This is a genomic window from Tumebacillus permanentifrigoris (assembly GCF_003148565.1).
Classification (GTDB): domain Bacteria; phylum Bacillota; class Bacilli; order Tumebacillales; family Tumebacillaceae; genus Tumebacillus; species Tumebacillus permanentifrigoris.
In genome coordinates this window covers 114273-171058 of the sequence record NZ_QGGL01000011.1, presented here as the reverse complement: position 1 = coordinate 171058, position 56786 = coordinate 114273, and the positions used below count along the sequence as shown (strand labels likewise).

Here is a 56786-nt window from a genome sequence, read left to right as displayed (position 1 = left end):
GCCAGCGTTTTCACCCCGCGGTTGAGCAGGAACGCATCGAACGGCCCCATGATCGGCCCATGTTCCTTCAAGGTGCCAAACAGCGGTTTGAAGATGTCCGCATAGCCCACGGCGATCCCACCGACAACATCCCCATGACCGCCGATGTACTTGGTTGCACTGTGGATCGAGACATGTGCGCCGAGGTCGATCGGTTTTTGGTAATACGGGGACATGAACGTGTTGTCGACGACGACTTTCATGTCGGTCCCCTTGGTCAGCTCCGAAATTGCCGCGATGTCGGCCATCTTCATCGTCGGATTCGCCGGCGTTTCCAAGTAGATGACTTTGGTGTTCGGTTGAATCGCTGCTTTTACTTGCTCTACATCAGAGGTGTCCACCCACGTCGTTTCGACGCCATACTTTTTAAACGTCTTGTCAAAAAGCGCAAAGGTCGCGCCGTACAGCGCATCTGCTGCCAAGATGTGATCCCCCGCTTGCACCAAGTGCAACATGACCGTCGAGATCGCCGCCATCCCAGAACCGAAGCAGAGACCCATTTCTGCGTTCTCCAGCGCTGCGATTTTTTCCGCCAACGCATCCGTGTTCGGGTTGCCGAGTCGGCTGTATTTGTACCCCGGATCAGTTCCGCCAAAACGCGCCGCTCCTTGATCCGCATCTTCAAATACAAACGTGGAGGTCTGGTAGATCGGCATGTTGTGCGAGCCGGTGGTCGGGTCGATTTTGTGACCTGCGTGCAGGATGCGTGTGTTGTAGCCCAGCTTCGAAAAATCGTGTTTACTCATTGGACAACTTCCTCTCTGTATTTCCTCGGAAATAGTTTAACTTACGTGAGCCCATCTCAGTCTGCCAATCGAATCATGTATAGAGCAAGCCAACAACGGGGACAGTATGACTGGTTTACGAAAACACACTTCAACGCTTCGAGGAGTGACGACACGCCATGCAACCACGAAGTATGGTGATGGTCGCGTTGACCACATTGTTGCTGTGGTCAACCGTCGGCCATCACGTCAGTGAGGCCCAACCGCTGATTCACATCGCGGTCAAACCTCTGGAGTTGCACTCGAAAGCCTCCCCTGTCCTGAAGTCGCTTCACGCACAAGCACCTGCAGCGGTCACTCCGGCCCCGCTGCAAGTGGACAAGCAGCCCCAGATGGCGCGACACACGATTGTAGAAGGCGATACGCTGTTCGAGATTGCAACTCAGTACAACACCAAGATCGAGAACATCCTGCAGCACAATCCAGAGATCAACCCCGACAATCTCAAGGTGGGCACGCAGTTGCAAGTTCCGGTCAACACGGTGAAGCACACCAAGACGCGCGAGGAACTTGGTAACATCGCCGCCACTGTGACCACGTCCAGCAGTGGGGAGCCGAACCAGTACCTGCGCAAAATCGCTTGCAAGTTGACGGCCTACACGAACTCCTTCGAATCCACCGGGAAACATCCGGGCGACAAGGGGTATGGCATCACCGCCAGCGGTCGTGACGCCAAAGAAGGGCTGACCATCGCGGTCGACCCGGACCTCATCCCCCTGCACAGTGTCGTGTATATCCCTGGTATTGGGCCGCGCTACGCAGAGGATACCGGCGGAGCAGTCAAGGGTCCACATATCGACGTGTTTTTCAACGACGATCGAATCGCCCGCGACTTCGGAGTTAAGCAAGCCAATGTCTATATCATAGAGGAAGGGCCCAGGGAGTCGAATTGACTCCTTGGGTTTTTCATGTGCTACAGGAAAAATTTTATTCCAAGTTATCTTACTACATAACTCGGTTTTTTTAAAGCCTCATGAACTGGCACTGGTGTAGTTGCGCAAGGCCATCTTCCAAAATTGGCGTGCCACCACAACCATCAGCACCGCAATACTCACGGAGATCAGCGCGTCCGTCCCGTTCAGTTTGCCAACCAGCGCAGCGGCCGGGAACGTGGTCAACACCGCCACCGGGAACACATAGGTCAACAACGCACGCAGGATGCCCCGATAGACTTGCACCGGGAACCTCGCTGTCTCAAACAGCGAAGTGAACAGGAACGTCAAGTTCTCTACCTTCACAAACCAGAACGACATCGTCATCAGCAGCATCCAGATCCCATAGAGCGTCACCAAGGCCGCCACGAACAACAGAGCGAACCACAACAGATTCGTCACCGTGATGGCAATCCCCATCTGCAGCACCCCATAAACGACGAGGCCCAGCCCCATCAGCACATCGGTGATCGGCCAGAACAGAATATGGCGGAACGAGACGTAGAATTGGCTGTCGACCGGCTTGGTGAGGATCAGGTCCAGCGTGCCCTTGCGGATATGCTGGACGATGCGCCCAATGTTCGGACGCAGCACCATCTTGACCACGCCGTCCAGCGCGTTAAAGATCCCGAGCAACACCAACACTTGCTCAAAACTCCACCCGCCAATCGCTTGGGTCTGGTTAAAAAACACCTGCAACGTCAGCAGCGATACAAACAGGCCCGACACCGTGCTGAGCACGTTGGCAAAAAAGTTCGAGCGGTACTCCATCTCCTCGGAGATCGCGAGCTTCACCATCAAAAACAACAAGCGGCTGTAACGCAGCGCTTTTTTCATCGCCTCATCCTCCCACCGCGCTGTACTTGCGCAGGCCCCGCCGCCACAACAATTGATACGCGGCGATGAAGAGCACCAGCCACAACACTTGGATGCCCAGCCCTTGCCAGACGGCGGGTCCGCTCAGTTTGACAGTCATCAAATCGACCGGGAAACCGAGGTTCCAGTAAAAAGGCGTGTAGCTCTGCGACGCTTTTACCCAATCAGGCAGTAGCGCATATGGGGCGATACGCCCGGAGAGAAACATTGAAATCGCTTCCACGAGTCCCACGATCGCCCCCGTGCGCGTCGTCCAGAACCCGAGCATCCCCAAGTTGTAATAAAACAGATAGCGGGTCGCACAGGCGAGCAAGATCGCCAGCACGATGGTCAGCAAGTGAAGCGGTTCTAACGAGATCTGCACCGCTTCGGTCAGCGGCCACGCAATCGCCCACGCGATGAGCATCACCACACCGTAGAACAATTTGTAGACGAGGTTCTCCGCCAGTCGATAATGCAGATAGGACGAAGGTCGCAACAGAAAGCCCGACAGCGTCCCCTCGCGCAGATGGACCTCGATCTCCCAAGCGTCCCACGATGCGGTGAGCCGGGAGACGAACATGATGCTCAGAAAATAGAGGATGAAATCACGCGTGTCATAACTGCCGATCGTACCGCCGCCCGAGACGCTCATCCACACGGCGAGCGTGACGATTGGCGAGATGAATCCGCCCATCATGTAGAAAAACGTATCGCCGCGGTATTCGAGCAGGATCGCCCAGTGGATCTTCATCCAACGGCTGTAGATTCGCCAGAGTTTGCTGAGGTTGCTCATGCGCCCTCCTCGGCGGCGAACGCCATCCCGATCACATCCTCCATCGGCGGGTCTTCAATCGTGAAGTCCTGCACCGGCAACTCTGCGAGCATCCGGGAAGCCTGCTCCGATACGGCCGCACGCGGAATTTGGATCGAGGCTTGGGGATACTCATACTGGAGGACCTCGCCATACTTGTCCAGATCATGGCGGTCGACCGGGCGGGCGAACACCAGTTTGGCGACTTTGAACGGTGCGTGCGTGTTGACCAGTTGGTTGAGATCGCCATCGAACGGGATGTGGCCGTGGTTGATGATGATCACGCGCTTGCACAGCGCCGTGACGTCCGCCATATAGTGGCTGGTCAGCAGGATCGTCGCGTTAAAGCGCTCGTTGTACTCCTTGATGAACCGCCGCACCGTCTCTTGCATGTTCACGTCCAGACCGATCGTCGGCTCGTCTAAAAAGATGATGTCCGGTCGGTGCAGGAGCGAAGCGGCCAACTCACACTTCATCCGTTCGCCCAGCGAGAGGTTGCGGACCGGTTTTTTCAAAAGCGGTTCCAGCTCCAACAGTTGGGTCAACTCCCCCATCGTCTCGCGGAACTGGGCGTCGGGAATCTCATAGATCGCTTGGTTGATCAAAAACGTTTCGCTCGCCGGGATGTCCCAGATCAACTGTGACTTCTGCCCCATCACGAGGGTGATGCGTTTTTTAAACGCTTCTTTTTGCTGGAACGGCACAAAGCCGCCAACGTTGACGCGACCGCCAGATGGATGGAGCAGGCCGCTCAACATCTTCATCGTCGTGGTCTTGCCAGCACCGTTGGGACCGAGGAAGCCGACGATCTCGCCTGGTTCAATCGTGAAGGAGATATCATCGACCGCTCGCACGGTGTGGAAACTGCGTTTGAGCAGTGAGTGCAAGGCTCCACGGAGTCCGGCCTCACGCTCGTGGACTTTAAAGTGCTTGCTGAGATGTTCGACCACTATTCCGTTGGTCATCGCCAAGTGTCACCCCAATTTTACATAGGTAGCAATCGAGTCGCGAATCGTCGCAAAGTCTTGTGCGTAGGTGCGGACGGCGTGCCACACGTCCGCTTTTTCCAAGCGCAGATATTCGTGGGCGAGCAGCTTGCGAAAGCGGATCGCGCCGATGAAGTGCTCGTAAAAGTCGCGGGTGAAGACCTGCTCCTCGGTGAGGATCTCGAAAATGTCCTCATAGGAGGCGGCGTCACGCATGACCAGCGCGTCGATGATCAAGTTGCCGATGTCGGTCAGGCATTCCAACGCGATATGTAGGGAACGCTCTCCTGCAGCTTGCAGGATCGGTTGTGCGAGGAATTGTTCCTCCGTGTGGTCCGCGAGCACTTGCAACACATGGAACTGCTGCTCCATAAGCGTCAGGTAGCCGCGAATCTGGCTGCGGTGTGAATCGGTGATAAACATCGATGAATCCTCCTCTGAACATGGCAAATGACTCCATTCTCTTATTGTAGCCCAGTTGTCGCGGGTAAGTCCATGTGATACCCTGATTCTTGCATGGGCTCAGGTGGATTGATGCGCACCGTAAAATGGAACGGTGGCCTCTTGGACCGAATCCCAGGATGGAAGAAGGTTTTCGTTGTGTCCGAATCAAGATTTCAATTGCATGTCATCACCGATGGCAAGCGGCAATCCCAAGAACTGTATGACATTGTAGAAGCAGCTGTGCGCGGGGGGGCCGATGTGATCCAATTGCGGTACAAGTCGGCGCCGGCGCTGGATTTGTATAGGTTGGCGGAAGCGATACGGCCCGCGATCCGCGGGGCAGGTGCTGGACTGTTGATCAACGACCGCGTGGATGTGGCGTTGGCGACCGGGGCTGAAGGCGTCCATCTGGCAGCCAAGAGCTTGCCGATCGCCGCCACGCGTCCGCTGATGCAGGGAGATCAATGGATCGGGTGCTCGGTACACTCCGTCGAGGAAGCGGTGAAAGCAGAGCAAGTCGGGGCCAGTTACATCACCTATGGCCATATCTTTGCCACCAATTCCAAGCCGGGCCTGCCTCCGCGCGGAGTGGATGCCCTGCGTCGAGTGGTTGATGCCGTGAACATCCCGGTGCTGGCGATCGGCGGCATCACGATGGAGAACATCGACGAGGTGCTCGCGACTGGTGTTGCCGGCATCGCCGTCATCGGTGCGGTCATGGCGGATCTCGAACCAGAACGTGCAGCCCGCGAGTTGCGCCAACGGATGGACGCCAGCCACCACCGTCCGAAAAAAGCGCTCCCGCTCGCGAAGGCGCTGTCCGATCAACATGGGCGAAGTGAGATCGTCCAATGAGCCACAGTACGGAAACGGATGTACTGATCGTCGGTGGTGGTGTGATCGGTGTCGCGATCGCCTATGAATTGGCGAAGGCGAGTGTGCAGACGCTCGTCATCGAGAAGGATAACCTCGGTTCGCAATCTACCCGCGCTGGTGCTGGGATGCTCGGCGCACAAGTGGAGATGATGGCGGCAGGGCCGATGTATGAGTTAGGCGTGACTTCACGGGCGCTTTTTCCAACGCTTCGAGAGGAGCTGTTGGAGATCTGCGGTTGTGACATGGAATTGCAGACGCCGGGGATCTTCCGCGTGGCGGTCAACGAAGTGGATCGACAGGAGTTGCTGACTCGCCAAGTTTGGCAGCGGTCAGCCGGTCAACGCGCCGAATGGTACGAGGACGATGAACTCCGCCGCATCCTCGGCGATGATGTGATCTCTGCGACCTATGGAGCGCTCTACCTCCCTGACGATCACCAAGTTCGCAACATGGCGTTCCTGCTCGGACTGGTCGCTTCGGCAAAAGCGCTCGGTGCGCAGTTCAGGGAACAAACTTCGATGAGCGGATTTCTTACAGAGAACGGAGCGATCGTCGGCGTACATACGCTGAACGGCCCGATCCGTGCGAATCGTGTGGTGCTGGCAACGGGTGCGTGGACTGGGTTGCTCGGTCGTGAACTCAACCTCGACATCCCGATCCATCCGGTCAAAGGTCAGTCGTTGCTCCTCAACTCCTACGCCCCGCCGACACCGTACACGATCTTCACGCACGGCTGTTACATCCTACCCAAGCGCAACGGGCAAGTTTACGTCGGTGCCACCGAGGAGGAATCTGGTTTTGATAGCCGTCCGAATCTCGGGGCGCTGGCGCAACTGTCCAACCAAGCCGTCGGACTGATGCCATCGCTTGCCTCCCTGCCATTTGTGGAGCCGATCGCCGGTCTCAGACCAGGTTCGCGCGACGGACTCCCTGTGCTAGGCGGTGTGCCTGGCGCACCCGGTCTCTACATCGCCTCAGGCCACTTCCGCAACGGCGTGCTGCTGTCGGCGATCACAGGCAAAGTGATGCGGGAAGTCCTGACTGGACAGCAGACCTCGGTAGATCTGACCCCGTTTTCGGTCGCTCGCAGTGTCAACACCTAATCGATGACCAAAAGTGGTTGCCAAAAAGCCCTCCCCCGATTGGGTGAGGGCTTTTTTCGTGACCCGATTCGCGCTATTGTTTGAGGTCGAAGTTGATGGTTTGGTCACCGCTGGTCGCTTGCAGTTGCGGGGTCTCACCCTTGGGTACGTCAAACACGAGGGTGCCCTTGACCGTCTCGTTGGCGGTGACGTTCTTGAGAAAGAACGCATGTCCCGTCGGATTGGCGAGCAGGCTGGCGGTATTGTCGGCCGCGAGCAAGGAGCCATTCGAGAGCAACATCTTGAACTGTGACAAAACAGGCGTCTGCGGGTTGGCATCAAGGTTGCGCAACGAAACATTGACCAAGTAGAACGTGCCCGTCGCATCGACTGCGTTGGTCTCGCCTACGATTTTGGGTTTTCTCTGCACCTCGTTGAGCTCTAGCACGAAGCGCCCAAGGATGACTTCCTGCTTGAGCGTGTAGGTCTTGATCGTTTTCTGCCCTTGGTTCGTCGCCAACTGTTGGTCGGTCATCCACCAGACCGCACCGCTGAACACGAGGACGAACAGCACCAAGAGCAGGATCAGTTTGTTGCCGTTTCTTTTACGTTCCATGATTCGCTGGTTCTCCCCTGCGTTTTTCTTGCTCTCATTGTAGCAAAAAAACAGTTTCGATGCTCCCCTGCATCGAAACTGTTGGTATGATCCCCTAACCAAGTACCCACATGAGACAACCGACGAGAATGCTCCAACCAAATAACGCTGGAATCAACCCATACAGACAACCACGGATAAAATCCATCTCGTCCACCACCAGTCCTGTGAGTAGTTGTAACCTTCTATGTTGTGCCATCATTATAGGTGAGGATAACCATATGGTCAATGTGTAAATCACCTACAGGAATCGTTACTCTATTTTATGATGGCCCTCCTTTATTTCTTCTAATCAAAAAGTCACGACTCGCCTAGTGCGAGTCGTGACTTTTTGCTGATTCTATTCTATTTTTACTTAGAAACGCGGGCCGCGCGGAGCGGATTTGCCTTCGCCGGAAGCACGACGTTCACTGCCGCCACTGCCGCCTTTGTAACCGCCGCCGCCAGTACCGGAGCCTTGGACTGCGCGCTTTTTGTAGCCGCCGCCCTCGCCACCACGGTAACCGCCGCCACCGGTGCCAGAACCTTCGCCGCCACGGTAGCCACCGCCACCCGTGCCGCCGCCGGAGCCACCGCGGTAACCACCACCGCCGCCACCGCTGCGACGTTCGCCATCACGACCACGGTAGCCGCCGCCACCGCCGCCGCCGTAGCTGCCGCCCGGACGCTTGTTGCCATAGCCGCCACCACGGTTGCCACCGCCGGTGCCGCCACGTTGTTCACGAGTTTCACGGAAGCGTTTGGAGAAGTCGACGACTTCCTCAAGGCTCATGTCAATCGAGGTCAGCTCTTGTTCACCGACGAGGTCTTCGCCGATGATTTTCAGTGCTGCTGCGACGATTTGTACGGAATCATGCTGGCCGAGCAGTTCATTCGCCAGTTCTTCGAATTGGGATTCGACGTCCTCCATGCCGGTCAGGACGCGTTCCATGATGCGCGATTGCTGGCGCTCTTTGAGTTCAGCCAACGTCGGCAGCAGCGATTTGTGGATGCGCTTGCCGATCGCTTGCTCGATCATGCGAAGCAATTTGTACTCACGCGGTGCAACCAGGGTCAACGCTTTGCCTTCGCGACCTGCACGACCGGTACGGCCGATGCGGTGAACGTAGGAATCCACGTCTTGCGGGATGTCATAGTTGACAACGTGGGAAACGCCTTCGACGTCGAGACCACGTGCAGCCACGTCGGTTGCGATCAACAGGTCGATCGAACCTTGACGGAATTGGTGCATGACTTGGTCGCGCTCACGCTGGGTCATGTCACCATGCAGACCCGAAGCGAGGTAGCCGCGGGATTGCAGAAGTTTTTGCAACTCGTCAACGCCACGCTTGGTGCGGCAGAAGATAACGCCGAGTTCCGGATCTTCTACATCCAGCAAGCGGGTCAGCGCGTCAACTTTGTTTTTGTCTGCAACTTCGTAGTACACTTGCGCGATCTTCGGCGCAGTCACGCCTTGGGATTGGATGCGCACGACCTCCGGGCTCTTCATGAAGCGTTCCGCCAGACGACGGATCGGGTCCGGCATCGTCGCCGAGAACAGTAGGGTCTGACGATCCGCGTTCGGGACTTCTGCGAGGATGGCTTCAATATCTTCGAGGAAGCCCATGTCGAGCATTTCATCCGCTTCGTCGAGGATGACGGTGTTTACGTCCTGCAGACGGATGGTTTTGCGGCGGATGTGATCGAGCAGACGGCCCGGGGTACCGATGATGAATTCCGGGTTGCGCTTCAGTCCTTTGATCTGACGGTCGATTGGTTGACCACCGTAGACCGGCAGGACGTTGACGCGGGAGAACTTGCTGAGCTTGCCGGTCTCGTCCGCGACTTGGATCGCGAGTTCACGAGTCGGTGCGATGATGAGAACTTGGATTGCGCTTTTGCTTCTATCAAGTCGGGAGATGGTTGGGATGACGAATGCAGCTGTCTTCCCCGTTCCGGTCTGCGCTTGGCCGATTACGTCCTTGCCAGCGAGCGCGAGCGGAATGGTCTCCGCTTGGATCGGGGTTGCTTCTTCAAACCCCATGTCCTCGAGGGAGCGTAGTACGTCTTTGTCAATACCGAGTTCTGCAAACAATGCCATGGTTTTGTTTCCTCCTATAATATAAACACCTTCTCTGGTCTAGTGTGCCCACATTTGGACCTTAGGTTGTATGTAAGCGCAAAAGAAAAAGAAATTCCGCGAGGAGCTTCCTCACGTTTCAAAGGATAATATTATCACAGTTTGGATCGGTTGTCACCAATTTCCTGCAACAACTTCTCGAAACGTCAGGGACTTGTCTCCCCATATCCCTTGATTGAGGATCACACGGACTTCTGTTTCATCGCCAAGACCGAGTCGGCGGAACGCGTCGGCCGCTTGCTGGATGGCACGACAAATGTCTGTATGCTCTAGATTGCCCACATCTGCCGCTTCCAAACGGTTGTCGTCAAAAAAGCAGAGGATCGACAGTCCCTCCTCGTCCAATTCTGCGGAGGCGAGATGGTGGAGCAATTCGATGTTGAAGGCGTAGAGTTCGCCCTCTTCGGTGAGCAGTAGCCGACACTTGTGCGGATACTCGGTCTGTTCTGCGAGCTGCTTTAGGTCTGCGCGGGTGGGGTGTTTATACATTTCATAATAGCGCTTGTCATACTTCCCCAGCAAGCCTATGTGGAACGGCATCGCGGACACCTCCTGCTATTGGTCTAGCCTTTTTCGTGCCGCGAAATAAAAGACCCCGTCCGCCTGCGCGGATAGGGTCTTTTTCTCCACACAAAGGACTCCAAAAACAATGAGCCAATCCTGAATTGATGAAACTCTTCCTATATATAGGTACTCTCAAGTATCCCCTTCAAACGGTCTGGATAATTCGTGATGATCGCATCAACCCCGAGGTTGGCCACCAGACGCATGTGCTCCTCCTCGTTGACCGTCCAGACATTCACTGCCAGCTCCGCTGCGTGCGCTTCAGCGAGGAACTGCGGTTTGATGGTGGCAAAGAACGGATGCAACGCCCGTGCCCCGAGCCGCTTGGCATACTCGACCGCTCCGACGATCACACAATCATACAACAGCCCGGTCGAGATGTCGGGGGCGAGTTGATGGAATTTCTGCATCGAGCCGTGGTGGAACGAAGAGACGATCACGCGCTCCTCGATCTGGTAGCGTCGAATCAATTCCAACGTTCGCTCCTCCAAGCCCGGCATCGGAAAAATCGAGTTCTTCAACTCGATGTTCAACACCATCCGGTTCCCGAACGCGTCGATGACTTCCTGCAAGGTTGGAATGCGCTCCCCGGCAAAGGATGGATCATACCACGACCCCGCGTCGAGCGCGCGCAATTCTGCCAATGTGTGCTCGTGTACATAGCCCCGCCCGTTGGTCGTGCGGTTCAGCAACTCATCGTGGATCACCACCGGCACGCCATCGCGGGTGATCTGCACATCAAACTCAAATCCATCGGCCCCCATCAAGTCAGCGACTTGAAAGGCTTCCATCGTGTTTTCCGGCGCGTACCCAGATGCCCCACGGTGGGCTAGATTTAACACTTTTTTCCTATTAATCTGCATAGTGAACACCCCTCCCAGCCCAAAGATAACAAATCCTTCTTATTTCCGCAAAATGAACTTTCCGTGACGACAGAGTAGGTGTATAATGTTGGCGAAGCAAGTTGTTAGGATCAATGGATTAATCCATTTCATGAGGTGAGCACATGTCTTTTCCGATTGTGCGCAAGAACGGAATTCCGCTCTACATACAGGTGAAGGAAGCCGTGCTTGCTGAAATCAAAAGCGGGGTCTGGAAAACGGGTGACAAGCTCCCTACCGAACGAGAGCTGTCGGAAAAACTCAAGGTCAGCCGCAACACCGTCTCCCAAGCCTACCAAGAGCTAGAGGCTGAGGGCGTCCTGAGTTCGGTTCAAGGGCGTGGCACGTTTGTTTGTGACCGCGACGATGCCGTCCGCATTGAGAATCGGAAGGACTTGTTGCTGAAAATCATCGATGTGGCGATGGAGGAAGGTCTGCAGCTGGGCTTCACGCTCGAAGAATTTGCCGAATTTGCGGCAGCCCGCACGCAGGAGAAATTGGAGTTTCTCAGCCGCGTCCGCGTTGCGTTTATCGAGTGCAACCGCGAGCAAGTCGAGTACTTCGCCAAAAAGTTGCAGTTTGACTCGGGCATCTCGATCACCCCGCTGGTTCTCGAAGACATCAACCGGGACATGGAGCGCTATCTGCCTGAGGTGATCGCCTCTGACCTTGTCATTACAACTTTCTTTCATTATGATGAGGTTAAGGGCCTGTTAGGCAGTCGTGAAAATGTACTGGCGATCGCACTCGATCCGCAATTGGAGACAATTGTACGGATTGCACGCATCCCAGTTGGAAGAAAAGTTGGTCTGGTATGTAAGTCCGACAACTTTGCGGGCAAAGTATTACTGGCACTTAAAAATGCCGGTCTCGACGGGGTGGACATCCGTGCCTACACGAACAAGTCTGACCAGAGCCTCGCCGACATCGTGGCCGCGCTCGATGTGATCATCGTATCGCCTGGACGCCGCCGCGAAGTTGAACAGTGCATGACCCGTCGCCAAGAGATCATTGAATTTGTTTACAAACCGGATGTAGCCTCGATCAATTTGTTGCGCGCCGCATTGATTGATTTACGGCGCCAATAAGCCAATTTTTCGATCCTCACTATCCGTTTGTATAGAGAGCAATCACTTAATGTTTACGAGGAGTGGAACTGAAACATGTTAGAACAACTTTCTTGGAAAGTTGGGGGCCAACAAGGTGAAGGTATTGATTCCACCGGTAACATCTTGGCAACCAGCCTGAACCGACATGGCTACTTCATCTACGGGTATCGTCATTTCTCGTCCCGTATCAAGGGCGGTCATACGAACTATAAGATCCGTATCTCTACCTCTTCTCGTCTGGCGAACGCTGACCATCTCGACATCCTGATCGCGTTTGACCAAGAAACCATCGACTTCAACTCGTATGAATTGCGTGACAACGGCGTTCTGATCGCCGATGCGAAGTTCAACCCGGTTGCACCGGAAGGCAAGCAAGTTCGCTTCTTCCCGGTTCCGCTCACCAAAATCGCAGAAGAAAACGGTTCAGCGATCATGAAAAACATGGTGGCTGTCGGCGCGACTGCTGCAGTTCTGGGCCTCTCGCCGGAAACGTTCCTGTCCTACCTGAACGACAAGTTCCTCCGCAAGGGTGAAGCCGTCGTCCAAAACAACATGAACGCCCTCAAAGCGGGCTTCCAATACGTCATCGACCAAGGCATCGATCTGTCCGACCTGAACCTGGCGCCGGGCGACGGTGTTGAGCGTCTGTACCTCACCGGGAACGATGCGTGCGGCTTCGGCGCACTGGCAGCAGGCGTCCGCCTGATGCCGGCGTACCCGATCACCCCGGCTTCTGATATCATGGAATACCTGATCAAAAAACTGCCGAAAGTTGGCGGTCACGTACTGCAAACCGAGGACGAAATCGCAGCGGTCACCATGTCGATCGGTGCTTCCTTCGGTGGTTCCCGCGTCTGTACCTCCACCTCCGGCCCGGGCCTCGCACTGATGATGGAAGGGATCGGTCTGGCTGGTATCACCGAAAACCCGATCGTGATCTTCGACACCCAACGTGGCGGTCCGTCCACCGGGATGCCGACCAAGCACGAGCAATCCGACATGTACGCAGCTCTGTGGGGGACGCACGGTGAGATCGAAAAGATCGTCGTGGCTCCGTCCAATGCAGAGGAATGCTTCTACATGACGGTGGATGCGTTCAACTGGGCTGATCATTACCAAGTTCCGACGATCATCCTGACCGACCTCGCGCTGTCCCTGTCCGACCAAACTGTTGAGAAGTTTGACTTCTCCCGCGTTACGATCGACCGCGGCAAACTCGCGACCGATGAGCAATTGGCTGCTACTCCGCAGGGTCAACTGTTCAAGCGCTTCGAGTTCACCGAGGACATGATCTCTCCGCGCGTCTTCCCGGGTAAAAAAGGCGGTCTCCACCACGTCACCGGCGTCGAACACACCGAAGTTGGCCGTCCGACCGAGGACAAGCATATCCGTACCAAGATGATGAACAAGCGCCTCAACAAGTTTGACGGCGTCGAACTGCCGAACTCCCTCTCCTTCAACGGGGATGAAGATTACGAATTGCTGCTCGTCGGCGTCGGCTCCACGGCTGGTCTGATCGACGAAGCGATGGAGCGCCTGCAAGCAGAAGGCCGCAAAATCGGTCACCTGCACGTCAAAGTTCTCAACCCGTTCCCGATTGCTTCCGTTCAAAAGTACGTCGACCGCGCGAAAAAAGTACTCGTCATCGAGAACAACGCAACGGGTCAGCTCAAAAACATCATGCGCTTCAACGGCATCAAAGGCGAGCTGGATTCCCAAGTGAAATACGACGGTAACCCGTATGTTCCGTCCGAGATCTACAACTTCGTGAAGGAGATGAACTAACGTGGCAACTGTAAAAGATTTCCGAAACGAAATTCGCCCGAACTGGTGCCCAGGCTGCGGCGACTTCTCCGTTCAAGCCGCGATTCAAAAAGCTCTGGCTGAAACTGGCAAAGAACCGGAAACCACTGCAGTAATCTCTGGGATCGGTTGTTCTGGCCGTATCTCTGGTTACATCAACTCCTACGGCTTCCACACCATCCACGGTCGTTCCCTTCCGGTTGCACAAGGCGTGAAACTGGCGAACCGCGATCTGACAGTTATCGCTTCTGGCGGCGACGGCGACGGTTTCGGGATCGGTCTGCACCACTTCATGCATGCGGCTCGCCGCAACATGGACATCACCTACATCGTGATGGACAACAACATCTACGGTCTGACCAAGGGTCAAACCTCCCCGACTTCCGCACACGGCTTCAAGAACCCGAAGTCGACTCCGGAAGGTAACATCGAGAACGCACTGGTCCCGGCACAAGTTGCGCTGTCCGCAGGCATCGGCTTCCTGGCACAAGGCTTCTCGTCTGACATCAAGCAATTGACCGAAGTCATCAAAGCGGCGATCAACCACAAGGGCTTCTCGCTCGTCAACGTGTACTCGCCGTGCGTGACCTACAACAAAGTCAATACCTACGACTGGTACAAGGAAAACATCACCAACGTTGATACCATCGAAGGCTACGATAAAACCAACCGCATCCAAGCGATGTCGACGGTTATGGAACACGCAGGTCTCGTGACCGGTATCCTCTACCAAAACGAGAACATCAAGGCCTACGAAGACCTCATCCCAGGCTACCTTGAAGAGCCGATCGTCAACCATGAACTGCCGCTCAGCGAAGATGTGCTGCAGAAGACCATGAAGGAATTCGTGTAAACGAAATCCCTACAGAAAAACACTCCGCCTCATGCGGGGTGTTTTTTTTATACATTTTCCACAAATTTGGTTTATGATAGAGATAAGCTCTGGAAGGGAGATCGTATGTATGAGTACAGCCAAGATCGCCCACTTGTTGCGCCGCACCGGGTTCACCGCGACCAAGGCGCAAGTGGATGCTCTGTCATCGCTGTCGATCCCGCAAGTCGTCGACAAATTGTTGAACGCGGCCCTCACGGCCCCGAAACCGCCAGACGGATTGGATGAAAAGACGGACATCAAAAAGCTGGTGCAGTGGTGGATCGACATCATGGTCCGTACTTCGAACCCGCTGCAGGAAAAAATGACGCTGTTCTGGCATGGCCACTTCACCTCGAACTACCGCAAAGTCAGAAATATCGACCTCATCGCCCAGCAAAATGTCCTGCTCCGCAAGCACGCGCTCGGCAACTTCCGCGACCTCGCCTACAACATCTCGATCGACCCCGCGATGCTCATCTACTTAGATAACAACACGAACTTAAAAAAATCCCCCAATGAGAACTATGCCCGCGAATTGATGGAGCTGTTCACGCTGGGGATTGGCACTTATACGGAAACAGATGTCCGCGAAGTCGCCCGCGCCCTCACCGGCTGGACGACGAGCAAGGGAGATCGCAAAGCGATTTTTCAAAAGAATCAGCATGATGAGAGCAACAAGACGATTTTCAAGAAAACCGACAACTTCGATCTGAAAAAAACGATCGATTGGATCGTCGAGCAACCGACCTGCGCCACGTTTATCACCACAAAATTGTGGCAGGCGTTCGCTTCCCCGACTCCTGATCCGGCGGTGATCAAGTCGTTGGCGAAGACGTTTGTCGACAGCGGGTACGAGATCAAAGCTCTGCTGCGGGCGATGTTCACGTCGGATGCTTTTTACGCCAGCACCACGTACCGTTCACTCGTGCTCTCACCCGTCGAGTATATCGTCGGCATGTACAGCCTGTTCCCGAACGCCAAGTACGCCGACGACAAGCAAGCGCTGAACCTGTTGACCCAGATGGGCCAACAGCCCTTCGACCCGCCCTCCGTCGCCGGATGGCCGGGCGGCGCGGCGTGGTTGTCCGCCTCCGCGCTGTTCATCCGCTACAATTTCGTCGATTGGTTCACCCTCCAACTCACCGAGTCGGACTTTGCCTTGAATCCGACCTCGTCGATCCCCGCCTTGCTAAACGATGCGCTCAACAAGTATGGCCTAATGGATCTCAGCCCCCACACGCGCGTCGTGATCGAGAGCTACCTGAACAAGTCCAACCTCGCCAGCAAGGAAACGATCTACCGCGGGCTCCTGCACCTGTTGCTGGTCTCACCAGAAGCACAAGTTCACTAGATCGGAGGAGGTCACTCGATGAACATCACCCGCCGCGACTTTGTCGTCAAAGGGGGCATGGGCCTCCTCGCGCTCGGCCTCGCCGGGCCGCTGGGCCTGCTGGATTGGGATCAACACATCGCTTCCGCAGCCGCCCAGGACAACATCCTCGTCGTCATCCAACTCTCCGGGGGCAATGACGGCCTGAACACAGTCGTCCCGTACAGCACGGGGGCCTATTACGACAACCGTCCGACGCTCGCGATCGCACAAAAGGACGCGCTGCACCTCGACAACAACCTCGGCTTGCACCCCAGCCTGCCGAATCTAAAAAAACTCTATGACAGCGGCAACCTCGCGATCATCAACGGAGTGGGCTACCCGAACCCGAACCGCTCGCACTTCCGCTCGATGGAGATCTGGCAGACCGCTGCGCCAGACAAACTCGACGAGCAGACCGGGTGGTTGGGGCGCTACCTCGACCTGACGACCAACGCCGCCAAAAATCCCGTCGCCGCCGTTACCGTCGGGCCGGGCTCCAAGATCTTCCTCGCCAAAAACAACGACGCGCCAGGGGTCACCCATCTCGACACCTTCAAGTTGATTTTGCGCAAAGCCAAAGGCGCCGACCGCCTCCGCCGTCAGGATGCGTTCTTCAAACTCTACGACAAGCCAACCGAGCCCACGCTGATCCTGCCCACCGCGAAGGGTCACACGGCGATCCAGTCCTCCAACACGATCCAATCGGTTGTCAAATCGGCCACGGCAGGGACGAGCTACCCGGAGAATTCGGCATTTGGCGACAACCTCGAATTGATCGCCCAACTCGTCAGCTCCGGTCTCGGCACCCGCACCTATTTCTCGATGCTGGACGGTTTTGACGACCATTCGCATGAAAAGGACGAGCACGCTCGCGGACTGAAGGAATTGGACAGCGCGCTGAGCGCTTTTTACAACGATCTCGTCCAACGCAACGTGGCGAACCGCGTGACGATCCTCGTCTACTCGGAGTTTGGTCGCCGCGTGAAGGAGAACGCCAGCAATGGCACCGACCACGGTACAGCAGGTCCTGTGTTCGTGATCGGGCCACAAGTACAGGGTGGGCTCTACGGGCAGTTGCCCAGCCTCACCCAGCTCGACAGCGGCGATTTGAAATACCAAGTCGACTTCCGCTCGGTCTATTCCACTCTGCTCGACAAGTGGTTGAAAGCTCCGTCCAAGGATGTGCTCGGCGGGTCGTTTGAGAACCTCAAGTTCCTGTAGCTGCTATACCCCGCACGAAAAAAAGGCAGGCCCTCGCACTTGCGAAGGCCTGCCTTTTTTACAATTTCCTTAGGGAACCCAGCGGACTTGTTCCTTCACGACGCGCGCCGGGTTGCCCGCGACGACTTGGCCAGCGGCGACGTCCTTGGTGACGACCGCGCCCGCAGCGATCACAGCCCCATCACCTACGGTGACGCCCTTGAGAATCATTGCACGAGAGCCGATCCAGACGTTGTTGCCGATCGTGATTTTTTGGGTATTCTGAGCGCCTTGGGCGATGTGGTGAAAGTCGGTGTCCATCAGTTGGACGTCCCAGGAGATCGCACAGCCAGAGCCAATCTCGACGTCCGACTTGACGATCAGCTTGGAGTTGGCGGTGACGTAGCTGCGGTCCCCGATCTTCAGCCGCGCATTCGGGCCGACCAGCACGCGCACACCAGGGCCCAAGGTGACAAAGCCGTCGATCTCCAGACTGCCGCCCGCTCCGATCTGGATAACGTTGCTGTCCAGACCCTCCTGTCCGTTCTGGCCGATCTGGGTCTCCATCCGGCCGACCACCAGACGGTCGCGCACGATCAAATTCGCGGTGCGCGCCACGCTCCAGCGGGTTTTCCAATGCGTGAAGACCGGCAGCGGCATCGCAAGCTTCCCGCGCAACCGCACACTCCAGTAGATGCTCTTGAGATAGGATAACGCGTCGCCTGACAAGACTCTGCGCAGGATTCCCTGCCAACGCCCGACTCGAGGCTCGGAAGCACCTGCTTCGCTTCTGGTCTGGGAGCCCGTGAACGTTTTATCCATCATCGACACTTCGCGTTCCTCCATTCGTGGTGTGATCGAATATGAATCGACATACGCATAGTATGTTAGTGTACCTTTTAGATAAGCTAATTATACGTGGGGAATGTGTTGGGACTGTGTCCACTATAGATTTCGTAAAAGGGGCTTGGGCTGAGGCCGTCCCTTTTGCTACACTGTATAGAGATCAGGATGAGGAGAACATGCATGCAGACGATATTGATTGTGGAAGACGAAAAGCCGATCGTCCGCTTGTTGCAAGTCTACTTGACCCAAGCTGGTTATCAGGTGGAAGCGGCGATGGATGGTGAGGAAGCGTTAGAGGTATTTGCGAGGGTCCGTCCGGCGTTGGTGTTGCTCGACATCAACTTGCCGTTGGTGGACGGATGGGGCGTGTTGGCAGAGATTCGCAAGCAGAACTCCTGCCCGGTGATCATGTTGACCGCGCGCGGAGATGTCAAAGACCGTCTCCAAGGGTTCCAAAGCGGCGCGGACGATTACATCCCCAAACCGTTCGACCCCGACGAAGTGGTTGCTCGGGTGATGGCGGTGCTGCGCCGTCCGCCCGCCTTAGTCGAGAGCGATCAAGTGCGGTTGGGCAGTTTGATGGTCGACTTTACTGCCCGTTCGATCACGCTGGGCCAAGAGACGTTGGCATTGGCACCACGAGATTGGGACCTGCTGGCGTTTCTCGTGCGTCATCCAAACCAGAGTTTCACGCGCGACCAACTGCTTGACCGCGTGTGGGGGCTCGATTACGAAGGTGGAGACCGAGCGGTCGATGTCGCCGTCAAGCGCCTGCGCCAAGTGTTGCGCGACTGGACGACCACAGAGGGCGAGATCGTGACAATTCGCGGGATGGGGTACATGCTTCGTGCGTAAACCCGTGACGCTTTTAGCCTATTGGACGTGGCGTTATCTGTTGGTGTTGGTCGGGATCTTGGCATTTCTGGCGGTGCTCGCTGGCGTTTGGTTGCGCAGCAATGCCTATGACCAAGCCTACCAAGTGATGGAATTGCGGGCGAACCAAGTGTCCGACCAAGTGGAGCAGACGTTGGATGCGCAGGCAACTCTCGATCATGTCAAGCCGTATCGGGCGTTGCACAACGACCTCTACATCGTGCAGGTGTTTGATCAACAAGGCCAGGAGATGTGGTTTCTCAAAGGCAAGAACCCGAGCTTCCCTGTCGAGGCGCGCACTCTCTCCGCCCAGCATGAGCGGGTCTTGGAGGAACGCACCATCTACGAGGAAGTCTCAGCGGACGGGCACAGCTATCTGCGCGTCGGCGTGCCGGTCACGTTGCAGGACGGGCAGGCGCTGGCGCTGTACCTGACGTTGCCGATCGCGGAGGCATTTCCCACGGTCAATCGCCAATACGGGTTGGTGTCGATCCTGATCGGCGGGGTGGCGCTGGCGGGGTGGTTGGTCATCTACTTCCTGTCGCAGAAACTCACCCAGCCCTTGCGCCAATTGGCGTGGGCCTCGCAACAGATCGCGGAGGGTGCCTACGACCCAGTGCTCCCGGTGGGGGTGAAGGCGCAAGAGTTGCAACAGCTCATCGGCTCCTTCCACAACATGGCGGCACGGTTGAAGCAATTGGAGCAGATGCGCACCGACTTGCTCGCCGGAGTTTCTCATGAGTTGCGCACACCGATCACCTCGATTCGCGGGATGATCCAAGCGGTGCAAAGCCGCGTCGTCACCGATGGCGAGGCGGACGAGTTTTTGCAGATCTCGCTCGATGAATCGAAGCGGTTGCAAGGCATGGTCGAACAGTTGCTTCATGTCTCCGCGATTGAGACGGGGGCGCAAGAATTTGCCAAGGATGCGATCAACCTCTGTGCGTTGGTTGAAGAAGTGATCCAACAATTGAGCGTGTTGCCACACTTCGCGCCGGTGGTGTTCGAACGCGACTTCCCGACCTCGCCTCAAGGCATCTGGGTACACGGCGATGCCGGTGCGCTTCGGCAGGTGCTCTTGAATCTGCTGAACAACTCGCAAAGTGCATGTCAATCGCCAGACAACTGCCTGACGATTTCATTGACTGCGCGGGTTGAGGGCAACTTGGTCCAGCTTGCCGTGGCGGACGATGGTCCGGGCATCCCGGAGGAGGAACAGCCGTATATCTTCGAGCGCTTCTATCGCGGGCTGGAGCGACCTCGGCGCAATCACGGGCTCGGCTTGGGGTTGACGTTGTCTCGGCTGTTGATGCGAGCGCAGGACGGGGACTTGCAGTTGGTCTCGTCGTCTGAGCAAGGGACGACGTTTCAAGTGAGTTTGCCTCGGATACAGGCATAAAAAAGAACGCTCCCTGTGGGGGCGTTCTTTTTGGCATCAGCAGTTGGAACCGGGAAGTGTCTCGTCGTAGAGGCTGAACCCTTCGCTGTCATCGTAGTTGATGACGAGTTCGGCGACGAGGGTGGCCGTTTTCGAATCGAAGAGGAACAGGATGCCAGCTTCCTCGACGTGGGTATCGCGCGGTTTTGGCTCATCCAGAGCCAAACGATAGGCGGGACCGCCTCAGCCAGGCACGCAAAAGACGCGTGCGCCGAGTCCTTCGCGCTCGTCCTGTGCGAGCAACCACTCGATGCGTTCAATCGCTTCGCTGGAGATGTCGATCAAGATCATGGTGCATACCTCATTTTCTCAGGTTTTTTTCAGTGTACTAGACCGTTTGACCGCGCGCAATGACCTGCCACACAGTTTGCGTGCCATCTGGTTGCAGGACTTTCAGTTGGTCGGTGAGGTTGGCGACCGGGCAGGCGTGGTTCGGGATGACTTCGAACAGGTCACCGACTTGGATCGGGCTGTCCGACGGGATGCGGACGACCCCGTGCTCCTCAGACAGGCGTTCGATGACGGCGTCGTCGTGTCCGACGATCAGTCCGTAGCCTTGCAAGGTCGTACTCCCGTGTGCGCCACGGTCCAAGGCCAACGTCTTGGCCCCTGCATCGATGACGAGGCGGTCAGGTGCGGGTCTGGATACCACACGCGTGAAGACCCGCAACGCAACCCGGTCGACAGGGACCACACCCAACTGAACTTGTGTCGCATCATAGAATACATAGTTCCCCGGCCGAATCTCCGTCACACCCGGAACGGCACCCGAGACGCGAACCGTCGGAGTGGAGCCAACCGAGATCGCCAAAGAGTTCCATGTAACAGCGCTTGCCGCGTCAAGCACGTCCGACACGCCAGCCGTTTCAGCCGTTTCGCCTGCTCCCCTGCCCTCATCGCTCAACACTTGCACCGTCTCCAGAAGGCACATTGCCTCGTACTCCCCAATCGCCCGCACTTGCTCAGGCGAACTTGCGCCATAGGCATGCCCTGCGTGTGTCAGCAGCCCCTGCAACTCGATCCCCGGCAGTTGCACCACTTGGCGCACGAGTTCAGCCGCCGCAACACCGGGGGTGATCCCACAGCGCTTGAGCCCCGAGTCCACCTTCACCCACAGCTTCAACCGCCGCTCGTGCGCCACCGCAGCATCTGAGAGCAGCCTCGCCTGCGCGAGACTGTCGGTCATCGTCTGCACCACCGCTTCAGGATAACGCGCCTGCAACGCGAATAGCCTTTGAATCTTCGGCCCAACCAACGGGTACGCCACCAGCACATCTCTTGCGCCGCGCTCTAGAAAAACTTCCGCCTCCCCTAACTTGGCGCAGGTCAACCCGACCGCTCCCGCTGCTCGCTGCAACTCCGCAATCTCCCACGTCTTGTGCGTCTTCAAATGCGGGCGCACCCGTACCCCGTGCGCCCGCGCAAACTCCGCCATCTCCTGAATGTTTTGCACCACTTTCGCCTGATGCACCACCACCGCTGGAGTCTCGAAATCAGCTAGCGATCCCACCATCTCCCGCTGCCACAACTGCGCCATGCCAACCCCTCCTGTCGAAATCTATTTCCCGCGCAATAAAGGAAAGCAAAAGCCACCCGCACCCGGATGGCTCCTACTGCTCTTTTTTTGAAAAGCGATGCCCCCGCAGACGCTCCAACGCCAACGGATACACGTCGTCTTTTAAAATCGGGCTGAACTCCACACCTGCTCGCACTTCCTCCACGGTCGGCGGTTCTGCGAACAACCGCACTTCGTCCGTCTCAAAACCGCTCGGAAGTTCGTGCAGTCGAGCCACCCGCGCCACATAGATGCTTTTGACAAAAGGCGGCGTGCCTTCCATCTCCACCGTATATTGGCCCAATGGCTCAAGGGCCGCCAACTCCGCCCCTGTCTCCTCATACACTTCGCGCACCGCCGTCTGGATCGGCCATTCGTGTGGCTCCCGCGTGCCTCCTGGCACTTCCCAACCACGCCGCTTGTTCCGGGTCAACAACAGCTTCCCTTGATAAAAAGCAAACACCAACACAAACCCAGGGTCCACAAACTCGCGCTCCTCGAACGTCAACGTCACCCGCTGACCCGAGTATGCGCCATCAAACTCGTACTTCATTGCGTTCCTCCCTTCACCGCAAGTACTAATGACAGATGCTTCGCCACCGTCATCCACGCGCGCCCCACTTTCGCATCAGGAGTGTCTCAAACTCCAGCCAACTGCTCACTCGCGGCACGCTCACAGCGCGGTTGTACGGATAATCCATCGCCACCACCTCACGACCAGACGATTGGAACGAGAGCAAGTTGTGCGGCGCATCATCAAACAGCAGATCGCCGCGGATCATCTCCTTGCGATGGGCAAAAATCAAATTGTGCTTGCCGATAAATGGCAACCGTCGCTCCACCCACTGTTCCTTTTCCGTATAGGCATGCGTGCGCGAGGAGGTGACCAGCAAGATCTCATAGGCGTGGCTCAAGCGCTCCAGCACTTCAACTGCATCAGGCAAGGGAAGCAAGTTCAAGAACAGCCCTGGTTCGTCGAGAAAGTCGTACACCTTCATCCCGCATTCCGGCTTGACGTACTTCTCCGTCTGCCAGCATTGCAGTTTTGCCACACACAAGTCGTCGTCATACTGTTCGTTGTAGCGACGATGCCACTCTGTCATCAAGTCGCAGATCACCGAATCCATATCGATCAATAGCGTTCGCATCCGCCTCTACCCTCCCCCGTCTACTCCTCCAAGGAAAATGTCAGCGCATGCAGTCGCTCCGCCAACCCGTCGATCTCCACGCCCTTGGCTTGGATCAACACTTTGAACACCTCTCCCAAGGACTGCGGGAGGAACAGATTCAGCATGCGGTACATCTCCGCATCGGCCATCAGGTCGAAGCGCTTGCTGCGCAATTCCTGCACTTTATGCAAAAAGCCATTGCCGCCCAGCAGTTTCATCTGCGTGGTGAACCCGACCTCTTGCAACCCAGACTCCGCCCCGCTCTGCACCAACAACGAAAAGTCTACGTCAGCGGTCAGATCCTGCAAGCCGACGCGCTCATACGGCTGGGCTTGCTTTTGCTTGTAATACGCGCGCACACCATCTGCTCGCTTGTGCTGGACGTGTACCTCGGGAGATCGATCACCATAATCGATCGTCAACACAAATCCGTGGGCTAGCAGACGTCCCATCGCCCGGATCACCTCATCCGCCGCCGGACAGACGGTGAAGCGTTCACCCGCCGGCAGTTGCGCCAACGTCTTTGCATCCACCCACTCCGGCAAGCGCGGGTCGGACAGCGGACCCGCTTGTTCTGCAAAACCGTCGCCGTCCGCCACGGTGTAATACTCCACGAACCCGTCCTCCGTCTTGCCCAAGCGATGCACGGGCAAGGCGTCGAACAACTCGTTGCTGAGGATCACCCCCACGCGCTCGCCCTGACCCGGAACTTCATCGAGCGTTTCGTACCAGGTCATTTTTCCCGCCACGCCGCGTTCGCGTGCCCGCGCCTGTTGCTGCTCGCGCAGTTGTGCGCCCTGTTCGACGATCGCGTACTCTAGCGCGGCAAAAAAGCCGGCATCGCCTCGCTCCGCCGTCTGCAACAGATCCACAGCCAACGTCCCGACCCCTGCTCCCATCTCGAGCAGGAAAAACGGCGTTGGCCGTCCCATCACCACCCACATCTGGTGGATCTGTCGGGCGATACAAGCGCCGAAAATCGGGTGTACCATCGGGGATGTGTAAAAATCGCCACCCTCGCCGATCGTCATCTCCGGGCGGTTGTAATAACCCTCCGTCGGGTGATACAGCACCGTCTCCATAAATTCGGCAAACGTCAGTTTGCCCGCCTCCGCGAGTCGCCCACGCAACACGCCAGCCACCACATGATTCATCGAATTGTCACCTGTCCGTTCCTTGGTATCTACTGGGTATTGTACCAAACCCGACGCCGATTGTCGTCACACTTCAGCAGGGTGGCACATACACATTACCGACCCTCCCCGCTCGCAACAGAACTTGAAATTCCATCAATTGAAAAAAAGGATTTCACCTAAAGTTTTCGAATTAAGACAGAGACAAGGGGGCGGGGTACTCTTGTTCGAGGAGGGCAACTCAGATGCAGAACAACATGACAGTACTTGAACTCGATGACTTCTACTACACGCGCCATTCGAACGGGGCCAACTTGCTGGAATTGCGTGACATCCGCACCCAACAGGAAGCGAAGATTCGGGAGTTGCCCTTGGAAGAGCGTCAGCGGTTGACGAAGAGAATTCGTGAACGCTACATCGACCAGATGCTCTCATCCTCGGCCCGTTCCATGCTTCAATCGAAGAAACACATCTAGCGCATCGCATCCAAAAAACACCTTGGCTGTTGGGGACAGCCAAGGTGTTTTTTTGGTACAATAAGGGCTGAAAAGGAGTGATCCCGGATGCAAATGCCGAAGGAATGGCACGAAGCAGAGGTCCCGGAGGGCGGCACGCTGCTCCGCAAAGAGACCTACGAATACCAAACGGAAAAAGGCGACTACGACATCGAAGTCTTTGAAAACATGAAGGGCGAGTTCTACGCGATCGGCGTACCTCGCGATGACGAACGCCTGATCATCTACGGCAGCAACATCACGACGAGCCGCGCCTTGGCGCTTTCGGTCGTGCTGGACAAGATCGAACGCGAATAAAGGTTGCGCATTCGACAAATTCTGTGCTAGATTGTATCTAAATTGAATATGATTGTACTCGTATAATTCGTTGGGAATATGGCCCAAAAGTCTCTACCAAGCAACCGTAAATTGCTTGACTACGAGTGAACGTGCATCGTGGCTTTTTTGCGATGCAAGCGCTGGCTTTTTTGGCGCTATACCGATGGGGATATCGCCCGGAAGGTAGGTTTCACTTGCGATGTTTGTTGCGAGTGGAGCCTGTCCTTTCGGGCTTTTTTCATGTTCAGCAAAAGGAGTCGATCGAGATGAAATTGTTACAAGACCGCATCCGCCAAGACGGTGAGGCGTTGTCTAGCCACGTGTTGAAAGTCGACTCGTTCTTGAATCACCAAGTTGATTCGGCTTTGACGATGGCGATCGGACAAGCGTTCGCGGCAGAGTTTGGCGCAGAGCGTGTAACCAAAGTCCTGACGATTGAAGCCAGCGGCATCCACTTCGCCCTCGCGACGGCGGTGGCGCTCGGTGTCCCGTTCATTTATGCCAAAAAGAAAAAAGCCATCACCCTCACCGAAGATCTCTACAGCGTCCCCGTGCATTCCTTCACCCGTGGCGAGACGTTCAACGTCAGCGTCTCCAAGCGCTACCTGAGCGCGACAGACCGCGTATTGATCGTCGATGACTTTCTCGCCACCGGTGATGCGCTGCTCGGCTTGCGCGAGATCGTCACCCAATCGGGGGCACACCTCGTCGGACTAGGGGCTGTCGTGGAAAAAAGTTTCCAAGAGGGTCGGAGCAAGTTGGAAGCCACAGGTGTCCGCATCCACTCGCTTGCCCGCATCAAGTCGATGTCCCCCGACCATATCGAGTTTATCGAGGAGACCGCAGCTCTCGCGGCCTCGAACTGATCAGGAAGCCTACAACCCGCGCCTGTTGCCACTACTTGAAGGAGGCTCCCTTTCCACATGCTAAGCAAACAAAAACTTTTCACGCTCGGTCTCCAACACGTCCTCGCGATGTACGCTGGGGCGGTCATCGTGCCGCTGATCATCGGCGGCGCACTGAAACTGACGCCCTCGCAGATGGCGTACCTGATCGCAGCCGACCTGTTCACCTGTGGCCTCGCGACCTTGTTGCAAGTCCTTGGCACGAAGTACATCGGCATTCGTCTGCCTGTGGTGCTCGGCTGTACGTACACCGCAGTTGGCCCGATCATTGCGATCTCCCTCTCCTCCAACCTCGCCACCGCGTATGGTTCGATCCTCGTCGCGGGGTTGGCGGTGTTCCTGCTCGCGCCCTTATTCGGACACTTACTTCGCTTTTTCCCAACGGTTGTGACCGGCTCGGTCGTGACGATCATCGGTCTCTCGCTGATCCCGGTCGCCATGAACAACGCCGCTGGTGGACAAGGCTCCCCGGACTTCGGGCAGCCGCGCAATCTGCTGTTGGCGCTGGGCACGCTGTTGCTGATCCTCGTGATCAACCGTTTCTTCTCAGGTTTTGCCCGCGCGATCTCCGTGCTGATCGGCCTCGTCGTCGGAACGACGGTGGCTTACTTCATGGGTCTGGTCAGTTTCGCCAACGTCGCTCAATCGTCGTGGTTCAACATCGTCCAGCCGTTTTACTTTGGGACACCGCAGTTCGACATCTCCGCGATCCTGACGATGGTGTTGGTCTGCGTGATCTCGATGGTCGAATCAACCGGCGTCTACTTCGCACTCGGCAAAGTCGTCGGGGCGAATCTCAGCGAACACGACATTGTAAAAGGTCTGCGTGCCGAAGGGATCGCGATCTTCCTCGGCGGTCTGTTCAACGCCTTCCCGTACACCACCTACTCGCAAAACGTCGGTCTCGTCTCGCTGACCCGCGTCAAGTCGCGCAACGTGATCATCGCAGCGGGTGGCATCCTCGTCGTGCTCGGCCTGCTGCCGAAGCTCGCGGCACTGACCACCGTGATCCCAAATGCTGTGCTCGGCGGTGCGATGGTGGCGATGTTCGGGATGGTCGTGTCCTACGGCATCAACATCCTCTCCAGCGTCGACTTTACCCAAAATGAAAACCTGCTGATCGTCGCCTGCTCGATCGCCGTCGGACTCGGCTCCTCGGCGGTTCCGCAGATGTTCGACCAACTGCCGACGATGCTGAAAATGTTGTTGCAAAATGGCATCGTGACCGGCTCGATCTCCGCGATCGCCCTCAACCTCTTCCTACATGTCAAAAAACAAACCGCCGTCACCGCGTAACTGGCTACGGCAAGGTCAGGAAAGCAAAGCCTCGCTCCAGAAATGGAGAAGAGGCTTTTTTTCTAATCTTTCTATGATAAACTAATATGTACAATGAGGTGATACATCGATGGCAAAAAAAGGATTAGCAATCGGCAAAATAGCGCCGTCATTTACGCTGGATTCGACGTGGGGACGTCCGATCTCGTTGGAGGAATTTCAAGGCAAGCCCTTGGGGATTGTGTTTCTGCGCGGGACCTTTTGCCCGAACTGTCGGAAGCAACTCGAGGAATTAAACCGATATTACGAGGAATTTTTGCAACAAGGCGTTCAATTGATCGCCATCGCCGGGCAAAAGCTCGGCAACATACAGCAGTATACCGATGCGCATGAGATTCAGATTCCGGTGCTCGCGGATACCACGCGGGAAGTGATCAAGTCGTATGAGATCTTCACCCCGATCAAGTGGGATTCATTTCGCATCGCGATCCCGAGCACCTACATCCTCGACTCGGAGCACTTGATCCGCTATTCGTATGTCGGGGATTCCCAGTACGATCGTCCGGCCGTTCAGAATTTGCTGTATGTGATCCAATCGTTGGACTCGACGCCGGTCGAGCAAGGCTTGTCGACAGAGCAAGTCCCGGTCTTCATCCAGACGATGCGCGAGACGTTGGATGATGTGAACCTCTCGACCGACAACGTGTTGCACTACTTGGCGGGCAACCTCGGAAACTTGGCAGAGTTGCAACGCGGGTTTGAGCAGAATGTGGGTAGTTTAGGGACGTTCATGCAGAATTATCAATCCCAGTACACCAGCTTGCTTGCCTACAGCTCAAACTTGCAGAGCACGTCCAAGGAATTTGGCGAGATCGTGGTGATGAACCGCCAGTTGAGCGAGCATGTGCAGCATACGAACGCCCTTATGAGCGAACTGATGGACATGACCAAGGTCGTCAGTAAGATGAGCAGCGTGATCACGAAGATTTCGGCGCAGACCAAGGTGTTGGCGCTCAACGCCTCCATTGAGGCTGCACGAGCGGGAGAACATGGTCGCGGGTTTGCAGTCGTAGCCCAGGAAGTCACGAAGTTAGCGGAGGGCACCGATTCGTCGGCCAAGCAGATCACGGAGCAGTTGCACGTGATCGAAGGCAAGATTCAGGAGAGTTTCACGTCGTTCTCCGACTTTGAAGACGTGATGAAAGCGGTCAATGAACAAGTTGTCACCAAGTCTGAAGATCTGCTCTCCCTCGCCGACGCCACTCGTGAAACGGCCCAATCGGGCTACGAGATGGCCCAATTGCTCCAAAACCTTCAGCAAAGCCAACAACGGGCACAAACCCACCTCAGTCAGATTCAAGACAAAGAAACCTCCATCAACCAAGAAGTCCGCGAAATTCGCGAGGACATGCAGCGCAACATGGAACTGCTGGTGGTCTTGGAATCGGCCAAATAACGATCACGGCACCACTTGAAAAAGAGCCTCTGCCCGCACACGATGCGGACAGAGGCTCTTTTTGGCTAACTCGCTACTCGTATCGCTCGGATTGGTACTCGATGTAGCCAACCGGGTGGTGGGTGAAATGCAAGACTTTGGCGTGGCGGATGTACTCGCCTTGCAGTTCGATCCGTTCGCCGGTCTGCAAGTTGGGGATCGGATGCTCCCCGATGCCGGCTCCATCGGTTCCGTAGTGCACGGCGACTTTTAGGAAATCGCGTTTCTGCGGAACCTGCTGGCTCGAATAGTCGTCTCCATTGCCATGCACATCGTCGACTCGTACTTCAAAGCGTTGGTGTTTGGTGCCTTCGGTGTCGTCTTCGAGCACTTTGGTGATGGTGCCGATGATGTGGATCGTCGGCCCCTCACGGTCCGGCGTGGCTGGGAACAGGTTCGGCGCGATCGTGGCTTCCTGCCCGCTTAGATCGTGGGTAAACTGCTCGCTCATCGTCTACACGTCCGAACGGTCGTCGTAGTCGTAGCGTACTCCATCCTTCGCCGCCAGCGGTGCGCCGTCGCCGTCGTCGTCGTTCCCGTTGGTGTTGATGCCCATCTGGTTCGCCAGCTCTTCCACTTTGCCTTGCATGTCCTCGTCGCGCGCCGCATCCTTGGCCGCCTTCAGTCCGCGTTGAACCGCATCTTGGTTTTCCATCTGCTGAGTCCCCCATTTCCTCTGGTCTTGTAAGCGAAACGTCGCATCGGTCGAGGCTTCAAAGTCAGCCTGTAGCGCACTGCGGATTCCATCATGGTCTCGTGCCAAGATAGACCCTCCTCCTCACGCCAAGATCACGTGAAATAATCGACCCTTGCTTCTGGGAAGTATTCCTCGATCAAGGCGCGAAGATGCATGTCCAACGCCTGCGCATCGTCCGGTTGGTACACCCACTTGCCGCGGCCGTACTTTCCCCACTTGTACTTGCGCTGCTCCTCGTTCATTTCGAGTTTGGTCTTCGGATAGCGTTCGAGGATGATCTTTTTCGCGGTGGCTGTGAAGCGGTGTTGGATCAACTCGAACGTCAGGTCGCGTTTGGCTTCGGGGACGAGGACCTGGCTGAGATTCTCAATCAGCTCGCGATAGCCCTCGCGCCACCCGTCATAGATCATCAAGGGGGCGAGGATGAAGCCCAGCGGATACCCGGCCTTGGCGATCTTGCCCGCCGCTTCGATCCGCTCATCAAAATTCGAGACGCCTGGCTCGAAATTTTTGATCACATAGCGTGAGTTGATCGAGAAGCGGAACCGCGTCTTGCCGTTGTGCTTGGCATCGAGCAACGAGTCTACCTCGTTGTACTTGGTCACGAAGCGCAGACTCCCCAACTCCGATTGCCCGAAAAACTCAATCATCCGCTTCATGTTCCCCGTCAGATACTCCACAGCGATCGGATCGGAGGTGCAGGCTGCTTCAAATACGGTCGGTTCGGGGGCGCGTTCGTCGATGTAGGTTTGCGCCGTCTCCAAGATCTCGTCGATGTTGACATAGACGCGCACATAGGGCTTTTTCCCCATCGTGGTCTGGAGGTAGCAGTAGTGGCAGTGGCCTGGGCACCCGGTCGACGCGGGCAATGCAAAGTCGGCAGAAGGCTTGGAGGTCTCCAGCTTCATCGTCTTTTTGATCCCGACGACCAGCGTGCTTTTGGCGTTGCGATAGGCTTGTTGTGGTGTGTCGCCCGGGATGCCGATGATGCGATTGTGTGAAGCTGTGATCTGGATGGGCACCCCTTGGTCCTTGAACATCTGGTGCAAGCGGGCTCCGACCTCGAATTCGAGTGCTTGTGGTTCAAAAAATACCAAGTCTGGCTCAAACTTCGGCATGCGTCCACCTCTGTTCCTTACGAAAGTACCAGCGAGAAAATCAACCCGACCGCCACGCCAAATGCCGCCCCGCCCGCCACCTCGATCGGCTGGTGACCGAGCAGTTCCTTGAGCCGTTTGCGTTGGCGGTGCAACATGTACCGCGAAAACTCTGGATCATCAGTCTCGATATGTTTGTCAAACGCCTCTTCCAATTCGTTGATCGCCATCGCCTGCTCGCCTGCGTGTCGACGGATGCCCATCGCGTCATACATCACGATCAGACCCAACACACAGGACAGCGCAAAACTCGTGCTGCCCCACCCCTCACGATACCCGACGGCCGCCGCCAGCGCAGACACCCCAGCGGAGTGCGAACTCGGCATGCCGCCTGAACCGAAAAAGCGCGTCCAGTCCCACCTGCGGTTGTACAAGAAGTGCAACGGAATCTTCAACACCTGCGCCAACAAGATCGCGGAAAAAGAAGCGACGAGCGGAACATTATGATTGAGTGCAGAGGTCAAGCAGTCGTCACCCCTTTCTCCCCGTGGCTAGTATGTGGAGAAACAGCAAAAAACCCTCCTTCCAAACTTATGGAGGGAGGGTCGGTTTTGCAGGCAAACGCCTTAGTAGTTATGCAGTTCCTCAACCGTTTTCTTGTCGAGTTTTTTGATCACAGCTGCGATCAAGGCTGCCGCTTGTTCGAAGTCCTTGCGGGACATGACCGCCGTGTGGCTGTGGATGTAACGGGTTGCGAACCCGATCACGATCGACGGACATCCGATGTTGGAGAGGTGGAACTTGCCTGCATCGGTGCCGCCGCCAGCGAGTGCGTCAGTTTGCAGGTGGATGCCCAACTCCTCCGCCGTGTCCATCACGAGGTCGCGCAGACCGACGTGCGGGATCATCGACGCGTCGAACACCATCGTCAACGGACCATCGCCAACGTTGCAAGACGCCGGGTAGATTTCAAAGCCCGGGGTGTCATACGCAAGGCCCACATCCACCGCGAACGCGATGTCCGGCTGGACGAGCTGACCCATGACTTGCGCACCGCGCAGGCCGACTTCCTCCTGCACCGTAGCACCGGAGTAGACGATGTTCGGATGTTGCTCGTCTTGCAGGTGTCGCAGCACTTCGACAGCTACGCCGCAACCTGCACGGTTGTCCAATGCTTTGGCCGCCCACAGTTCACCATCGCGCATCTCGAAGAACTCGGAGACCGGGATGACCGGGTCGCCCGCGCGCAGGCCCATCTCTTGGGCATGCGCACGGTCGCGAGCGCCGATGTCGATGAACATATCCTTGATCTGCATCACTTTGTTGCGGTCATCGGGTGCCAGCACGTGCGGCGCTTTGGAACCGATGATCCCGATGTGGTCGCCCTTGCGCGTCTTGATGCGGACTTTTTGTCCGAGCATGACGTGCGGCCACCAGCCACCGAGCGCTTGGATTTTCAGGAACCCTTTTTCCGTGATATATGTAACCATCCAACCCACTTCGTCAAGATGGCCAGCAACCAAGATCTTCGGGCCGTCAGCTTCGCCAACTTTTTTGCCCAAGATCCCACCCAAACGGTCGCGAACGATCTCATCGGAGAGCGGTTCGAGGTAATCATTCATCATCTGACGCACTTCGCGTTCGAAGCCCGGCACGCCGTCAACTTCGGTTAAGTTTTTCATCATTTTTACGACGTCTGTCATGTGTATTTCCCCCTTGGTTCTCGTGTAGTCTGTACATAGATGTCTTAGTCTACCCTATCCCGCTTTATCCATAGTACCAAATATTTCGGAAATGGTAAAAATAAATCCCCATGCCGGTCAAGGCATGGGGGTTTTTTAGGCGAGCACACGGTCTACAGCCGACAGCGCGACAGCAAAATACTTCGGTTCTTGGCCTTGTCCTGGCTCGTAGTAGGCGAGCAACAGATGCGCACCTCGTTCCATCGAGTCGATCGCGAACGGCACCACTTCCAGCAGGCAATGCTTATGGATGTCCTGCTCGTTCAGCTTCAAGGCGGCGAACTCTGCACCCAGCAACTCCGGGGAGTCGCTGATCTGTTGGATCAAGGAACTGGAGGCGGACTTGTCCAGCGAACGCTCCCACCAGATCGCGCGCGGCTTGTTCTTGAAGGCTTTCAGGTAGTCGAGCTTCATCAAGCCTTGCACGAGGTCCATGTTGCGAGTTTCGCGGGCGGTCAGGAACTGCTGGAGGCGTTTGAACAGATCCTCCAACTGATGCCCGATCCGGTTCCAGCCCCGCTCCTCCCAATAGTCGCCAAACTCTTGGAAGAAATCGAACGGCGAGTCGAACTCGTGTGTCATCAGGTAGGTCACGGTGCGGTCCCCGCGATGTGCGTTCCAATACTTCTCCAGCACATCCTCGACCCGCTTGATGCGGATCACATCGTCGAAGCTGAGCACGTTGTTGGAGAGGATCTCATACGGCGCATTGTCCATGTACTGGTAGCCGTACTGCTCGGCTTGCGCACGCACACCTGTGCCGCGCAGCATCTTGAGGAAGCCCAGTTGCAACTCCTCAGGCCGCAGTTCGAAGACATCGTTGAAGGTTTTGCGGAAGGAATGATAATCCTCCTCAGGAAGTCCGGCGATCAAATCCAGATGCTGGTCGATCTTGCCACTGTTCTTGATGCCGAGCACCGTGTTGGTCAGCTTCTCCCAGTTCTGGCGGCGCTGGACGATGTCGTTCGTAACGTCGTTGGTCGATTGCACTCCGATCTCAAAACGGAAGATGCCCGGCGGTGCATGTTCCGCCAAATACTGCACGACGTCCGGCTTCAAGATATCTGCGGTGATCTCGAATTGGAAGACCGTGCCGTTGTGGTTTTTGATCAGGAAATCAAACACCGTCAAAGCATAGCGACGATGGATGTTGAACGTGCGATCGACGAACTTGACGGTCTTCACCCCCGTGTCGATCAGGCGCTTCAACTCCGCCAACGTCCGGTCGATGTCGAAGTAGCGCACACCCGTCTCAATCGAAGACAGGCAGTACGAACAGGAGAACGGGCAGCCGCGCGAACTTTCGAAGTAGACGACGCGGTTGACCAACGTCGGCAGGTCGTCATCGTCGAATGGGGACGGGATCTCGTCGAGCTTCATCTTGTCAGCGGGGAAGGTCTGTTGCACGCCTTTCTCCGCATGGTGATAGACGATGCCGGGCACCAGTTCGAGGCGTGCCGGTTCGCCCGTCTCGCGCTCGCGCTGGAACTCGGTCAGCACGCGGTGCAAGGTCTTCTCCCCCTCGTTGATCACGATGCAGTCGACCTCCGGCAGGCGTTCCAGCCACATCCGCGAGTCGTAAGAAACTTCTGGACCGCCGAGGATGATCTTCACATTGGGGTTGGTCTTGCGCAACATCTGAAGGATCGGGATCGTCTCCTCGATGTTCCAGATGTAGCAGGAGAACCCGACGACATCCGGCTTGCGCTTGTGGATATCGGCTGCGACCGAGAGGCCGGGGTCTTTGATCGTGTATTCACAGAGGTCGATATCTGGGAAGTCCTCGCGGGCGTAGGCGCGCAAGTAGCGCAGCGCCAGCGAGGTGTGTATATATTTGGCGTTCAGCGTTGCCAAGACAATTTTCATACGGGGTACCCCCAGCTGCATAAGGTTTGGTGATGCTCTACAAAACGAGGAGGAGTTCGATGATCAACGTCATTCCGATCCCTATCGAGGGTCAGATCGCGCTCGGCATCTCCGTCCAACTGCCCAAAACGAACTTGGTCGTGGTCAGCACCGACATCGGCTACATCATGTGCGGTGCGCTTGATGTCGGGCTGCTCAATGAAAAGCTGGCGGCACGCGGCATCATCGCCGCCCGTGCTGTCGGCGTCAAAACGATTGACGAACTGCTCGACGCGCCGCTGGAATCGGTTACGCACAAAGCCCGAGAGTTGGGCATCACACCCGGCATGATCGGGCGTGATGCGATCAAGATCATGTTACAAGGATAACCAGAATCTAAAACAAACACCCCGCCAACAGGCCGGGGTGTTTTTGTGTGCTTAGTTGCTCAGTTCGTCGAGACGAATTGCGCGATTGTGCACCGTGTGGCTCCAGGTCTTGTTGTTCTTGGTGAAGAGCGCGACAACGGTGATCGGGAACCATGTCAGCAAGAAGATCGCATACAGGGGCAAGCAGGCATACGCCCGCCAATTCGCTTTCTCCAAGAACATGGCGAGTGGCAACTGCGCGTACAGCAACACGTTGACCAAAATCCAGTACTGGGTCGGCAACATCACGCGTTGGATGTTCGTAACCGCCCACCAATCCGGCATGACCAATTGCAGGTAGAGCACCACAGACGTCAGCAAGATCATCAGCAGACGCATCGGTTGGAACAGGTAGAGCGCCGCGTCGAGCATCTGCCAGTTGCGATGCTTGATCGACTTGCCGAGCAACGGCCAGAAATAGCGCGATGCACAGTCGAAGTGCCCTTGCATCCAACGCAAACGTTGCTTCCAGGAGGCTTTCATCGTGTTCGGCTTCTCGTCATAGACCAGTGCGTTGTGCGCCCAAGTCGGGTAGATTCCACGCTCGACACAACGAGCGGTGAATTCGACGTCCTCGGTGAGCGAGTGCGCACCCCAGCCCATTTCCTTCAGCAGAGCGGTTTCGATCGTGATCCCGGTGCCGCCCAGCGAGTTGGCGAGGCCGAGGTTGTAGCGGGACAGTTGCCACATGCGGTTCGTATAGTAGTACGAAATCGCCATCGACATCGAAATCCACGAGTCGTTCGGGTTCTTGGTGGCCAAGTAGCCCTGAATGACGCGAGCCCCCCCGATCAACTTCACGTTCATTTCGGTCAAGAAGTCACGAGCGGCGAGGTTGTCCGCATCGAACATGACGACCGCATCGTATTCCTTTTTCTGTTCCCAGAGTTGTTCCAACATCCACTCGATCGCAAAGCCCTTGCCGCGCTTGGCGTCGTCGAAGCGCTCAAACGCGAGCGCTCCGGCGTTGCGCACGATCTCAGCGGTGTTGTCGGTGCAGTTATCGCAGATTACGAAAATATCGTACAGTTCCCTTGGATAGTCCAACGTCTGCAGATTCTCAATCAGCGGTTCAATTACTTCAGCTTCATTGTGAGCCGCCACGAAGATCGCGAACGACTTTTGAGGAGCGTGTGTGGTCGTTTCTTGCTTCTGGCGAATCCCGAACAGCGACACACCTACCTGATAGGCGCTGATGGCCCCCGTCAGACCCTGCATCGCAATAAATGTTCCGTCCGCTAGAGTTCCAAGAATACTCATTCAGTCTTCCCTCACTTTTACTGTGGCATTTCCACATGTGGTTCCATAGGTTAGCATCTCAATTCGAGACACATTCTAGTCTACTATAACAAATATGCAATTCAGGGACAAGTATACGTCTGTCTTTCTCATTTTTTGAGAACTTTGCCTCGTCTGGTCGAATATGAAATAAGCACAGGGATGATGACGAGAGAGGTGAAAGACATGGAACAATGGGAGCGTTTGTTGGGAGCGAATTGGGGGCTTGAGGTGCAGCGGTTGGAGGCGGTTGGCCCGGTGTTCAAAGTCAGCACAAGCACAGGCATCTACTGTTTAAAACGCGGCAAGCATGGTCGCGGTCGTCTCGGCTTCGACCATCATGTGATCGAGGAGTTGTACGCACAGGGATTTTCAGCCACCCCGCGCTTCTGTCTGACGGTGGAAGGAAAGCCTTGGGCGGAGATCGACGACGAGCCGTGGGTGCTCACCCCGTGGATCGGACGACCGCTGAACGCATCGTCACAGGTGGAATGGTTGCGGGCAGCCGCTCAATTGGCGCGCTTCCACCAAGCCTCGCATGGGCTGGAGATGCCCGACGAGGTGAAACGAGTCGCTTTTTCCGGCAAGTGGTTGGCGCGTTTCGAGGAGCGCAACTCCGCTCTGCGTGCAGCGGTTGAATCGTTCTCACCTCCTCAAAACGAATTTGAAGCCGATGTGGGGCAACATGCAACGAAATTGCTGGAGGAAGCGGAGCGGGCGACTCGCACCTTGCACCGCTCGGCCTATGGCGCGATGGTGCATGCCATCCGCGAAACGCCAACGCTCATCCACGGCAACGTCAAGGCGGAAAACTTTACGGTGGACGAAGCCGGGCGCGTGTGTCTCATCGATTTCGACTCGTTCCGGCTCGATGTGTGGGTGCAAGACCTCAGCGACTTCCTCGCCAACGCGTTGCTTGCCCAAGGCTGGTCTCAGGAGTTCGCCTGCCACTTGTTCGAGGCGTATCACGCCGAACGACCGTTGCTAGCAGAGGAGGCTCCGGTGTTGCTCGCCTTGCTCTCCTACCCTTATCGTGCGGTCAAAGTGATCCATAAATACCATGCGGAAGGCCGCGGCTTGGAAAAAACGCTGCGCAAGTGGCGGCGCGCTCTCCAAGAACTGAACTCTCAAAAAGTTTTTGTCAATGAATGGGCAATCTGGCTCGAAAAACGTGTACAATAAGGGGGAGAAAATCAAGACAAGCGAGGTATTGTACACATGTTGCATCAACTGCTTGAATGGCTCTCCAGCATCGCTACCGGGCTGATCGATACGTTCGGGCACTGGGGAGTCTTCCTCGCCATGATCATCGAGAGCGCCTGCATTCCGCTGCCCAGTGAAGTGATCATGCTGTTTGGCGGCTTCCATGCACAAGAGGGTTTGCTGACCTTCTGGGGCGTGGTCTGGGCAGGTGTGTTCGGGAATCTCGTCGGCTCGCTCCTCACCTACTGGATCGGCGCGACCAAGGGCCGCGAGTGGCTGGAACGCTACGGCAAGTACGTCTTGATCAAAGGCAAGCATATCGACACCGCGGATCGTTGGTTCAAAAAATACGGCGAATGGGCCGCGTTTTTTGGGCGCAACCTGCCTGTGGTCCGCACCTTCATCTCGCTCCCCGCCGGGATTGCGCGGATGAACTTCCTGAAATTCACGCTGTTCACCTTCCTCGGCTGCCTGCCGTGGAACTACGTCCTCACCTACCTCGGGTTCACGCTGGGCGCGAACTGGGGCATCGTCGAGCCGTACATCAAACCGTTCTCCTATGGCATCCTCGGCGTGCTCGTGCTCGCGGTGTTGTGGTTCTTCGCCCGCAACCTGCGCAACCGCTTTGCCACCAAATAAAAAAAGCCTCGACTTCATCTGAAGTCGAGGCTTTTTGGGTTAGGCTTTTCTGGCAGTGGCTGGCGTCTTGTCCCGACCCGCAAACACGAGATAGAGCAACAGCGCGACTGCGCTCAAGATCACGCCCGAGATGTACGGGAAGCCTGTGCCGACGGCGAACAGCGCGCCGCCGACGATCGGTCCGACGATCCGACCCAGCGAGTCGAACGAGGACAGCAAGCCAGATGCGCTGCCTTGACCCGCCGTCGTGCGCTTGGAGATCAGTGCCGTGATCGACGGGCGCATGAAGCCGTTGCCGATCCCGAAGATCGAGAGGTACAGCGCGGCAGTCCAGAAGCTCGTGGTCAGCAGGATCAAGCCGAAGCCGATCGCCGAGATGACGAGGCCCATCTGAATGACGCGGCCCTCGCCGAACTTTTTGATCAAGCGACCGATCAGACCGCCCTGCACCAACGCCCCTGCGAAGCCCATGATCATGAAGATATAGCCGAGGCTGACCGTGTCGAGCCCGGCACGTTCGGCACCGAAGTAGGCGAAGGTGGTTTCCAGACCCGCCATCGAGACGGAGACGACAAAGTTCATGATGTAGATGATCGACAGGTTGCCACTAAACGCTTTCCAACGCGATTCCTTGACGCCCGATGGCTTGCGCTTCTCCGGTGTCAATGATTCTTTGAGCACGAACAAGACGAGCAGGAACGTGATACCCGACGAGATCCCCGCGACGAGGAACGGCACGTTGTAGCCGAACTTGGTGAAGACCCCACCAATCGCCGGGCCAAACACGAAGCCTAAGCCGACTGCCGCTCCGACCATGCCCATCCCCTTGCCACGGTTCTCTGGCGTCGTGATATCGGCAACGTAGGCGGTGACCGTCGGCATGTTCGCCGAGGACAGGATGCCTGCGAGAATTCGAATCGCGAACAGCTCCCAGAGTTGATCGGCAACCGAAAAGAGGAAGAACGACAGCGCCAGACCGGAGATCCCGATCAGCATGACCGGCTTGCGGCCGATGCGGTCTGAGACACTGCCCCAGAGCGGTGCAAACAGGAATTGCATAACGGAGTAGACCGCCATCAAAAATCCAAGTTGTGTCGGGGTGGCCCCGATGTCCTTGGCAAAAAACGGCAACACCGGGATGATGATACCGAAGCCCAACATGACGAGAAACATCACCAAGAAGAGAATCGGTAGAGCTTTTTTGGCGTGGTTCTGTTCCATAAGTCTCTCTTCCTTCGTTCTAAATTGTAGGTCTGATTAGCGAGCTTTGAAGGCTTTGGCGATCAGCACGCCGATCACGGCCCCAATCAGGGCGAACACGATGTCGACCAAGATCGGCGTCGTATTGCCGTCGAGCTCGATCATCGGACCGAACGACAGCTTCAGCAGATGAGCGCCAACAAACAAGAGACCATTTGCAAACAGGGTCCCGAGAATCAAGCTGATCCCTTTGCGGGACGGACGCAACAAGAGTGTCACCAGAATACTGGCTACCAGAGAAACACCCCAGGTAAAGGCCATGAGAGAACCGCTCACGAAGTACATCCTCCTTGTGTCTAAAAACGAAGTCAGTTTGCATACCTCATTATTGTAGACTACTTATCGTTTATATACTAGCATGTATAGAAAAAAGCCCGGTTCGTCAAAACCGGGCTTTCACAATTTGGACAAAACGTAAGATGTGACTACACGAGGCGTTTGCGGATCGATCCGGAGATAAAGTCGATGATGACGACCGCGATAACGATCCCGATAAAGATGATCCCGACGCGTGCCCAGTCTTGCGATTGCAGAGCGAACAGCAACGGGGTCCCGATGCCGCCTGCGCCGACCATCCCGAGCACAGACGCAGCACGGACGTCAATTTCGAATTTGTAGAGTGCGAAGGAGAAAAACTCCGGTAACACTTGCGGCAGAACCGAGAAGAACAGCGTCTGAATACGGTTCGCACCGACGGCTGTCAACGCTTCCATCGGGCCTTCGTCCATGTTCTCAATCGCTTCGGAATAGAGCTTCCCGATCATCCCGATCGAGTGGAACCCGATGGCGAGCATCCCTGCGAACGGACCTGGTCCAACGGCGACGAGGAAGATGATCGCGATGATCAACTCCGGAAGGGTCCGGATGATGTTGAGGATGCGCTTGCCGAACCACGAGATCCAGACATACTTTTTGGACATGTTGCGCGCCGCCAAGAAACCAAATGGCACCGCCAACAGCGCCGCAACCGAAGTCCCGAGGAACGCGGTTTCGAGGGTGATGATCATGTTGTCGACAACGCCCTCAGATTCGTTAAAGAACGACCATTCCGGGTGGAACAGCCCTTTGAAAATATTCTTGACCGTCGGCATCGAGTGCAACGCTTTTTCAAGATCGAAATTCATGCCTGTGGTCGACCAGAGGACGAGGCCGAGCACGATCAACCAAGAAATGTAGGCTCCAACGCGTTGCCCGGCGCTTTTCTTCGGTGCGATCAGACCTTTTTGTTGACTCATAGCAGTCTCTCCCGAATCGACGCACTGACCGAGTCAATGATGATGACTAGGAGCAGCGTGAACAGAATGATGGTTGTGACATGGGGGTAGTTGAACAGGTCGAGGTTGGTTTTCAGAACCATCCCGATCCCGCCCGCACCGACGAGACCGAGGATCGCAGAGGCGCGCACACAAACCTCGAACGTATACAGCACATACGCAACAAACGCCGGAAGCGCCTGCGGAACGACAGCGAATCCGATAAATTGCAACTTGTTCGCCCCGACGGCGGTCATCGCTTCCAACGGACCTGGATCGATGGTTTCCACCGACTCATAGGTCATCTTGGTCACGATCCCGAAGGAGAAGAACACCAGCGCACAGACCCCAGCCAGCGGCCCCAAACCTGCGATCGCGACAAAGATCGACGCCAACAACAGATCAGGAATCGTCCGGATGAAGTTCAGAACAAAGCGGGTCGAAGAGGTGATCCAACGCGAGAGGAACACGTTGCGCGCGGCCAGCAGAGTAAACGGAATCGCGAGCAACGAGCCGAGAACGGTACCGAGGATCGCCATTTTCAGCGTCTCCATCATCGGCTTGAGGATCGATTTGAAGTAGGCGAAGTCTGGCGGGAACATCTGAGCCAGCAGGTTCCCCATGTTGGGCAGCCCTTCCCACAGTTCCGTGATGTCAGCTTTGATGCCAATGTAGCTGACAACATAGAGCACCGCGAGGATGAGGTAGATCACGATAAACTTCAGCCGGGACGGCTTGGGCGGTAATTTGAACGCGTTGGACTGGTTCATGGCTTAGACCTCCACGTCGCCGAGCAATTCGTCCTTCTGAATCTTGCGACCGTAAATCTCCGAGAACACATCGTCTGTTGCCGCTTCGACCGGACCGTCGAACACGACTTTGCCGGCACGCAAACCGATGATTCGGGTCCCGTACTTGCGCGCAAGGTCGAGGAAGTGCAAGTTGACGATCGTGGTGATGCCCAGTTCTTGGTTGATGCGCTTGAGGTCGTCCATGACTTGAACGGTGGTCAGCGGGTCAAGCGATGCGACCGGCTCGTCGGCGAGGATGATCTTTGCCTCTTGTGCCAGAGCGCGGGCGATGGAAACGCGCTGCTGTTGCCCACCGGACAGTTGGTCGGCTCGGATGTAAGCCTTGTCCGGAATGTTCACGCGGCGCAGTGCATCGTGCGCGAGTTCAACGTCCTGCTTCGGCCACAGGCCAAGCAGTGTGCGCAGGGTCGAATGGTAGCCGACGCGACCGGACAGAACGTTGCGCAGAACCGAAACCCGTTTGACGAGGTTAAAATTCTGGAAGATCATGCCAATGTCACGACGAATGCGGCGAAGCTCGACTCCTTTGGCCTTGGTGATCGATTGACCGTTGATCACGATCTCGCCTTCAGAAATCTCATGTAAGCGATTAATCGCGCGAAGCAGCGTGGACTTACCTGCACCGGACAAACCGACGATGATGACAAATTCCCCCGGATGTATGGTCAGGTTGATATTATCCAGGCCGACGGTGCCATTGGGATACACCTTTTTAACTTTGTTAAATTGAATCATCATTCTCCCAACTTTCGTTTCGGTCTAGTTGAACATGTCGTTTTTGGATACCAAGTAGTATAACCTATTCATACCACATCAAGTATCCGATGAGAAGGGACAGCAAGTACCATTGTACTCAAAAGGTAAGTTGATTGGAAGACTTCCGACATAAAATTTTGACTAAAATTGTCGAGTGCTGGTGGAGAGCCCGTTTTGCGATATAATAGTTTCCAGAAAGGATGGGGTATCAACATGGATCTTTCGAAAGTCAGCTTGATCATCTACGACTTGGATGGCACGCTCTATGAAGACACGCATCACTTCGATTACTACGCCAACGAACTGAGAAAACGACTGCCAGCCGATGTGCAAACTTCGTTCCAAACCGACTATGAAGCAGGTCGCCGCGACGAGCACGTGCTGCGCATTGGACGTACATACGACGCAAACCGCGATCTGATCCTCGTGCAGATCAAGGGCGACGTCCGCGAAGTCTACCGTTGGGATGGCACACAACTCTCCGACGAGGAAGTGCGCGAGTTGTACCCGGACCGAGTCGAAGTCAACTTGACCGACATGTTCTCCGTCGGCGACCTCTGGTGGGTGCCCGGTTGCATCGCACGCCACTACGGGCTGGACGACAGCCAGACAACCGAAGCGTTTCTCTCGACGCGCGAGTTCATGATGGGACCTGACTTCCACATGAACAACATCGCAGGATTGAAGGAAGCGATCAACGCATCGCGCGCCAACGGAATCAAGCAAGTGCTGGTCACTAACTCACCGCAGCCGGATTCGGAGAAGATCCTCGACAAGATCGGTCTGTTGCAGTCCTTTGACGAGAAAGTGTTCATGGCGCGCAAGCCATCGGGCACCAAGGGCGTCTTCGAGCGGATCGTCAACCAGTTTGACCTCCCGTATGAGCGCATCCTCTCGGTCGGCGACAACTGGGTGAACGAAATTCTCCCGGCGATGGAACTCGGTTGCCAGACGGTCTACATCGACCCGCACAACATCGGCACCGAACTGGAATGCACCCGACGCGTGCAAGCGATGTCCGAAGTGTTGGACACGATCGCAGGCGCAGGCAAGTAAGAAAAAAGACTCGAGCCACAAGGCTTCGAGTCTTTTTTTGCATCCGCTGCAGGTAAAAGGGTTACTTCAACCGGAACTTGCTGATCCCCTCGCGCAATTCCTCCGCGAGTTCAGCCAGTTGGTTGGAATTCTCGGTGATCACCTGCATCGTCTGCAAGGATTCCTCCGAAGCCTGCGCCGCATCGGTGACGCTGGCGACCATCTCCGACGCCATCTCGCGGACTGCATCGACCGCGTTGACCCCCGTCACGGTGCTGGCTTCCTGCAGACCGGCTTCGTCGCGAATCTCGCGAATCTGCTGTTCGACGCTGCCGACATGTTGCAAAATTTCCGCAAACGCTTGTGAGGTCGACTGGACTTGCTCGACCCCAACCCCTAAGCGCTCCCGCAATTCCCCGGACGTCTCACAGACATCGACCACGCTCGCTCGAATCCGCTTCACCAAGCTCTCGACCTGCTCTGTCGCCGTGCGCGACTGGTCGGACAGTTTCGCCACTTCCTGCGCCACAATTGCGAACCCGCGCCCCTGTTCCCCGGCGCGCGCCGCTTCGATCGAGGCATTCAAAGCCAACATCCCGGTCTGCTTGGCAATCGCTTTGATGTCATCCACGATCTCATGAATGCTCTGCGCCACCGCCTGCAACTGCACAACGCGCTGTTCGTTCTCTGCGGAACTGCTCTCCACATCGCGCATCGTGGAAATCGAACGCTCCATCTGGGATTGTCCAACCCCTGCGGACTCGCGCATCTGTTCCGCCGCCAGCACCGCTTGCTCCGAGTTGCGGGCGATGTTCTGCGCTTGCGCTTCCAAGGCATGCAGTTGCACGGACGCTTGCTCCACCTGTTCAAATGTGCGATCGACCAGCATCGTCACATCGGCCGACGACGCTGCGATCATGTGCAGTGTGCTTTTCGCCTCCTCCGTCGAGGCGGCAAACTCGCGGCTGCGATCGCTCAGCGCGTTCGACTCGACATGCAACACGCTCACGAGGTGCTTCAAGCCTTCGGTCATCGCGAGGAAGGAGCGGACGATCTCGCCCATCTCATCCCGGCTGCTCGTCTGGCTGAGTTTGCGCATCTCGGCATTCTCCGTCAGATCACCTGCCGCCACGCGCACCATCTCTCCGCTCAGACGAGCCAAGGGACGCGACAATCGGTTGTACAGCGAGAACGCCACGATCCCGCCCAACGCGAGCAGGATGATCCCACCCAGACCGGCGCGTTGCAACAAGTCATTTCGAATCTGCTTGCCTGTTTCGGAGAGGGTTTGCGTGCCGAGGAAGCCGATCGTATCCCCAAATAGATCGGTCAACGGCCCCAGCGTTTGTGTCTCTTGTCCCTCGTCTGTCACTTGCGAAAGTGTCAACGGTGCGCGCTGCCCTCGTACCTGTGCGAACAGATCCGGCGCTTCAGCTTTCTGAAATCCCTCGTAGGTGGACACCACTTGATGCCCGTCGTACAGCATGATCTGGGCGTGTGTGACCAAGTTCACCTGCTTGAGAAATGGTTCATCGACCCGCTGCAGGAAAAACAGCATGGCATTCGGCTTCGCCTCGCCTTGCTCATCGGTGACTTTGGCGATCCCGACCAGCATCAAGCCTTGATCGGTCTGCATCAACCCGGTGCGCGTCCTGTCCGCCCCGAGCGCGAGCGCCGCCTTGGCTAACTGGGCGTCGAACCCGATGGGTTCGTTCTCGCGCTTGAGAATCAAAGTCCCTTGCAGGTCGGTGAGATATGCGCCGACCAACGACTTGTTGGAGTCCATGACGTTCAGGACATTGTTCGCAATCCAATCCCGATCCCCCTGTGCAACCGCTGTGTGGAGATCCGCCCAATAGGCATTGGTCTTGACGAGACTTTCCCAATTCTCGCCCATGTAGTGCATCATCTCATTGGCACTTTGCAGGTTGCCGACGCCGCGCTCCTGCTCCATCTGGGAATAGCTCTGGTTGATGCCGAGATAAATCCACGACCCCGTTGCAACCATCGGAAGAATCAACAGCGAAAAAATGGTCAGGATGATCTTCGTGGTGATCGAAAATTTCATGCTGTAACCTCTCCCCTTGTTCCCCTTAACGAAATAAAGAACGACTCATGAAAACCAGTAGCACTAGTTTCGACGAGCCGTTCCTAAATCCCTTTTTAACTGAGCATCTTGGTTCTGATGAGGTGTGCAACGCCATCTTGGTCGTTTGATTTCGTAATCCAGTCCGCCCGTTCCTGTAATTCCGCGTGCGCATTGCCCATCGCGACGCCCAGTCCAGCAAATTCGATCATCTCAAAATCGTTGGTATTGTCCCCTACTGCGACGACCTGCTCCGCCGGAATGTTAAATATCTCCGCCACATGGCGGATGCCAGATGCCTTGGTCGAGCGGTGATGGAAGCACTCCAGCAGCGTGAAGCCCGGCCAGTCATGGTCGGAGATCACCATGTTGAAGGTCTGCGGCAACTTCTGCAGCGCTTCATACAGTGGCAACACGTGTTCCGTGCGGTCGATCAACAGCACCTTGATCGGATGCAGATGGGCGACCTCCTTCAAGCTCTCCACCTGCTGGACAACTTCTGGAATGTGCTTGTGGATAAAAACATACGCCTCGTCAAAGCCTGGATCGAGATCGTAGTAGGTGTCCACGCCCTCAAACGTATGTACGAACACGCTCGACCACAGGCCGTGCGCCTGGATCACCTCGAGAATCGCCTTCGTGGTCTCCTCGTCCAGCGTCTGGTGCAACAAGGTCTTTTGCGCCAACGGATCGACGACCACCGCACCGTTGCCGAGAATCACCGGCACGGAGATGCCGATCTGCTTGACGATGTCGACCACCCCGCGCAACTGCCGTCCGGTCGCCAACGTCACGATGATGCCGTTGTCATACGCGTCCCGAATCGCTTGGATCGTGCCAGGCGTTACTTCGCCTTTTGAGTTCAACAACGTGCCGTCGATATCGGAGACGAGCATTCTGTATTTCATGGTGTTAACCCCGTTTCTACCTATTTATATGCACTATATTTTTAAGGCTTCCAACCAGCCGCGAATCGGCTTATAGGAGCCTTCCCCGCGCAGGACTTCCTTGGGGCAAAAGATGCGGTACTGCGTAATCGGCTTCAAGGAGCGAACGAGCGGTGAAGCATCCGCGATGTCCATCCGGTGCCCATCCTCCTCCACCAATGTGATGCCTTGGTGGTACATGTGGTACCCGGCGGCGGTGGAATGCCCGAAAGCGAGGAAGTAATCGGGGTTCAAACCTTGCGAGCGGAACATGTCGCGAACGGTCTGTTTCTCGACTTCCTTGAGTTCGCGGGTGTGGATTGAGCCGAACAAGCGGCGGTTGATGAAACGATCCGCGAGGTCGCGCAGAATCGCATCCTCGGCCTCCGACCAACGGTGGAACGTGTACGTCATGACGCTCTCATCCATCCGCAGATACTCTTCAACCGACATCTCGTCCATCGTCTTGTCGAGGAACGGGCGCAATTCGTCAGGGAGAAACAACGCTCGGTCGCTCATATGCAAGTGCTTGGCGCGCAGGAAGGCATGGCGAAGCAACACATCACTGCTGAGCGTGACCGGATGTTGGTAGACTTGCGAATACATGAAGTAGCGGGCGAGGATGTATTGTTCGACCGTTTGCTGACCCGATTTTTTCACGACGATGTCGTTGCCCTGTGGGCTCATGACGCGAATCAAGCGCTCCAGCTCGAAGCGACCATAGGTGACACCGGTGTTGACCGCGTCACGCAACAGATAGTCCATGCGGTCGACGTCGAGCTGCGAGGAGATCAGTTTGACGACGAGCGGGAACTTGTCTTTTTTGGCGATCACGTTGACGACATCCTCGGGGAACTGAGGGTCGACGCGACGAAGAATCTCGTTGACATCCGGGTCTTCGAGCAGGATGCGCTGCGAAAACTGCTCGTGGTGGAACTTGAACACCGTCTCAATCGTGTGCGAAAACGGCCCGTGGCCGATATCATGCAGGAGCGCGGCACAGAGTGCCAGCAGACGGGTGCGGGTATCGCCCGGCCATCCGAACTTGCGGTCAAAGTGCGAGAGGACTTTGCGCATCGTCTCGTAGACGCCAAGGCTGTGGGTGAAGCGGGTGTGTTCGGCCCCGTGGTAGGTCAGATAAGCGGTGCCTAACTGACGCACGCGACGCAAGCGTTGGAACGCGCGGGTATTGATCAGATCCCAAATCAATTTATCGAACACATAGATGTAGTCGTGTACTGGATCTTTAAATACTTTTTCCTTGTCCACCCAATCGGTCATGGGAGTGCCCCCTCTTGAGTCCTTCTACATGGAAGGATAACACAAAAAGTTCATCTACAAGCAAGGGAATGGTTTTTTTGTGCAAACTTCACTATAATGGTGGGTGAACAAGCATAATGTAACCTATGACAATCGACTATTATGTACCAAAGGGGTTCGACGAGACCTATGAATAGACACGACCGTTTGCTGTATCTGTTTGACCGTATGCCGGTGGAAAAGCAACAGGATCTACTGAACTTGATGGAGACATGGAATGCTGTGCCGTCGCTGTCTGTCGTCAACCAAACAGGCGAGCTGAACCCGGCTCTGGAGGAGTCGATCGGCCGCGAGTGGTATTGCCTGAACGCGCTGAAGCGCGTGGTCTCCACGCATTTCCCGCCGCGTCTGGAACTGGCCTACGTGGCGTTCCACCCGTCCCTCGACTCGGTCAGCAGCGCCAAGTCGCGCCGTGCTGCCGAGCAGATGTACACGCTGGAAGCCGCCTATGAATTGAAGCGCATCTACGAAAACGACCACGAGTCGGACGTGTTCACCGAGGAAGTTCTGGAGCAGATGAACCACATGCTTCACGACTGCGAAGTCGAGGCAGGACAGAGCAAGAAGTAAGCGAAAAAGTCCCGTTGCCAGAGCAGGCACGGGACTTTTCTAGTTGTGCCAGATCTGAAGTCGCACATCCGAGGATATCGAGTGCACAACCTGTTCGACGAGGAAAAAGGAGCCCTCCGCTTGTGGCGGAAGGCTCCTTTTTTGGCTTACAGACACATCTTGAGAATGTCCTTGACGTTGTCGTGCTCCAGGGTGTGGAAGCCGCCAAACGGGCCAGCAAACATGGATTTCTCGACCATGAGATCGAGGTTGGTGTCGTCGATGTCGTAGTCGGCGAGGCGAGACGGAGCTCCGATCGAGGTCCAGAAGGCACGCAGACGCTCGATGCCTTCCAGAGCGATGTCCGTGTCGCTTTTGCCCGCCGGGTCGACGTGGAAGACGCGGGTCGCCAGTTGCACGAAGCGCGAAATGCCAACGCCCTTCTCCACCGCGTACTTCAGCAAGTTCGGGAAGATGATCGCCAATCCGCCGCCGTGCGGGATGTCGTAGATCGCCGAAACGGCATGCTCGATCCGGTGTGACGCCCAATCGCCTGCCATGCCCATGTAGGTCATGCCGTTGAGCGCCATCGTGCCGCTGTACAGGATCGTTTCGCGATGCTCATAGCTCTCCAGATTCTCCAAGAGCTTCGGCGCCGTCTCGATGACCGTCAGCAGGATCGACTCCAGCATGCGTTCTTGCAATCCCGTGTTCGTCGTGTGCGAGAAGTAGTTTTCAAAAACGTGCGACATCATGTCGACCATGCCGTAGATCGTGTGCTCACGCGGCACGGTGAACGTATGTACCGGATCGAGGATCGAGAATTTCGGGTAGGCCGCTTCAATGCCCCAGCCGAGTTTCTCCTGGGTTTCCCAGTTGGTGATGACCGAGCCGCAGTTCATCTCCGAGCCGGTCGCCGCCAACGTCAGCACCGTGCCAAACGGCAGCGCTTCGCTGACTTCTACTTGATGGGAGATGAAATCCCAAGCATCGCCGTCATACTTCGCCGCCGTCGCAATCGCCTTGGTGCAGTCGAGGACGGAACCGCCGCCGACAGCCAGCAGGAAGTCGATGTTTTCACGCTTGCAGAGATCTGCCCCCTTGTTGACCGTAGTCAGACGCGGGTTCGGTTCGACGCCCCCCAATTCGAAAACGTTGGCGTCGATGCCCTTCAACAGGTTCATCACATGGTCATACAGGCCGCTTTTCTTGATGCTGCCGCCACCATAGACGACGAGGACGTTTTTGCCAAACTTCGGCACTTCCGTCGTCAGCGCCTCCAATTGGCCACGTCCGAAGATCAAACGGGTCGGGTTATAAAAAGTGAAGTTTTCCACAGACAATTCCTCCTTCGAGTGTCGAAATACGCAACTCAACCGATATGACTGATGGGTTTGATCGATTTTTTCGATCTTAAAAAAGCCCTGCACCTGAAGCTTCAGGTGCAGGGACTTGTCCTTTTACAGGGCCTTCACGTCCGCCATCACTTGATCGACATGACCGGCGACCTTGACTTTCGGGTAGATCTTGCGAAGGACACCTTCCGCATCGATCAGGAGCGTGGTGCGCTCGACGCCCCAGTATTTTTTGCCGTACATGTTTTTCTCCTTCCAGACCCCGTAGCTTTCGAGCACGGTGTGTTCCTCGTCGGAGAGCAGGATGAACGGCAGTTCGTACTTGGAGATAAACTTCTCGTGTTTTTTTACCGGGTCGGGCGAGACGCCCAGGATCACCGTGTTCAGATCGGCAAACGCGCTGTGCAGATCGCGGAAGCCACAGGCCTGGGTCGTACATCCCGGCGTGTCGTCCTTCGGGTAGAAGTAGAGCACGATGTTTTTGCCGCGCAACTCGCTCAACGTCACGCTCATCCCGGTGCTAGCAGGCAGCGTGAAGTCGGGAGCGGGTTGGCCAACAGTCAACTCAGCCATTGAAAATCCCTCCTACAGGTTGCGCATGTGCGGGAACAGCAGGACGTCGCGGATCGACGGTTGGTTGGTCAACAGCATGACCAGACGGTCGATCCCGATCCCCAGACCCCCGGTCGGCGGCATGCCGTATTCCAGCGCGGTCAGGAAGTCTTCGTCCATCTCATGCGCCTCGTCGTTGCCGTGTTCCTTTTCCGCCATCTGCGCTTCAAAGCGCTGACGTTGGTCGATCGGATCGTTCAATTCGGTGAACGCGTTGGCATGCTCGCGGCCGACGATAAACAATTCGAAGCGGTCGGTGTAGCGCGGGTCGATCGGGTTTTTCTTGGCCAGCGGGGAGATCTCCACCGGGTGGCCGGTGATGAAGGTCGGCTGGATCAGCTTCTCCTCAACGAACTCTTCGAAGAACGCGTTGAGGATGTGGCCGACCGACCAGAATTTCTCCGTTTTTACGCGGTGCTTTTTCGCCAGTTCGTGCGCTTCTGCATCCTCGGTGACGAGGAGGAAGTCGACACCCGACGCTTCCAGAACCGCATCGACCATCGAGAGGCGCTTCCATTTCGGGGTCAGGTCGATCTCGGTGCCTTGGTAATCGACCTTCGTCGTGCCGAGCACTTCGCGTGCGATGTAGGCGATGCACTCCTCGGTCAAGGTCATGATCGTATCGACATCGCCGTATGCTTCATACAGTTCGAGGAGGGTGAATTCCGGGTTGTGACGGGTGGACATGCCTTCGTTGCGGAAGACACGGCCGATCTCGTAGACTTTTTCCAGACCGCCGACGATCAGGCGCTTCAAGTGCAATTCAATCGCGATGCGCAGGTAAAGTTGCATGTCCAGCGCGTTGTGGTGCGTTACGAACGGTTTCGCCGTCGTACCGCCCGCGATCGTGTGCAGGGTCGGGGTCTCAACTTCGAGGAAGCCCTGTGCGTCAAAGTAGCGGCGCATCGCTTGGATGATCCGCGAGCGCAGGACGAACGTTTCGCGAACTTCCTCGTTCACGATCAGATCGACGTAGCGCTGACGGTAGCGCTGCTCGATGTCCTTGAGACCTTTGTGCTTGTCTGGCAACGGACGCAACGCTTTGGAGATCACGCGCAGGCTCGCCACGTTGACCGAGATTTCACCCGTTTTGGTTTTGAAGATCGTGCCTTTGATTTCCACAAAATCACCGATGTCCAGCTTGTCGAAAATTTCAAAGGACTCTTCGCCCACGGTGTTTTGCTTCACGTAGAGCTGCACGCGTCCGACACGGTCTTGGATATCTGCAAAACCAGCCTTGCCTTGACCGCGCTTGAGCATCAGACGACCGGCAATCGTCACTTCCTGTGCGAGTTCTGCCAGTTCGTCCTTGGATTTATCTTCACCGAATTCGAGGATTTGTTTGCTGGAATGAGTGACGTCGACGCGGGTGCCCCACGGATCGATGCCTTTTTCATACAGAGCTTTCAGCTTGTCCAGCCGCACCTGCATCTGTTCGTTAATGTCCACTACCACTTCTTGTTCTGACATACGCCTTCACTCCACTCAATCTTATGGTTTCATATAATAATACCTAGAAAAAACCAATCAGTAAAGGTATGCCCCACCCCGTTCCAGTCTAACCTGCACAAGGACCGGTATTCTGGTACAATTTAACTAAAACTTCCTACCAAGGAGTGTCGCTATGCTCTCATTTGTAACCAAACATTTTCTCTCGATCGTGAATCTGGTGCTCTGGCTCGGATTCGCCTGGCTGGTTTTGATCAGCGCCAAGTGGGTGCTCCCCTTCATCTTGCCGTTGCTGTTCGGGATCTTGATCGCGATCCTGATCGAGCCGCTCGTGAAATTTTTGCACACCTTGCGCTTGCCGCGTTCGCTCGCTTCGCTCACGACGCTGGTCGTGTTTTTCGGCGGGAGTTTTACGTTGGTCACACTGTTGATCGCCAAACTGGTCATCGAGTTGGCCGACTTCGCCAAGCGCGTCCCGGAGATGACGGCCGGGCTGGTCAACCAAGCGCAGACACTCGTCCATACTGCGGTCGATTTCTACGGCACCCTGTCGCCGGAGATGTCCGCCAAAGTTCAGGAGACGATGCAATCGATCGCCCATTCGCTCACCAAGTTTGGACAAGGTCTGTTGACCTCGATGACCAATACCGTGCTGTCGATCCCGTCCACCGTGACGATTTTCCTGCTCTCGCTGTTGATCGCCTTTTTCATCTCCAAGGATTTCCGACTCTGGCAAGTCCGCTTCTTGCGCTTGATTCACCCGGAGATTCGCAAGCGCGGCGACATCGTGCTCGACGATCTGGGCAAAGCGACATTTGGCTATGCGCGCGCGCAGTTGATTCTGATCTTCATCACCTACGTGCAAGCGCTGGTCGGTCTGCTGATCCTGCGCGTGGAGTACGCCTTCACGCTGTCGTTGCTCGCCGCCTTCCTCGACATCCTGCCGTTGCTCGGCACGGGGTCGCTGTTCGTACCTTGGGCGCTCTATATGCTGGCAACTGGCAACACGAAGCTCGGCATCGGCCTGTTGATCGTGTATGGCTTGATCGTCGCCGTGCGTCAGGTGCTGGAGCCGAAAGTGCTGGCCGAATCGATCGGTCTCGATCCGTTGGTGACGCTGGTCGTCATGTACGCGTCCTTCCAAGCGCTCGGGTTCGTCGGCGTGATCCTCGCGCCGTTTTTGATCATCATCTTCAACTCCCTGATGAAAGTGCGAGCCTTTGACTTTTTGCTCGACCATGAGAAAACGAATACGTAATCTACCACTCTACAAGAGAAGCGAGGGATCTCGGGATGTTCAAAAACCTATTTCATAAACTGGGCGTGAGTTCAGCTACCGTCAACTTGGTGCTGGATTCTGACCGTGTACGCGTGGGCGAGGAGGTCGTGGGTGCTGTCCTGATCACAGGCGGCAAGACGGAGACGCAGATCGATGCAGTCAACGTCCATCTCACCATGAAAAACAAGCAAGGCGATGAAGAACGCACCTACGAAATTGCAAAAATCAACGTCGCCACAGGTCTGGTCGTGCGCGAAGGGGAGAGCCTGCAATTCCCGTTGCGCTACACCCTGCCGGTGCTCCCACAGTCCAGTCACTACGTCAGTTTCACGCTGCACACCGAGCTCGACATCCCTGGAGCTGTTGATAAACACGACTTCGACAATTTCTACGTGCTGCCAGCCCAACCGATCGCGGTGATTCAAGAGACCTTGTATCACCTCGGCTTTGAGCCAAAAGCCGATTCTGGCGAGCTGGAAGGCCACCACCAAAAGTTTGAGTACAAGCCGACCCGCGGCGCGTACAGAGGCCGTTTGACGGAGTTGGAAGCGATCTTCCTGCTCGAAGACGAAGGTGTGCGCATCTACGTGGAACTCGATCACAGGTCTGGCTTGTTCGGACAGGAAGTGGAAACCACCCCGACCGTCTTCATCGGCTACGAACACCTGAACTCGGTGGAAAGCTGCAAAGCCGTGTTCATCGACTTCTTGGAACAGGAGATCCGCCACTTCCGAGGCTGACCTCACAGGGCATGCTCATCCTGCACCGCACGCCGCAGCAACCGAACGATGGGAAGCGGCCGACGAGCCCGCTACGACGAATTGCACTCGGACGCATAAGATGTGAAAAAAGAGACCGGCCCTCGTGGGCTCGGTCTCTTTTTTGGGGAATACCTATATAGATAAGAGAGGGAGAAAGGAGTTGAGCATGTTCCCCTACACACGGGTCTTTTGGTTTGTCGTCCTCGCCGTCGTCGCTTACTTCGTTCTGCCGCACAGTGTGCCGATCCTGCTGGCGCTGGTCACCGCCATCGTGCTGGAGCCGGTCGTCCGCTCGCTGCAAAAAGCGTTGCGCATCCGGCGCATCTGGGCTGTGACGATGGCGTTTACAAGCTTTCTCTTGATCGTCTTGAGCCTGCTCTACTTCCTGACCACGCGGATGGTCGTGGAGATCGTGGAACTCTCACAATCGTTGCCCGGTTTCTATAACAAAATCGCCGGGCCGTTGCAAAACTGGATCAACGCCCTGCAAAGCTACTACGACCAACTCCCTGCCTCCACCGCCAGCAAGTTGCAACAAGCGGCCTCCGGTGGACTGGACAACTTGAACGGTCTGACCACCGGCGTGCTCACCGGGCTCGTCAACCTCGTGCGCTCGTTGCCGAACCTCTTGATCGTCTCCACCGTCTATGTGATCGCGATGTTCCTGTTCCTGCTCGACTTGCCCGGCCTCGTGCGCGGCTTCCTCGGTCTGTTCGAGGAAAAGACACAGGTCAAAGTGCGGATGATCCTGCACAACCTCAACCGTGCGATCATCGGCTTCCTGCAAGCGCAGATCCTGATCTCGTTCCTGACCTACGACCTCGTGCTGGTCGGGCTGTGGATTCTCGGCGTCAAGTACGCGCTCGCCGTCTCGTTGATCATCGTGATCGTGGACTTCCTGCCTGTGCTCGGCACGGGGGCGGTGATCGTGCCGTGGGCCACCTATGCCTTTCTGTCGGACAACCGCTCGCTCGGCATCGGTCTGTTGATCCTCTACGTGCTGATCATCGTGTTCCGCCGGATTATCGAGCCCAAGATCCTTGGCAATTCGCTCGGCATCTCCGCGTTGGCGACGTTGATCTCGATGTACTTGGGCTTCATGGTGTTCGGCGTGATGGGGCTGATCGTGGGGCCTGCGCTGGTGATCCTCTTCCAGGCGTTCCGCGAGGCCGGGTTTTTTCAGTTCCGCATCCGCTTGTAAACTCCTTTCGAGTTATGGTACTTTGGGACAAGGGAAGGAGCGATTGTCGATGAAAAAAGCATGGTTGGCGCTGCTGCTCACCTCCCTGTTCACAACGGCCCTCGTAGGCTGCTCGTCGAAACAGGAACCCGCACAGAATACGCCTGCACAACAAGAAACCCCCAAACAAGCAGAACCGAGCACCAATGCGCCGGCTGCGTCCGCACCGCAAACCAACACTTCAGAAGTGCGCACCGCGTTTGGTCTGAGCGGTGACTACCTTGACTTGCCCTCCACCGCGATTCCAAGCCTCGGCTTGGGTCAAGTTGAAAAACTGGCGATCGATCAAAAGCAAGGACTGGCGCTCGCCAAAGCTGTCTCCAGCGCCTACAGCAACTCCGGTTGGACACAGCAAGACTCCCCGCCCAGCATCTTCGTCACCACCGACGGCAGCCAGTTTGCGATCGGGATGAAGAAGCAGGACGGCAGTTTCACGCTCGAAACCTACGAACTCCAAACGGACGGTTCGTACAAGAGCGTGAGCAAGCAAACCAAGTAACCCCTTTTTCAGCCAAAAAGCTCTCGACCCGCCCCGGCGGTACGAGAGCTTTTTTATTTGCATCGGTGTTGCATACTGGTGTTACCATCTCGTCGTAAACTTGAGCTTGATTGAAAGTTGGGGGTGGGGTGACCTATGCATCTGGAAGCCGAACGATTTGCCGAACATCTACTGGCTGCTGACCTTGACAAGGCTTGGTCGGAGATATTTGACCTTTCTTCGGCATAAAAAAGACACCCCCTAAAATAGATCTGCCATTGAGGGATCTCTTCTCAATGTCTACTTTAAGGGGTGTACCTGTTTACGTTACTTGATCATGTTAGCTTCCATACGATCTGCTTCCGCGCTGTCGAGCGGTTCGCCCATCGCCACCAATGTACGACGTTCGCCGGTGAAACTCTTGCGACCGTGCGAAACCATCATATTGTCTAGCATGAGCAGGTCTCCCCGCTGCCACGGGAACGCAAGCGTCTCGGCATCCGTCGCCGCACGCAACGCTGCAACAACTTCCTCTTCGATCAAAGAGCCATCCCCATAATAGGTGTTGTAGGGCAGCCCTTCCAAACCGAGTTCGGCAGTCAGCAGTTCGCGAATCTCCGGCTCCAAGCTCGACTCGTGCCAAAATGCGATGTGATTGAACCACATCTTCTCACCTGTCACGGGGTGACGGCGCACCGCTTTGCGCACAGAGCGTGTGCGCAACAGGCCGTCCGCTTTCCATTCGACCTCGAGGCCGTGCGTGCGACAGTACGCCTCCACTTCTGCCGGGTCCTCAGTATGGAAGACTTCCTGCCACGGCAGGCCAAACCCATCACCGTAATTGCGCATGAGCATCCAGCCCTTCTCCTCAAACTTTTCGCGGATGGCCGGATCGATGCGGTCATAGACGCGGCGCATGTCGGCGACCGGAGTCTCGCCTCCACTCTGGGCTTCCTGAACGGAGCAGAACCAGATTCGCTGCGGCCAGACGTTGGAATAGGACAATTCATTGTGTTGGAGGATCACCAATTCCTTGGGATGTTCTGTGGAGGTATAGACTTTGTTGGTCAGTTTCGTGCGCGGTGAGGAGGACTCGTTGTAGACCAACAGTTCCTCGCACATGCCGGAGACGAACTCGTCGAATCGCTCCTGCGTGGAGATGTCAAAGCCACGGAAGAGCAGGCCGCCTGTTTCCAACAACAACTCGTCCAATTTGGCGCGATTTCTCGAACACCAGTCCAGCAGATTGACTCCCGGTACAAGCGGTGTGATCAAAAGCGGCAGTCGTTGGCCCGGTGCAAAGTCTTCGATGCGTACCAGTTCTTGTTCCGATGAGATCTTCAAGGCTTTGGATTTGAGATCAGACAGACCTTTCTTCATTCGGGGCTACCTCCTAATTTCTTCGCTTTGGTGGCTTGCAGTTTGGAGCGGCGCGTGGATTGGAAGGACTGCTTAAACTGCTCCTCGGTGCGTCGGGCGAGTTCTGCCAGTTCGACGCGCAGCTCTGCCAACGTCACCTCCGGGCGACGAACGATCGTTGTCAACACGGCTTGCCATTGGGATGCCAGCAGTTCGGCGGTCCCAGCACGGTACAGATCGGTGTTATAGGAGAGCGAGACGCTCAGGCGCCCGTCACTCTCCGTCAAGGCCTCCAGCATGATGTCGAATTTCACCGTGTCCTCTGCGACCGGTTGGGCGCGCAATGTCAGACCGGGCAAGTTCATCTCCGTACGCGGGGTGTTCTGGTGGTTGAACCAGACTTGCACCAGTGGCG

At 56.2% G+C, this 56786-nt stretch carries 59 protein-coding genes and 1 riboswitch (2 of these 60 cut by a window edge); of the genes, 24 read left to right on the top strand and 35 right to left on the bottom strand.

Going from position 1 to position 56786, the window contains the following annotated elements:
- Window positions 1-785, bottom strand: partial view of a trans-sulfuration enzyme family protein gene (locus C7459_RS13965; protein ID WP_109689910.1) — the 5' portion only. The gene continues 400 nt to the left of window position 1, outside the view; only the first 785 of its 1185 coding nucleotides appear in the window; the start codon lies at window positions 783-785; its stop codon lies beyond the left edge, outside the window.
- 158 nt (window positions 786-943) lie between these two features.
- On the opposite strand from C7459_RS13965, the gene C7459_RS13960 reads away from it, so the two are divergent.
- Complete coding sequence (locus C7459_RS13960; protein WP_211320395.1) at window positions 944-1717, top strand: 3D domain-containing protein; 774 nt, start codon at window positions 944-946, stop codon at window positions 1715-1717.
- A gap of 78 nt (window positions 1718-1795) precedes the next feature.
- Here C7459_RS13960 and C7459_RS13955 read toward each other — a convergent pair whose 3' ends face one another.
- The 4 genes from C7459_RS13955 to hepT are packed head-to-tail and all read right to left on the bottom strand — an operon-like array spanning window position 1796 to window position 4834.
- A complete protein-coding gene (locus C7459_RS13955; RefSeq protein ID WP_211320394.1) occupies window positions 1796-2593 on the bottom strand; it encodes an ABC transporter permease in 798 nt (265 codons plus the stop codon).
- Between the two features lie 4 nt (window positions 2594-2597).
- Window positions 2598-3407 (bottom strand): ABC transporter permease, encoded by an 810-nt coding sequence (locus C7459_RS13950; RefSeq protein ID WP_109689909.1) that lies wholly within the window; start codon window positions 3405-3407, stop codon window positions 2598-2600.
- On the bottom strand, window positions 3404-4390 hold the full coding sequence (locus C7459_RS13945) for an ABC transporter ATP-binding protein (RefSeq protein ID WP_109689908.1): 987 nt from the start codon (window positions 4388-4390) through the stop codon (window positions 3404-3406). The genes C7459_RS13950 and C7459_RS13945 overlap by 4 nt, the downstream gene beginning before the upstream one ends.
- A gap of 9 nt (window positions 4391-4399) precedes the next feature.
- Window positions 4400-4834 (bottom strand): type VII toxin-antitoxin system HepT family RNase toxin, encoded by a 435-nt coding sequence (gene hepT / locus C7459_RS13940; RefSeq protein ID WP_245884546.1) that lies wholly within the window; start codon window positions 4832-4834, stop codon window positions 4400-4402.
- A 177-nt stretch (window positions 4835-5011) separates the two neighbouring features.
- On the opposite strand from hepT, the gene thiE reads away from it, so the two are divergent.
- Together thiE and thiO are read left to right on the top strand one after the other, a co-directional pair.
- Window positions 5012-5710, top strand: coding sequence for a thiamine phosphate synthase (gene thiE, locus C7459_RS13935; protein WP_245884545.1), 699 nt, complete (start codon window positions 5012-5014; stop codon window positions 5708-5710).
- Window positions 5707-6834 carry a glycine oxidase ThiO gene (gene thiO, locus C7459_RS13930; protein ID WP_109689906.1) on the top strand — a complete coding sequence of 376 codons (1128 nt, stop codon included), beginning with the start codon at window positions 5707-5709 and terminating at the stop codon, window positions 6832-6834. Before thiE ends, thiO begins: the two co-directional genes overlap by 4 nt.
- 73 nt (window positions 6835-6907) lie before the next feature.
- On the opposite strand, the gene C7459_RS13925 is transcribed toward thiO, so the two are convergent.
- From C7459_RS13925 to C7459_RS13910, 4 genes are all read right to left on the bottom strand, one after another.
- A complete protein-coding gene (locus C7459_RS13925; RefSeq protein WP_109689905.1) occupies window positions 6908-7429 on the bottom strand; it encodes a DUF4352 domain-containing protein in 522 nt (173 codons plus the stop codon).
- A 394-nt stretch (window positions 7430-7823) separates the two neighbouring features.
- The gene (locus tag C7459_RS13920; RefSeq protein ID WP_109689904.1) at window positions 7824-9548 is read right to left on the bottom strand and encodes a DEAD/DEAH box helicase; all 1725 of its coding nucleotides are present in this window, start codon (window positions 9546-9548) and stop codon (window positions 7824-7826) included.
- Window positions 9549-9701: 153 nt separating this feature from the next.
- Complete coding sequence (locus C7459_RS13915; RefSeq protein WP_109689903.1) at window positions 9702-10127, bottom strand: hypothetical protein; 426 nt, start codon at window positions 10125-10127, stop codon at window positions 9702-9704.
- A gap of 140 nt (window positions 10128-10267) precedes the next feature.
- Complete coding sequence (locus C7459_RS13910) at window positions 10268-11014, bottom strand: glycerophosphodiester phosphodiesterase (RefSeq protein WP_109689902.1); 747 nt, start codon at window positions 11012-11014, stop codon at window positions 10268-10270.
- 143 nt (window positions 11015-11157) lie between these two features.
- Between C7459_RS13910 and C7459_RS13905 the strand changes: the two genes are divergently transcribed.
- From C7459_RS13905 to C7459_RS13885, 5 genes are all read left to right on the top strand, one after another.
- Window positions 11158-12120: a GntR family transcriptional regulator gene (locus C7459_RS13905; RefSeq protein WP_109689901.1), complete on the top strand. Its 963-nt coding sequence runs from the start codon at window positions 11158-11160 to the stop codon at window positions 12118-12120.
- A 75-nt stretch (window positions 12121-12195) separates the two neighbouring features.
- On the top strand, window positions 12196-13926 hold the full coding sequence (locus C7459_RS13900; RefSeq protein ID WP_109689900.1) for a 2-oxoacid:acceptor oxidoreductase subunit alpha: 1731 nt from the start codon (window positions 12196-12198) through the stop codon (window positions 13924-13926).
- Between the two features lies 1 nt (window position 13927).
- Window positions 13928-14797 (top strand): 2-oxoacid:ferredoxin oxidoreductase subunit beta, encoded by an 870-nt coding sequence (locus C7459_RS13895; protein WP_109689899.1) that lies wholly within the window; start codon window positions 13928-13930, stop codon window positions 14795-14797.
- A 109-nt stretch (window positions 14798-14906) separates the two neighbouring features.
- Entirely contained in the window at window positions 14907-16169 is a 1263-nt protein-coding gene (locus C7459_RS13890) for a DUF1800 domain-containing protein (protein ID WP_170119463.1), read from the top strand.
- A gap of 18 nt (window positions 16170-16187) precedes the next feature.
- Complete coding sequence (locus tag C7459_RS13885) at window positions 16188-17411, top strand: DUF1501 domain-containing protein (RefSeq protein WP_109689897.1); 1224 nt, start codon at window positions 16188-16190, stop codon at window positions 17409-17411.
- A gap of 69 nt (window positions 17412-17480) precedes the next feature.
- Here the strand turns inward: C7459_RS13885 and C7459_RS13880 are convergent, their stop codons facing one another.
- On the bottom strand, window positions 17481-18215 hold the full coding sequence (locus tag C7459_RS13880) for an acyltransferase (RefSeq protein ID WP_342766666.1): 735 nt from the start codon (window positions 18213-18215) through the stop codon (window positions 17481-17483).
- Between the two features lie 201 nt (window positions 18216-18416).
- Between C7459_RS13880 and C7459_RS13875 the strand changes: the two genes are divergently transcribed.
- Both C7459_RS13875 and C7459_RS13870 read left to right on the top strand, forming a co-directional pair.
- Window positions 18417-19091, top strand: coding sequence for a response regulator transcription factor (locus C7459_RS13875; RefSeq protein WP_109689896.1), 675 nt, complete (start codon window positions 18417-18419; stop codon window positions 19089-19091).
- On the top strand, window positions 19084-20508 hold the full coding sequence (locus C7459_RS13870) for a sensor histidine kinase (protein WP_146201003.1): 1425 nt from the start codon (window positions 19084-19086) through the stop codon (window positions 20506-20508). Before C7459_RS13875 ends, C7459_RS13870 begins: the two co-directional genes overlap by 8 nt.
- A 36-nt stretch (window positions 20509-20544) precedes the next feature.
- Here the strand turns inward: C7459_RS13870 and C7459_RS23370 are convergent, their stop codons facing one another.
- The 5 genes from C7459_RS23370 to C7459_RS13850 form a co-directional block, all read right to left on the bottom strand.
- Window positions 20545-20712, bottom strand: coding sequence for a hypothetical protein (locus C7459_RS23370; protein WP_170119462.1), 168 nt, complete (start codon window positions 20710-20712; stop codon window positions 20545-20547).
- A 163-nt stretch (window positions 20713-20875) separates the two neighbouring features.
- Window positions 20876-22084 (bottom strand): alanine racemase, encoded by a 1209-nt coding sequence (locus C7459_RS13865; RefSeq protein WP_211320393.1) that lies wholly within the window; start codon window positions 22082-22084, stop codon window positions 20876-20878.
- Window positions 22085-22157: 73 nt separating this feature from the next.
- Window positions 22158-22655, bottom strand: coding sequence for an NUDIX domain-containing protein (locus C7459_RS13860; RefSeq protein WP_109689894.1), 498 nt, complete (start codon window positions 22653-22655; stop codon window positions 22158-22160).
- 49 nt (window positions 22656-22704) lie between these two features.
- The gene (locus tag C7459_RS13855; RefSeq protein WP_109689893.1) at window positions 22705-23250 is read right to left on the bottom strand and encodes a 5' nucleotidase, NT5C type; all 546 of its coding nucleotides are present in this window, start codon (window positions 23248-23250) and stop codon (window positions 22705-22707) included.
- A 20-nt stretch (window positions 23251-23270) separates the two neighbouring features.
- Entirely contained in the window at window positions 23271-24425 is a 1155-nt protein-coding gene (locus tag C7459_RS13850; RefSeq protein WP_109689892.1) for a class I SAM-dependent methyltransferase, read from the bottom strand.
- A 224-nt stretch (window positions 24426-24649) separates the two neighbouring features.
- Here C7459_RS13850 and C7459_RS13845 point away from each other — a divergent pair, with 224 nt between their 5' ends.
- The 5 genes from C7459_RS13845 to C7459_RS23680 all read left to right on the top strand — a co-directional run bounded on the left by C7459_RS13845 (window position 24650) and on the right by C7459_RS23680 (window position 28873).
- Window positions 24650-24880 carry a hypothetical protein gene (locus C7459_RS13845; protein ID WP_109689891.1) on the top strand — a complete coding sequence of 77 codons (231 nt, stop codon included), beginning with the start codon at window positions 24650-24652 and terminating at the stop codon, window positions 24878-24880.
- A gap of 87 nt (window positions 24881-24967) precedes the next feature.
- Window positions 24968-25216 carry a hypothetical protein gene (locus C7459_RS13840; RefSeq protein ID WP_109689890.1) on the top strand — a complete coding sequence of 83 codons (249 nt, stop codon included), beginning with the start codon at window positions 24968-24970 and terminating at the stop codon, window positions 25214-25216.
- A gap of 38 nt (window positions 25217-25254) precedes the next feature.
- A riboswitch (purine riboswitch) is annotated at window positions 25255-25358 on the top strand.
- 145 nt (window positions 25359-25503) lie between these two features.
- Window positions 25504-26103: a xanthine phosphoribosyltransferase gene (locus tag C7459_RS13835; protein WP_109689919.1), complete on the top strand. Its 600-nt coding sequence runs from the start codon at window positions 25504-25506 to the stop codon at window positions 26101-26103.
- A gap of 57 nt (window positions 26104-26160) precedes the next feature.
- A complete protein-coding gene (locus C7459_RS13830) occupies window positions 26161-27438 on the top strand; it encodes a nucleobase:cation symporter-2 family protein (RefSeq protein ID WP_109689889.1) in 1278 nt (425 codons plus the stop codon).
- A 109-nt stretch (window positions 27439-27547) separates the two neighbouring features.
- Entirely contained in the window at window positions 27548-28873 is a 1326-nt protein-coding gene (locus tag C7459_RS23680; RefSeq protein ID WP_109689888.1) for a methyl-accepting chemotaxis protein, read from the top strand.
- A gap of 73 nt (window positions 28874-28946) precedes the next feature.
- On the opposite strand, the gene C7459_RS13820 is transcribed toward C7459_RS23680, so the two are convergent.
- The 6 genes from C7459_RS13820 to C7459_RS13795 form a co-directional block, all read right to left on the bottom strand.
- The gene (locus tag C7459_RS13820) at window positions 28947-29363 is read right to left on the bottom strand and encodes a hypothetical protein (RefSeq protein WP_109689887.1); all 417 of its coding nucleotides are present in this window, start codon (window positions 29361-29363) and stop codon (window positions 28947-28949) included.
- 3 nt (window positions 29364-29366) lie between these two features.
- Entirely contained in the window at window positions 29367-29675 is a 309-nt protein-coding gene (locus tag C7459_RS13815; protein WP_109689886.1) for a hypothetical protein, read from the bottom strand.
- Window positions 29676-29701: 26 nt separating this feature from the next.
- A complete protein-coding gene (gene splB, locus C7459_RS13810) occupies window positions 29702-30727 on the bottom strand; it encodes a spore photoproduct lyase (RefSeq protein WP_109689885.1) in 1026 nt (341 codons plus the stop codon).
- A 17-nt stretch (window positions 30728-30744) separates the two neighbouring features.
- The gene (locus tag C7459_RS13805; protein ID WP_109689884.1) at window positions 30745-31230 is read right to left on the bottom strand and encodes a divergent PAP2 family protein; all 486 of its coding nucleotides are present in this window, start codon (window positions 31228-31230) and stop codon (window positions 30745-30747) included.
- A gap of 102 nt (window positions 31231-31332) precedes the next feature.
- Window positions 31333-32409, bottom strand: a complete 1077-nt coding sequence (locus C7459_RS13800; protein ID WP_109689883.1) for a M42 family metallopeptidase — start codon at window positions 32407-32409, stop codon at window positions 31333-31335.
- Between the two features lie 135 nt (window positions 32410-32544).
- Window positions 32545-34314 (bottom strand): B12-binding domain-containing radical SAM protein, encoded by a 1770-nt coding sequence (locus C7459_RS13795; protein WP_109689882.1) that lies wholly within the window; start codon window positions 34312-34314, stop codon window positions 32545-32547.
- Window positions 34315-34373: 59 nt separating this feature from the next.
- On the opposite strand from C7459_RS13795, the gene C7459_RS13790 reads away from it, so the two are divergent.
- Window positions 34374-34682 carry a YunC family protein gene (locus C7459_RS13790; protein WP_109689881.1) on the top strand — a complete coding sequence of 103 codons (309 nt, stop codon included), beginning with the start codon at window positions 34374-34376 and terminating at the stop codon, window positions 34680-34682.
- 51 nt (window positions 34683-34733) lie between these two features.
- On the opposite strand, the gene C7459_RS13785 is transcribed toward C7459_RS13790, so the two are convergent.
- Window positions 34734-35981, bottom strand: a complete 1248-nt coding sequence (locus tag C7459_RS13785) for a glycosyltransferase family 2 protein (RefSeq protein WP_109689880.1) — start codon at window positions 35979-35981, stop codon at window positions 34734-34736.
- 204 nt (window positions 35982-36185) lie between these two features.
- Here C7459_RS13785 and C7459_RS13780 point away from each other — a divergent pair, with 204 nt between their 5' ends.
- A complete protein-coding gene (locus tag C7459_RS13780; RefSeq protein ID WP_170119461.1) occupies window positions 36186-37181 on the top strand; it encodes a phosphotransferase in 996 nt (331 codons plus the stop codon).
- Between the two features lie 36 nt (window positions 37182-37217).
- Window positions 37218-37841 (top strand): DedA family protein, encoded by a 624-nt coding sequence (locus tag C7459_RS13775; RefSeq protein ID WP_109689878.1) that lies wholly within the window; start codon window positions 37218-37220, stop codon window positions 37839-37841.
- 39 nt (window positions 37842-37880) lie between these two features.
- Here C7459_RS13775 and C7459_RS13770 read toward each other — a convergent pair whose 3' ends face one another.
- The 5 genes from C7459_RS13770 to phnC form a co-directional block, all read right to left on the bottom strand.
- Entirely contained in the window at window positions 37881-39062 is a 1182-nt protein-coding gene (locus C7459_RS13770) for an MFS transporter (protein ID WP_109689877.1), read from the bottom strand.
- A 36-nt stretch (window positions 39063-39098) separates the two neighbouring features.
- Complete coding sequence (locus tag C7459_RS13765; RefSeq protein WP_146201002.1) at window positions 39099-39320, bottom strand: hypothetical protein; 222 nt, start codon at window positions 39318-39320, stop codon at window positions 39099-39101.
- A 206-nt stretch (window positions 39321-39526) separates the two neighbouring features.
- Complete coding sequence (phnE, locus tag C7459_RS13760; RefSeq protein WP_109689875.1) at window positions 39527-40336, bottom strand: phosphonate ABC transporter, permease protein PhnE; 810 nt, start codon at window positions 40334-40336, stop codon at window positions 39527-39529.
- Complete coding sequence (gene phnE / locus C7459_RS13755; RefSeq protein WP_109689874.1) at window positions 40333-41124, bottom strand: phosphonate ABC transporter, permease protein PhnE; 792 nt, start codon at window positions 41122-41124, stop codon at window positions 40333-40335. The genes phnE (C7459_RS13760) and phnE (C7459_RS13755) overlap by 4 nt, the downstream gene beginning before the upstream one ends.
- A 3-nt stretch (window positions 41125-41127) precedes the next feature.
- A complete protein-coding gene (phnC, locus tag C7459_RS13750; protein WP_109689873.1) occupies window positions 41128-41901 on the bottom strand; it encodes a phosphonate ABC transporter ATP-binding protein in 774 nt (257 codons plus the stop codon).
- A 234-nt stretch (window positions 41902-42135) separates the two neighbouring features.
- On the opposite strand from phnC, the gene C7459_RS13745 reads away from it, so the two are divergent.
- On the top strand, window positions 42136-42978 hold the full coding sequence (locus C7459_RS13745) for an HAD family hydrolase (RefSeq protein ID WP_109689872.1): 843 nt from the start codon (window positions 42136-42138) through the stop codon (window positions 42976-42978).
- Window positions 42979-43039: 61 nt separating this feature from the next.
- Here C7459_RS13745 and C7459_RS13740 read toward each other — a convergent pair whose 3' ends face one another.
- From C7459_RS13740 to C7459_RS13730, 3 genes are all read right to left on the bottom strand, one after another.
- A complete protein-coding gene (locus tag C7459_RS13740) occupies window positions 43040-45025 on the bottom strand; it encodes a methyl-accepting chemotaxis protein (protein ID WP_109689871.1) in 1986 nt (661 codons plus the stop codon).
- A gap of 95 nt (window positions 45026-45120) precedes the next feature.
- On the bottom strand, window positions 45121-45951 hold the full coding sequence (locus C7459_RS13735; protein ID WP_109689870.1) for a Cof-type HAD-IIB family hydrolase: 831 nt from the start codon (window positions 45949-45951) through the stop codon (window positions 45121-45123).
- 33 nt (window positions 45952-45984) lie between these two features.
- Window positions 45985-47250, bottom strand: a complete 1266-nt coding sequence (locus C7459_RS13730) for an HD domain-containing protein (protein ID WP_109689869.1) — start codon at window positions 47248-47250, stop codon at window positions 45985-45987.
- 168 nt (window positions 47251-47418) lie between these two features.
- Here C7459_RS13730 and C7459_RS13725 point away from each other — a divergent pair, with 168 nt between their 5' ends.
- Window positions 47419-47859 carry a hypothetical protein gene (locus C7459_RS13725; RefSeq protein ID WP_109689868.1) on the top strand — a complete coding sequence of 147 codons (441 nt, stop codon included), beginning with the start codon at window positions 47419-47421 and terminating at the stop codon, window positions 47857-47859.
- Between the two features lie 146 nt (window positions 47860-48005).
- On the opposite strand, the gene C7459_RS13720 is transcribed toward C7459_RS13725, so the two are convergent.
- From C7459_RS13720 to lysS, 3 genes are all read right to left on the bottom strand, one after another.
- Window positions 48006-49175, bottom strand: coding sequence for an iron-containing alcohol dehydrogenase (locus C7459_RS13720; protein WP_109689867.1), 1170 nt, complete (start codon window positions 49173-49175; stop codon window positions 48006-48008).
- A gap of 123 nt (window positions 49176-49298) precedes the next feature.
- Complete coding sequence (bcp, locus tag C7459_RS13715; protein WP_109689866.1) at window positions 49299-49766, bottom strand: thioredoxin-dependent thiol peroxidase; 468 nt, start codon at window positions 49764-49766, stop codon at window positions 49299-49301.
- Window positions 49767-49778: 12 nt separating this feature from the next.
- A complete protein-coding gene (lysS, locus tag C7459_RS13710) occupies window positions 49779-51275 on the bottom strand; it encodes a lysine--tRNA ligase (protein WP_109689865.1) in 1497 nt (498 codons plus the stop codon).
- A 154-nt stretch (window positions 51276-51429) separates the two neighbouring features.
- Between lysS and ytvI (C7459_RS13705) the strand changes: the two genes are divergently transcribed.
- From ytvI (C7459_RS13705) to C7459_RS13690, 4 genes are all read left to right on the top strand, one after another.
- Window positions 51430-52512 carry a sporulation integral membrane protein YtvI gene (ytvI, locus tag C7459_RS13705; RefSeq protein ID WP_109689864.1) on the top strand — a complete coding sequence of 361 codons (1083 nt, stop codon included), beginning with the start codon at window positions 51430-51432 and terminating at the stop codon, window positions 52510-52512.
- Window positions 52513-52547: 35 nt separating this feature from the next.
- Window positions 52548-53273, top strand: a complete 726-nt coding sequence (locus C7459_RS13700; RefSeq protein ID WP_109689863.1) for a sporulation protein — start codon at window positions 52548-52550, stop codon at window positions 53271-53273.
- Window positions 53274-53460: 187 nt separating this feature from the next.
- Window positions 53461-54495: a sporulation integral membrane protein YtvI gene (ytvI, locus tag C7459_RS13695; protein ID WP_109689862.1), complete on the top strand. Its 1035-nt coding sequence runs from the start codon at window positions 53461-53463 to the stop codon at window positions 54493-54495.
- 49 nt (window positions 54496-54544) lie between these two features.
- Window positions 54545-55033 carry a hypothetical protein gene (locus C7459_RS13690; RefSeq protein ID WP_109689861.1) on the top strand — a complete coding sequence of 163 codons (489 nt, stop codon included), beginning with the start codon at window positions 54545-54547 and terminating at the stop codon, window positions 55031-55033.
- A 306-nt stretch (window positions 55034-55339) separates the two neighbouring features.
- Here C7459_RS13690 and C7459_RS13685 read toward each other — a convergent pair whose 3' ends face one another.
- Both C7459_RS13685 and C7459_RS13680 read right to left on the bottom strand, forming a co-directional pair.
- Complete coding sequence (locus tag C7459_RS13685; RefSeq protein WP_109689860.1) at window positions 55340-56392, bottom strand: TauD/TfdA family dioxygenase; 1053 nt, start codon at window positions 56390-56392, stop codon at window positions 55340-55342.
- Window positions 56389-56786 carry the 3' portion of a non-ribosomal peptide synthetase gene (locus C7459_RS13680; protein ID WP_109689859.1) on the bottom strand. 4342 nt of this gene lie beyond the right edge of the window, so 398 of the gene's 4740 nt are visible here — the last part of the coding sequence; its start codon lies off the right edge, out of view — the gene reads right to left on this strand; the stop codon is at window positions 56389-56391. The genes C7459_RS13685 and C7459_RS13680 overlap by 4 nt, the downstream gene beginning before the upstream one ends.

Coding starts and splice junctions, on each gene's coding strand:
- C7459_RS13960 (WP_211320395.1), top strand. CDS start 944: ATGCAACCACGAAGTATGGTGATGGTCGCGTTGACCACATTGTTGCTG.
- C7459_RS13955 (WP_211320394.1), bottom strand. CDS start 2,593: ATGAAAAAAGCGCTGCGTTACAGCCGCTTGTTGTTTTTGATGGTGAAG.
- C7459_RS13950 (WP_109689909.1), bottom strand. CDS start 3,407: ATGAGCAACCTCAGCAAACTCTGGCGAATCTACAGCCGTTGGATGAAG.
- C7459_RS13945 (WP_109689908.1), bottom strand. CDS start 4,390: ATGACCAACGGAATAGTGGTCGAACATCTCAGCAAGCACTTTAAAGTC.
- hepT (WP_245884546.1), bottom strand. CDS start 4,834: ATGTTTATCACCGATTCACACCGCAGCCAGATTCGCGGCTACCTGACG.
- thiO (WP_109689906.1), top strand. CDS start 5,707: ATGAGCCACAGTACGGAAACGGATGTACTGATCGTCGGTGGTGGTGTG.
- C7459_RS13925 (WP_109689905.1), bottom strand. CDS start 7,429: ATGGAACGTAAAAGAAACGGCAACAAACTGATCCTGCTCTTGGTGCTG.
- C7459_RS13920 (WP_109689904.1), bottom strand. CDS start 9,548: ATGGCATTGTTTGCAGAACTCGGTATTGACAAAGACGTACTACGCTCC.
- C7459_RS13915 (WP_109689903.1), bottom strand. CDS start 10,127: ATGCCGTTCCACATAGGCTTGCTGGGGAAGTATGACAAGCGCTATTAT.
- C7459_RS13910 (WP_109689902.1), bottom strand. CDS start 11,014: ATGCAGATTAATAGGAAAAAAGTGTTAAATCTAGCCCACCGTGGGGCA.
- C7459_RS13905 (WP_109689901.1), top strand. CDS start 11,158: ATGTCTTTTCCGATTGTGCGCAAGAACGGAATTCCGCTCTACATACAG.
- C7459_RS13900 (WP_109689900.1), top strand. CDS start 12,196: ATGTTAGAACAACTTTCTTGGAAAGTTGGGGGCCAACAAGGTGAAGGT.
- C7459_RS13890 (WP_170119463.1), top strand. CDS start 14,907: ATGAGTACAGCCAAGATCGCCCACTTGTTGCGCCGCACCGGGTTCACC.
- C7459_RS13885 (WP_109689897.1), top strand. CDS start 16,188: ATGAACATCACCCGCCGCGACTTTGTCGTCAAAGGGGGCATGGGCCTC.
- C7459_RS13880 (WP_342766666.1), bottom strand. CDS start 18,215: ATGATGGATAAAACGTTCACGGGCTCCCAGACCAGAAGCGAAGCAGGT.
- C7459_RS13875 (WP_109689896.1), top strand. CDS start 18,417: ATGCAGACGATATTGATTGTGGAAGACGAAAAGCCGATCGTCCGCTTG.
- C7459_RS13865 (WP_211320393.1), bottom strand. CDS start 22,084: ATGGCGCAGTTGTGGCAGCGGGAGATGGTGGGATCGCTAGCTGATTTC.
- C7459_RS13860 (WP_109689894.1), bottom strand. CDS start 22,655: ATGAAGTACGAGTTTGATGGCGCATACTCGGGTCAGCGGGTGACGTTG.
- C7459_RS13855 (WP_109689893.1), bottom strand. CDS start 23,250: ATGCGAACGCTATTGATCGATATGGATTCGGTGATCTGCGACTTGATG.
- C7459_RS13850 (WP_109689892.1), bottom strand. CDS start 24,425: ATGAATCATGTGGTGGCTGGCGTGTTGCGTGGGCGACTCGCGGAGGCG.
- C7459_RS13845 (WP_109689891.1), top strand. CDS start 24,650: ATGCAGAACAACATGACAGTACTTGAACTCGATGACTTCTACTACACG.
- C7459_RS13840 (WP_109689890.1), top strand. CDS start 24,968: ATGCAAATGCCGAAGGAATGGCACGAAGCAGAGGTCCCGGAGGGCGGC.
- C7459_RS13835 (WP_109689919.1), top strand. CDS start 25,504: ATGAAATTGTTACAAGACCGCATCCGCCAAGACGGTGAGGCGTTGTCT.
- C7459_RS13830 (WP_109689889.1), top strand. CDS start 26,161: ATGCTAAGCAAACAAAAACTTTTCACGCTCGGTCTCCAACACGTCCTC.
- C7459_RS23680 (WP_109689888.1), top strand. CDS start 27,548: ATGGCAAAAAAAGGATTAGCAATCGGCAAAATAGCGCCGTCATTTACG.
- C7459_RS13820 (WP_109689887.1), bottom strand. CDS start 29,363: ATGAGCGAGCAGTTTACCCACGATCTAAGCGGGCAGGAAGCCACGATC.
- splB (WP_109689885.1), bottom strand. CDS start 30,727: ATGCCGAAGTTTGAGCCAGACTTGGTATTTTTTGAACCACAAGCACTC.
- C7459_RS13800 (WP_109689883.1), bottom strand. CDS start 32,409: ATGACAGACGTCGTAAAAATGATGAAAAACTTAACCGAAGTTGACGGC.
- C7459_RS13795 (WP_109689882.1), bottom strand. CDS start 34,314: ATGAAAATTGTCTTGGCAACGCTGAACGCCAAATATATACACACCTCG.
- C7459_RS13790 (WP_109689881.1), top strand. CDS start 34,374: ATGATCAACGTCATTCCGATCCCTATCGAGGGTCAGATCGCGCTCGGC.
- C7459_RS13785 (WP_109689880.1), bottom strand. CDS start 35,981: ATGAGTATTCTTGGAACTCTAGCGGACGGAACATTTATTGCGATGCAG.
- C7459_RS13780 (WP_170119461.1), top strand. CDS start 36,186: ATGGAACAATGGGAGCGTTTGTTGGGAGCGAATTGGGGGCTTGAGGTG.
- C7459_RS13775 (WP_109689878.1), top strand. CDS start 37,218: ATGTTGCATCAACTGCTTGAATGGCTCTCCAGCATCGCTACCGGGCTG.
- C7459_RS13770 (WP_109689877.1), bottom strand. CDS start 39,062: ATGGAACAGAACCACGCCAAAAAAGCTCTACCGATTCTCTTCTTGGTG.
- phnE (WP_109689875.1), bottom strand. CDS start 40,336: ATGAGTCAACAAAAAGGTCTGATCGCACCGAAGAAAAGCGCCGGGCAA.
- phnE (WP_109689874.1), bottom strand. CDS start 41,124: ATGAACCAGTCCAACGCGTTCAAATTACCGCCCAAGCCGTCCCGGCTG.
- phnC (WP_109689873.1), bottom strand. CDS start 41,901: ATGATTCAATTTAACAAAGTTAAAAAGGTGTATCCCAATGGCACCGTC.
- C7459_RS13745 (WP_109689872.1), top strand. CDS start 42,136: ATGGATCTTTCGAAAGTCAGCTTGATCATCTACGACTTGGATGGCACG.
- C7459_RS13740 (WP_109689871.1), bottom strand. CDS start 45,025: ATGAAATTTTCGATCACCACGAAGATCATCCTGACCATTTTTTCGCTG.
- C7459_RS13735 (WP_109689870.1), bottom strand. CDS start 45,951: ATGAAATACAGAATGCTCGTCTCCGATATCGACGGCACGTTGTTGAAC.
- C7459_RS13730 (WP_109689869.1), bottom strand. CDS start 47,250: ATGACCGATTGGGTGGACAAGGAAAAAGTATTTAAAGATCCAGTACAC.
- C7459_RS13725 (WP_109689868.1), top strand. CDS start 47,419: ATGAATAGACACGACCGTTTGCTGTATCTGTTTGACCGTATGCCGGTG.
- bcp (WP_109689866.1), bottom strand. CDS start 49,766: ATGGCTGAGTTGACTGTTGGCCAACCCGCTCCCGACTTCACGCTGCCT.
- lysS (WP_109689865.1), bottom strand. CDS start 51,275: ATGTCAGAACAAGAAGTGGTAGTGGACATTAACGAACAGATGCAGGTG.
- ytvI (WP_109689864.1), top strand. CDS start 51,430: ATGCTCTCATTTGTAACCAAACATTTTCTCTCGATCGTGAATCTGGTG.
- C7459_RS13700 (WP_109689863.1), top strand. CDS start 52,548: ATGTTCAAAAACCTATTTCATAAACTGGGCGTGAGTTCAGCTACCGTC.
- ytvI (WP_109689862.1), top strand. CDS start 53,461: ATGTTCCCCTACACACGGGTCTTTTGGTTTGTCGTCCTCGCCGTCGTC.
- C7459_RS13690 (WP_109689861.1), top strand. CDS start 54,545: ATGAAAAAAGCATGGTTGGCGCTGCTGCTCACCTCCCTGTTCACAACG.
- C7459_RS13685 (WP_109689860.1), bottom strand. CDS start 56,392: ATGAAGAAAGGTCTGTCTGATCTCAAATCCAAAGCCTTGAAGATCTCA.